The following is a 55,385-nucleotide window of genomic DNA, read 5'->3' on the forward strand; positions in this document are numbered from 1 at the left end:
AACTCAGAAGTGAAACGATGCATCGCCGATGGTAGTGTGGGGTTTCCCCATGTGAGAGTAGGTCATCGTCAAGCACCCATACCCAGAACCCCCAGGCCTAACCGCCCGGGGGTTTTGCTTTGTGCGGATAAAAAATATGGCTGTTTCCCTACTACTTGAATGCCTTGCTGATGGTCAGTTTCATTCCGGAGAAGAGTTGGGAGCGCTTCTAGGTGTTAGCCGTAGTGCCGTCTGGAAGCAGCTGCAAGGAATAGAACAACGTACAGGTCTATCTTTTTTTAAAATACCTGGAAAAGGGTACCGTCTCGCTGAACCTCTCAATCTGCTGGCAAATAGCCGGATAGACTTTGATGAGTGGCCAATAGAAATCTTGGATACGATTGACTCTACGAATGCTGAGGCGCTGCGGCGTGTCATGGGGCAGCGTGGCCACGCGCCTTTCGTGCTGTTGGCTGAGCACCAGACCTCTGGCAGAGGGCGTCGGGGAAGGGCCTGGGTTAGTCCATATGCAAAAAATCTCTACCTGACAGCAGCTGTTACCATTCATGGTGGTATCAAGCAGCTTGAAGGATTGAGTCTGGTAGTAGGGCTTGCGGTTGTTTCAGCACTAAAAAAGCTGAGCTTAGTTGATGCTGGTTTGAAGTGGCCTAACGACATTCTCCTGTTTGGGCGCAAGCTATCTGGCATTCTCATCGAGTTGTCAGGTGATCCTGCTGATAGCTGTACAGCAATTATCGGCATTGGCTTGAATGTGAATATGAGAAATGCAGACAATATCGATCAACCATGGATTTCCTTATATGAGGCGCTCGGTAGGCCCGTTGATAGAAACCAGTTAGCTTCTAACGTGTTGCATGAGTTAAGTGATTGTTTGAAACTGCATCAGTCACATGGCTTTGCTGCATTGAAGGATTCGTGGGAAGCCAATCATTTATGGCAGGGACGAGAGGTGATTCTTTCTGCCGGTGCCAATCAAATCGAAGGTAAGGTGCTGGGTGTTGGATTGGACGGATCACTTAGATTAAATGTTGATGGCTACGAAAAGTCTTTTAATGGCGGTGAGCTCAGTTTGAGATTGCGTAATGATTCTTGAGCTTGACTGCGGCAACAGTCTGATCAAATGGCGTGTCCTATCTAAAATTGATGGCGTTGTTGCCAGCGGTATCGCTCATTCTGATGATGAGCTGCTCGCAACGCTTGAATCTTATGAGAGCCTCTCCCTCAGCCATGGTCGGCTTGTCAGCGTTCGTAGCGATCTGGAAACTACAGGCTTAATTGAACGGCTAGACAGCACGTTTGGTTTTTCATGTCAGCAGGCAAAACCCGTAGCATCGTTTCTTGGTGTAAAGAATGGATATTCAGACTACGAGCGACTGGGGATGGATCGTTGGCTTGCCCTTATAGGCGGCTTTAAGCTGGCAGGTAACAAAGCATGTGTCGTGATTGATCTGGGAACCGCCGTTACTTCAGACTTTATCGATCAGACTGGACAGCATGCGGGTGGCTTCATCTGTCCGGGGATTCCACTCATGCGTCGAGAATTGCAGACGCATACTCGTCGAATTCGCTATAACCCAGAACTTGAGGCCACTAATGGGCATCCTCTGCCTGGAAGAAATACGATGCATGCTGTTGAGGGCGGATGCGTGTATATGCTCCGCGGATTTGTGAGGACGCAATATGATTTAGCCCTTGAGCTGCTAGGGGCTGATTTTGCTGTCTTTCTTACAGGGGGAGACGCTGAGCTGGTAAAAGACGTCATTCCCACTTCTCGTGTTGTGCCTGATCTGGTCTTTGACGGTTTGGCCTTGGCTTGCCCTGTGGACTCATAAATATGCGATGGCTTTTCGTTTTCCTGTTGGCATTGAATGTGTTCTATTACGTGTGGAACCAACAGCAAGCGCCTTTGCGCGCAAAGGAAATTACTCCGCTAAGCTTGTATAAGAGCGAGCGTGACAACATACGTTTGCTACATGAGCCTGAGGCACCCTCGATGGGCGTTGGGGCTAAGCAATAAGCTAGCAGGGGCTGAATGGCTTTCTTGGTATTGAAGCGCTTGGGACGGCTTGGTTTAGGTGATTGTTCATGCTGACCTTAGGTAACATTTTTGGATTTCTTCTGGTGGCCTCAGCCTGCGCCTGGCTATGGCATTCCCATGGTTTGCGTGAGCGTGCGCTCGCTTTGGCCAAAGAGCATTGTCGCAAGCGTGATGTAGAGCTGTTGGATGAGAATGTAGCGTTCCGCCGGTTTTCTTTTATGCGGGATGCGAAAGGCTTCAAGCGGTTTGCTCGCGTTTATGATTTTGAGTTTACCGCTACTGGCGAGCAGCGTCTGGCAGGTAAGGTAGTGCTGTTTGGTTACCGCTTAGGGCTTATTGAATTTGCCCCTTATGCGGTACCTGAAGCGCCAATGCTCAATGACCCGCGTGTGGTTGATATGGCCTCATGGCGACGTGCCCGTGAAGAAAAAGAGGATCGCCGCCGAGCCGACTGATCCATTGTAATTGCATCATATTACCAATGATCCTTCTCCTACCGTAATAGCCGCTGTTGAGCCTCTTGGGTCGCTTAGGCCTTGTAGCCAACGTAACATCGCCAGGCTGGAAACGGTTCTGCACTCAGCACTTCAGCAAACGCCTCATCATTTTTATCGGCTTCTTTTAGCATCACTGCTGTAGAACCCTTTAGCACCTCATAATCAGCTAGCCAGTGTATAAGCTGGCAAGACTCATGAGCTAGCAGTGTAGTGACATGCATCCGAAGTGTTTGAATCTGTTTTTTGTCTTATGCGACCATTTATAGCTGCCGAACATCAGGACAGTTTTATCCTGCGTTCAATTGGGCTGGACGATTCGGCTTTGTGCTGGAGCAAACAACCACATCTATTTCTGACTTGGAGATCGCACCGTTGAGCAGCAATGTCGTCTCGATCAAACCTGACAGCCTAGAAGATCAAGAGCAGCTAGAGGCCCAGCTGAGTTTCTTGCAAAAGGCCTCTTTGAGATTGATGCATCGCAACGGTACAAAGGCGACCCTATTAGTTCTAGAGCGCTGGAAGACCAGCGGCGATGAGATTCAGATCGTGTTTACTCCCGGGGTCGTTGAAGCCTTAGGATCGTTGGAGGGTCGTGAGTTACTCAAAGCAGCTATGAACGCTGCAACAGCCTGAGCGGCGCCAGGGACCTTTGCGCTGGATTTTTCGTCAGACTCGAATAATGGACTAGCCATTGTGCTCATTGGCTCTTTTAACGTGTCTGGAGATTTTTCATGCAGATCGATCTTTCTGGTAAAACGGCAATCGTAACCGGCTCTACTCGTGGTATTGGTTTCGCTATTGCGAAAGGATTGGCTCAGGCAGGAGCGACTGTAGTTATAAACGGTCGATCGGCTCCATCAGTAGATAAGGCGGTTAGTCTCCTGCAGCAGTACGTACCGGATGCGGCATTACGTGGAGTGGTTGCGGATGTCGGGAGCGTTGACGGATGTGCTGTATTGAAAGCTGCTGAGCCTGAGGTTGATATTCTAGTCAACAACACGGGTATATACGGGCCTCGAGACTTTTTTGAAACGGGCGATGATATTTGGACGGAGTTTTTCGAGGTCAACGTGATGTCTGGCGTTCGGCTCTCTCGGGAATATTTGCCTAGCATGGTCTCGAGGCAATGGGGGCGCGTAATCTTTATTTCTTCTGAATCAGCGCTCAATATTCCGGCCGACATGATTCATTACGGCTTTACCAAAACGGCCAACCTGTCCGTGGCGCGTGGATTGGCCAAACGGATGGCTGGTACAGGCGTGACAGTTAATTCCATTCTGCCAGGTCCAACGCTTTCTGAAGGCGTAGCGGAGATGCTCAAGGAGGCGAGCGAGCGTACTGGTCAGACTCTAGAGGAGGTGGCCGCTGATTTTGTAAGGGAAAACCGGCCTAGCTCCATTCTCCAGCGTGCAGCAACTACAGAGGAAGTCGCTAATCTGGTTGTCTACACAGCTTCTCCTCTGGCTTCAGCGACAACGGGTGCTGCGTTGCGTGTTGATGGTGGTGTTGTCGACACTATCGCCTGATATGTCATTGTTAAACTGGCTAGGGGTGTCGCTTCTTGGCAGTATTGTCTTAGCGACGGTCAGTGAGGCTGCGCCTTTGTCTCTTGGATTGGACAAGGCGCAGCTCGAACGGAGAATTCCTGCCTATTTAGCGGTGCTGCCTAGCTGCAAAGCCCTGATGCTGGGAGCGCCACACCCAATGAAGGATGAGGCCGGGTGGGTATATTCCGCTCGGGGCGCGTCCAGCTTTGACATGTCAGTAGAGACTACAGGCGAGCAGCTTACGCGTATCACTGTAAAAGCAGCAGCGCCTGTTTCTGATGCAGTGCTGCGCGATATGCGGTGCATAACTTATGCGCTGATGCGTGCGGTGGAACCTAAGTATTCAGTTTCGCATTTGGCTTTATCGACTTCAAAACAGCTTTGGAGACTTGCGCAAAGTGAGCCTTATAGTCAGCTGTATTTTTTTACAGCATTTGAAGTACGGCTGGCCCCTGTTCAGCTGGTTGTACAGCGATAATCTAGTCCAGAATAAGTCAATAAATTATTTTTCTAAAAAATTATGTTTAGAAAAATAATCTTATGTTCTAAGCTGATATTCCGCCGTATGACAACGAAGCGAGCCGCCTTTAAATTCCTTTCTTTTGCAGATATTCCTGAAGAATGAAAGCATTTTCGATTACGTTGGCGTCTGGTTTCGTTAAGTGCTTGCTGTAACGATTCATCTAAAGGATTCGAAATGCTTAATACTGATTCTTCAAGCTCTTCCCTTGTAGCGCCTGCTAGTGTGGAAACTCTGCAGCAGATGATTACGGCAGAGTACGAGTCTCTGCCTCGTCAGCTCAAGCGTGTAGCGGCCTACATGAGCCAGCAAAGTGATCGTGTCATGGTTGATCGTATTAGCGATATTGCCCGCCAATGCGAAGTACACCCTTCGGCAATCGTACGGTTCTCTCAGCGTTTCGGCTTCAAAGGCTTCAGTGAAATGCAATCCCTGTTTCGTGAGGCTTATACGCATAAGGCAACACCTGTCCAGAATTATCAGCAGCGTATCCGGCGAATGATTGCTAACAAGTCTCAACCGGCTGCCGGAAGCGATTTGGCACGTGAATGCATAAGTGCCACACGTTCAGGACTGGATAGATTGGGAGAAGAGCTGGACGATCAGGCGTTCGAGAAAGCGGTCGACCTGCTGGTCAATGCGGAGAACATTTATGTAGTGGGGGTTCGTCGTTCATTTGCGGTAGCGCACTACCTTGTTTATAACCTGCAACACACCAACAAGCGTATTCATCTTGTGTCTGGCCTTGGCGGTAGCTATCGAGAACAGATGCGTAGCGTCCGAGCCAACGACCTCATCGTAGCCATTAGCTTTACGCCTTATGGCAAGGAAAGCCAGCAGTGCGTACGTATCGCTCAGCATAATCAAGCCAAGACGCTCATCATTACAGACAGCCAGTTGTCACCCCTGGCCAAGCGAGCCAGCGCATTGTTGCTGGTCAACGAGGGCAGTGCATTCGCTTTTCGTTCCCTGAGCGCAACGCTATGCCTTTGCCAGGCACTGTTCATTGCTCTGGCCTACCGCCTGGAAATGAAAGTGGATGAAATGCATGAGCAGGTGGGGTTCGATGACTGAATTTGCTCTTCAACTGCTGGGCACTACTGGCTGAGGATATTGCCTAAGCAGTACGTATTGAATCAATGAGGTGCATCATGGCTGACGAACATGCGAAGCGCAGCACGGCGGAAACGCCCGAGGAAGCCAGCAAGGTAGGTGAGGTGAACAAGTCCCAGAATGAGAAGGGGGGAGAGCAGCGCCGTACCAAATTCAACGAGCCAGAGGATCCACAGGCGCAGCGCTCACGGTAATCCACATGTCAGATCGTCATGATTTGCAACGCTTCGTGAGCGCTCAAGAGACTGTTTGGCAACAAGTGATTGCAGAGCTCCGCTCAGGTCATAAACGTACCCACTGGATGTGGTTCGTATTTCCGCAGTTGCAAGGACTTGGGCATAGCGCCATGGCGAGGCGGTATGCCATATCCGGGCTGGATGAAGCTACTGCCTACCTTGAGCATGAGCTTCTAGGGAGTCGGCTGAAAACGTGTTGTGAGATTGTGAATAGCCTGGAAGGGGCGTCGGTAGCGCAGGTTTTTGGTCATCCTGACGATTTGAAATTTCATTCATCAATGACGTTATTCGCACACGTTGCAGGGGAGCAGAGCCCTTATCAGGCGGCGTTGATCAAGTATTTCAATGGCCAGGAGGACGCTCAAACGTTGCGGTTGCTGAAGCAATAATACTCGCTGCGTGTCTAGGCGCGGGTGTCTTTGTTTTCTTGCAGAGAGTCGCCTAGTTGCTTATGGACTTCAGGTTGCTCAACTCCATCGACCCACCATTTCAAATGAGCACTGACCATTGTCTGAGGGGCGAAGCCCAGTTTGTTACGTACAGGGCAGGCTCCATCTTCGCTTGCCTTGACCTCACCAGCTTGGCGGGATCGGTTATTGCCGGCTTTGCCACTGGCCTGAACAATCATCTCAAACCGTACGGCTTGCCCGCTGCCTTTGAAACAGAGCTCTATGGAGGCTTGCTGTGGTGAAATTGCGATCAGGTTCAGATTGGCCTCTACAGGTGGAGTCGAGGCGGCAAGTAACATGGCAGTCATAGGCAGGGCGAAGAGTCCAGGCATGTCAGTCTACGTTACGATCATTTGAACAGGCTGGAGATCAGAGTAGCGCATCTTTGACCTCCTTGTGCAGACGCCCTCTAAATGAGGGCGTCCAGGATACTGCTCAGATGCAAGCGCTTACTGCTGGGTAATGACAGCGCTGTTGCCAGTACCCGTCTGCGAGATGGTTGCAGAGTTGCCAATGGCAAACTCACCACGCTGCGTAATAGCGGCCTGGTTAGCTACACCGGACTGATAGACCACTGCATTGGCGGCTAGCTGCGATTCCAGCTGTTGAACGGTAGCGATGTTGTCGCTGCCATCCTGAGTAACGCTGGTGTAGTTGCTATCACCTTTCTGGCTTACATCAGCCGAGTTGTTGGTGCCTGAGGTGGCGCCAGTCAGGTTGTTGCCACGACCAATCTGGGACACGTTCAGCGTGTTGGCTGTGCCGTTCTGATCAAAATACAACTCGTTGAACTTGCCATCCTGGAAGCTGGTAATGGCGTTGTTATCGCCGCGCTGGGAGATGGTGGCGAAGTCTGGGCCACTGTACCCATCCTGGACCATGGCCACGGTATTGGCAGTGCCGTCCTGAGTAATGGTCGCTGTTTGGCCGTCGCCTGTCTGGGTCAGGGTAATGGCGTTGTTATCACCTGTCTGGGCCAGTGTTGCAGAAGCCGTCATACCGCTTTGCGTTACTTCAACCTGGTTGCCATTGCCGGTCGCGGTAGCGCTCAGCTGATGGGCATAGCCATCCTGGTTTATGATGTGGGAGTTGTCGTTGCCATTCTGGTTGATGGTAGCCACGCTGCTGCTGGACATGCCATAAGCAGCGCCGCCACCCTGGGTGACTTCAGCCACGTTGTTGTTACCCAGCTGGATAACCTGAGCCTGGTTGTCGTTGCCGGTCAACTGATAAACCGTAGACGAATTGGTGTCGCCGGTCTGGGTAACGGTTACTTGGCTGCTCTCCTGAGCTTCTTGATAAATGCTCGAATAGTTGTCGCTGCCTTCCTGCGCAGTGTTGGCAACGTTATTTGATCCGTCCTGGTACTGATAGGAAGTGCTATTCAGGGCAGCGCTCTGGGTCAGGGTTGCAGCATTACCATTACCGATCTGCTCCTGAATGCTCTTGCTGTTTTGAGTGCCGTTGATTTGTTCGGTCGTAATGGAGTTGTTGTCTCCATCCTGAGTAGTTTCAGCGGAGTTCATCTCAGCAAAGGCGTGTGAGCTGAGAGCGATCAGGATGGCGGCAGCAAGAGGCTTGAAGCTGTGCATGATTATTCCCTTTGTAGTAATCACAATAACGAGAAATGAAAATGTCGACGTTCTAATGCGTGATGTTTAAACATCCGTTGTTATCAGTACTGACGTGCCACTGCGGTTTGGTTATTACCGTATTGCGTAATACTGGCCTGTTGACCGGTACCGTTCTGCTCAATGGAAGCGCTGTTGTAAGCGCCGTACTGGTTGATCAGCGCGACGTTTGCCGAGCCGATCTGGGTAATGGAAGCCGTGTTGCCATAACCAGCCTGGGTAATAACTGCGGAGAGGTCAGCCCCTTGCTGAAGGATAAAGGCCTGCTGATCGTTACCAAGTTGTGAGATGAGCGCCTGTGAGTTAAGGCCTTGTTGGCTTAAGGTGGCCTGGTTGTTGTTACCGTTCTGCTGGATTTGAGCAACCAATCCGCCAGCCGATGCTGCAGCTGCCAGTGCGCGCGGGTCAGGCGTGCCGGCAAGGTCTGAAGTCGTCGTGGCGATATCGAAATTATCAAGCAGATCAGCCGCCTGGAGCGGCGGTACAACAAGGCTCATGCCGGAGAAGGCGAGCGCGAGTCCTGAGCACAATCTTTGCAGCGAATTCATGGCTAATCCCTGTATAGCGCTGTGCGGATTGTTGGCCGTACAGGCGAAACTGGGTATCAACCAAAAGATTGAAAAGATGGGGCATTTAAGCCATAGAGGGATTAATCCATGGCTGCCGAAGGAGGCGGATCTAGAGCTGGCTAGGCCCGATGAACGGTATACCTAGGCAACCTCTACCATCAAGAGGCGTTAACTGATCTGGCTTTTGCTGCGCATTGATGGCTCCTTGGGCTCAGTATTGGCGAATGACAGCATTCTGATTGTTTCCGTATTGGATAATGCTGGCTTGCTGACCAGTACCATTCTGTTCGATGGCGGCATTGTTAGCGTTGCCGTACTGACTGATAACAGCAGCATTTGCTGACCCGGTCTGGGAGATCAGTGCGCTATTGGCTTCTCCTACCTGCTTGATGACGGCAGCCAGGTCTGAGCCTTGCTGCAGAATATAAGCCTGCTGGTCATTACCCTGTTGAGTAATGGTTGCCAGGGAGTTAAGCCCTCGCTGACTCAAGGTGGCCTGGTTGCTGTTGCCATTCTGCTGGACCTGAGCGACGAGACCATTGACCGAGGCGGCAGCCAATGCACGTACGTCGGGTGTGCCAGCCAAATCTGTCGATGAGGAGGCGATATCGAAGTTATCGAGCAGGTCAGCAGCCTGCAAATACAGTGGCGCTGCAAGGCAGCTTACTACCAGGGCCGTTTGAGAAAGCAGTCTTTGCAACATGGTCATGGCTAACTCCTGTTTAGCACTTACAAGTTTTGCTGACGGGTTCCCGCTTCGCTATCAATCTAAAGATTGAAACTTTAATCAAAGCGAAATAAAAAAGACTTAATTCTCTGGTATGGCCAACAGCAGGCGCTTTACAGAGCGGCGCAACTCCTGTCCATTCATGGTGATCGCTGACTGGTGCCATTGCCTTCCTGACGATAGTCCAACTCGTTAAAATTGCCACTCTGAGTCAGCATGGCCTGATTGTTTATTCTCTGCTCCTCTACCGTGGCAGTGTTGATCGACACAGCACGATTGGCTGCTCCAGGGAAAGCGTGTTGCCATTGCCCGTAGTCGATGCGGTTACGATAGGCTTTCTCATTCTCGGGGAGGAAAGCGTTGTTGCCTGCCTGGTTGAGGCTTGCATTATTAATGACGGCTAGAGCAGGCAGGCCAAGCCTGGACAAAGCAGCCGCAACGCTAGGTTTCATCATAAACATGACGTGCTCCTTGTAGTTGTCGGGAGGGTAAAAGCCATACAGCTCTAACAGGCAGATAGCCGAACGCTACGGAGCATTGCCTGTAAGCGAGCTGTAGAAGTGAGCTAGGGCGGGATGCGGTTTTTTCCAACCTTTGTCAAACAAGTCTCTGCCGGCTGGGAATCGGGAGAGAGCACAGGAATAGATTGGACCTTGCACATGACATCGTCCTTTGACTTCATGAACAAGCGGCATTGAGCCACTAGCGCTGTTGAACAGTGATGCTCTGGTTGTTTCCGAACTGGATAATACTGCCCTGTAAACCGGTGCCGTTCTGGTCGATCAGCGCTTCGTTATAGGCGCCATACTGATGGATAGCGGCTTGATTGGCTGAGCCTCGCTGAATGATAGAAGCGTTATGGCCCTGGCCGCTTTGCAGAATGACAGCGGTCAGCTCCGTACCATTTTGCAGCATGGCTGCCTGATGATTTCCACCGAGTTGTTGGATAAGTGCCTGACTGCCTAATCCGGTTTGGGTGAGAAAGGCCTGGCTGTCGCTGCCCTGCTGGATAACGGTGGCCGCTATGCGGTCGGCAGTCGATTGACCAAGGGAACCCTGGGCCTGCCGGGCGGCTACATCCGAGACCGTAGAAAGATCGAAGTTATTGAGCAGGTCCGCCGCGTTGGGCGTCTCGATGGAAAAGCCGAGACATGAAACCAGCAACGCAAACCTCAAACTGATCCGCTGCAGTACGTTCATGGCTATTTCCTCAATAGCGCTTCGTACTACGTTATCGCGCAGGGCGGGCCACTTGGGTATCGCTCTAAAGGGTGAAATTGCCTGCCTTTTAAATAGGAGATGAACTAGGCTGATCTCATATTAATGGCAGCGGTTCGAGTGTTTATCCTGGGTTTTGCAATGACAGGGAGGAACAGGGTCGATACCGCCCGGATGAAACGGGTGGCAGCGCAACAAACGGCGAATGGTCAGCCAGCTGCCACGCAAGGCACCGTGGGTCTGTAGGGCCTCAATGGCGTAATGCGAGCAGGAGGGATAGAAACGGCAGCGTGGGCCAATCATGGGGCTGATGAAGAGCTGGTAACCTCGTAGCAGAACGATCAACACTTTCTTCATGAGCTGAGGGGCTTATCTGGCAGCAGGGCGTAGGACGGTCATTTTACCGGGTATGGCAGTTGGGTCGAGTGACTTGCCGACGGGTTGAGGTTAACAATGGCAGTCTGCTCCTGACGCTGGCGCGATATGAACATCGATACCCGTATCAAATTTCGACATCTCCTGTGCTTTATTGAGGTGGCTCAGCACCGCAGTTTCGCCAAGGCGGCCCATGCGGTGTCGGTTTCTCAGCCTGCCATTTCCAAGACCCTTAAGGAGCTTGAGGGCATTCTTGAGGCGCGCCTGTTCGAGCGGGACAAGAATGGCGTAGTGCTGACGCAAGCCGGTCAGGCCTTTATGCGTTATGCAGGCCCCTGCGTCCAGGCATTGCGAGACGGGGTCAATACGGTGCGCAGCGGCGGGGTGCAGGGTGGCCAGGTACGGGTCGGTGTACTTTCGACAGTGGAAAGTCTGGTTATACCGGAGGTCATCAGGCGACTCCACGAACGCTACAGCGGGCTCACCATCAGTGTTACGACAGGCATGAGTACCTATCTACTCAATAAACTGAGAGTAGGTGAGCTGGATATTGTGGTGGGGCGCATGACAGACAACCCTGAAATCCGCGGCCTGAACTTCGAGCATCTGTATAGCGAGTCGATGACGTTGGTGGTTCGAAACGGTCATCCGTTGCAAGCAGCGACTGGAATTGACCGGCAACGACTGGCGGACTATCCCTGGGTTCTTCCGTTGACGGGCACCACAATTCGGCAGTACGCCGAAAGCTTTCTGGTGCAGTGTGGGATCAGCCTGATGTCGCAGCGGTTGGAGACGCTTTCGCCAGCGCTGAGCCGGCGCTATGTACTGTTAAGTGATGCCGTCTGGATTGCGCCTCTGGATGCCGTGGAGACCGACATCAAGGCTGGTGTGCTGGCTGAGCTGTCTCTAGGCGTTCAGGAGCCGGGTGGCTCGATTGGCTTATGCCGCAACAATACGGCAACACTTCCGCTGGCGGCGCAATGGTTCTGTGAGATTTTACGGGAAGTCGCCAGCGAGCTGGTTGCCGAGCGATCAGCCTCATAACCATTTGGTTATGAGTGATTGCCGTCATTTCAATTGGCTGGCCTGCGGCATTGCGCCACACTCCGGGCAACCCCTTTGATGGGTAAGGCTCTTTGTGGAGTAAAGCCATGAATAATAATTCCAATGACACTCGCTTTGTCGCCCGTGACCGTAACTGGCATCCCCATGCCTATACGCCTGGTTATAAGTCGTCTGTACCCCGCTCACCCCGACAGGCCTTGGTTAGTATTCAGCAAACGGTTTCTGAACGTACCGGCCCGGATTTTTCTCATCTTCAGTTGGGCAAGCACGATAACGATCTGCTGCTGAACTTCAATAATGGGGGCTTGCCACAGGGCGAGCGAATCATCCTGTTTGGACGAGTAGTCGATCAGTTTGGTAAGCCTGTACCGAAGACGTATGTAGAGATCTGGCAGGCTAACGCTGGTGGACGGTATCGCCATAAGAACGACGTCTACCTGGCGCCGCTCGATCCCAACTTTGGCGGTGTAGGACGTACCCTGACCGACAATGATGGCAACTATGTATTCCGTACCATCAAGCCGGGGCCTTATCCGTGGCGTAATGGGGTGAATGATTGGCGGCCCGCCCATATCCATGTTTCGGTCATGGGACCTTCGATTTCCACTCGATTGATTACGCAGCTGTATTTCGAAGGTGATCCGCTGATACCGATCTGTCCGATCGTGAAGTCGATTGCGAACCCGGAGGCCGTGCAGACACTTATTGCACGTCTGGACATGACCATGGCCAACCCGATGGACTGCCTGGCTTACCGTTTTGACATCGTGACGCGTGGCGCACGTCAAACCCATTTCGAGAACCTGTGAGGAGGCGATCATGACGACGACATTTCTGCCCGAGACGCCTTCACAAACCGCAGGCCCTTACGTTCACATCGGTCTTGCGCTGGCCGCAGCTGGTAATCCGACGCGTGACATGGAAATCTGGAATGATCTTGCCAAGCCGGATGCGCCAGGCCAGCACATCGTGCTGACGGGGCAGGTGTTTGACGGCAACGGCAATCTGGTGCGCGACTCCTTTCTAGAGGTCTGGCAAGCCAATTACGACGGTGTCTACGATCCGGTTTATCATCCGGAAAAGGCATTCAACAGCTTTGGCCGTACGGCTACTACCTTTGATGCCGGTGAGTGGTCGGTGCAAACGATAAAGCCGGGTAAGGTGATGGACAGCCAGGGCAGGCCCATGGCGCCGCATATCAATCTGGCGCTGTTTGCCCGTGGCATCAATATCCATCTGCAGACCCGTATCTACTTTGAGGACGAAGCGGAAGCCAATGCGATTTGTCCAGTGCTCAACCTTGTCGAGCCACCTCGCAGGCCGACTCTGATCGCCAAGCGCTTTGAAGAAAACGGCAAAGTGATTTACCGTTTCGACATGCATCTGCAAGGTCCACAGGAAACTGTCTTTTTCGATTTCTGATGGCTACATCTGAACCGCTCAACGCGGGCGAGTTAATTCGGCAACATTTCGCTGCCGAACTGGCCGCCCGTCACTATCAGGCCGATGCCGCCCAAGAGGCGGCATTGGTGCATCTGGCTGACTGGCTTGATCGCTTTCTGGCCGATCGTAAATCCTGGTTTAAAAAGCCGTCTGCGGGCGTCTATATCTGGGGCGACGTAGGGCGAGGCAAGAGCTTTGTCATGGACGCCTTCTATACGGCCGTCCCCATTACGGAAAAGCGTCGCGTGCATTTTCATTCCTTTCTGCAGGAGTTGCAGCGGCGGATGCGTGACTATACCGGCCAAGCCGATCCTCTGGCACAGGTAGCCCGGGAAATCGCTCAGGAAGTACGTCTGCTGTGCTTTGATGAATTTCATGTGCATGACATTGGCGATGCCATGCTGTTGGGTCGTATGCTCAAGGTGCTGGTAGATGAGGGTGTCGGGCTGGTGATGACATCCAATTATAAGCCGGAGGGCCTGTGTCCAAACCCGTTGTATCGAGAGCGCTTCAAGCCGATCATTGCATTGATCGAAAAGCGCTTCGATGTGCTTGCCATCAACGGTAAGGTCGATTATCGGCAGCGCAGCGACGAGCAGACCCTATGGGGGTATTACCTCTGGCCAGAGTCAGCGGGCGGTGTGAAGCGTTTGCAAACACTGCTGGACCTGTCTGCTGCCGCTACGACGGACGCTACCCTGGACGTCAATCATCATCCCCTTTCGGTGCGCGCGTATGAAGGGGAGCGGATCTGGCTGGATTTTGCCGACCTCTGTGAGCAGCCTCATTCGACCTTGGATTACCTCTGGATTGTCGAGCATTTTTCACACGTTGGCGTCAGCGGGCTTGATTGCCTGGCGCGTCAGTCTGATGCCGTTCGACAGCGATTTCTAAACCTGGTGGATATCGCTTACGACCGGGGCGTGACTTTGATCCTGTCCAGCGAAGTCCCTATGGATGAGCTGGCCGGGGATGCCACCGTGGACTTTGCCCGGACGCTGAGCCGGTTGAGGCAGCTGGGAGTAGAGCGGCTGCAATAAATTTTAGCTGACTGCTCGAGTAATACATTTCTACCGTAAGTGTTACCAAGGCAATTGTGCTGATTTCGTCCTTCCGCCGAGCGAAAAACACCAAGCCGATTTTGCGTTGACACGCCACGCTGTAAGCCTCTTTTGCCGAGGTGGCGCCATGAGACGTATCCAGGTTATCGACTCCCATACGGGCGGTGAGCCGACTCGCTTGGTCATCGAGGGATTTCCCGATATGGGAAAAGGCTCCATGGCGGAGCGATTGAAACTGTTGCGGCATGAATACGATGACTGGCGGGCTACTTGCGTGCTTGAACCCCGTGGGAGCGATGTGTTGGTGGGTGCGCTCCTGTGCGAGCCGGTCGATCCTGAGTCCTGCGCCGGCGTTATTTTTTTCAACAACTCCGGCTATTTGGGAATGTGTGGGCACGGCACGATTGGGCTGGTGCGATCGCTTTATCATCTCGGTCGGATCGACGTAGGGCGGCACCGGATCGAGACCCCTGTAGGGACAGTAGAGGCAACGCTGCATGAGGACCTTTCCGTCAGCGTGCGTAATGTACCTGCGTACCGCTATTGCAAGGATGTTCCGTTGGAGGTGCCCGGCCTGGGTACGGTGAGGGGTGACATTGCCTGGGGTGGCAACTGGTTTTATCTGATTGCCGATCATGGCCTGCAGGTGAACAGCGACAACCTCGACGCGCTGACCGAGTACAGCTGGGCAGTACGGCAGGCGCTTGAGGCGCAAGGCGTACGCGGCGAAAACGGCGGTATGATCGATCACATCGAGCTGTTTGGAGGCGATGAATGCGCGGACAGCCGCAATTTTGTGCTCTGCCCAGGCAAAGCCTATGACCGCTCGCCCTGCGGGACAGGAACCAGCGCCAAACTTGCCTGCCTTGCTGCGGATGGGCATCTGCAGCCGGGTGAGCTCTGGCGGCAGGCCAGCGTGATCGGCAGCCTTTTCGAGGCCAGTTATGCGTGGGAAGGGGAGCGGATCATTCCCACTATTCGAGGCACAGCCCATATCAGCGCCGAGGCCACGTTATTGATTGATGAGGCTGATCCCTTCGCCTGGGGAATTCGGCTATGAGCCTTCTGGCACGCACCGCTGCAGCAGATATCGTTATCGTGGGAGCCGGTATCGTAGGGGCTATGTGTGCCTATGAATTGGCTGCCCGAGGCTTGTGCGTACGGGTCATCGACAATCGAAGCGGTGGTGCTACCGGCGCGGGGATGGGCCACTTGGTTGCCATGGAAGACAGTCCTGCCGAGCTTGCGCTCAGTCATTATTCCATAGAGCTCTGGAATGCGTTGCGTGAGCGCTTGCCTGAAGCATGCGCCTATCGTAACTGCGGGACACTGTGGCTGGCGGCGAACGATGATGAGTGCGCGTTAGCAGAGGCAAAGCAAGCCAGGCTGGCTGAGCATGGCGTTCAGTCGGGTTGGGTCAGTGCCTCTTCGCTACGGCAATTAGAGCCGATGCTGCGCTCTGATCTGGTAGGTGCGCTGAAGGTGGGTGACGACGGGATCCTCTACGCTCCGGCAACCGCGCGCTGGCTGCTCGGCCAGCACGGCAATCGAATCACCGTTCAGGAGGAGGAGGTCATCCGGGTCGAGTGTAATCGGTTATGTCTGAGCGATGGTCTCTGGATGACGGCACCCGCTATTCTGCTTGCCAATGGCCTGGGTGCCTGCCGGTTACTCCCGGAGGTGCCGTTAAGGCCGAAGAAAGGCCATTTACTGATTACAGATCGATACCCCGCCTGTGTCACCCATCAACTGGTGGAGCTTGGGTATGCTGCCAGCGCTCACGCCAGTGATGGAACCTCCGTCGCGTTCAATGTGCAGCCAAGGCCTACAGGACAGTTGCTGATCGGCTCATCCCGACAATTCGATACCCTAGATAAGCGCGTCGAGTTCGATGTGCTAGGTCGTATGCTCACGCGTGCACAGTATTACTTACCCGGCTTGGGCGAGTTGAATGCCATTCGCAGCTGGACAGGTTTTCGTGTTGCAACACCGGATGGTTTGCCTTTGCTCGGACAGTATCCTGGTCAACCGGGCCTATGGCTGGCGCTGGGCCATGAAGGGCTGGGCGTTACCACCGCACCGGCCAGTGCACGGATGATCGCTGCTCAGTTATTGGGTGAAGCGATTCCTCTCGATTCCACTCCGTTCCGGCCTGAGCGCTTTGTAAATGCGGCTTCCACCACCCAGGAGGCAACGGCATGATCACGGTGTATCTCGACCGGCAACCTATAGTCGTTACGGGCGGACTGACGGTTGCCGCCTTGCTGGCATTGAGCGAATCACCGGTGGCACGGCTGTCCTGTACAGGTCAGCCACGTGCACCGTTTTGTGGAATGGGTATTTGCCAGGAATGTCGGGTAACGATTGACGGTCGCCGGCAGCTGGCCTGCCAGACGCTGTGCCGTGAGGGCATGCAGGTAGAGCGTACGGTATGACGGGGCTGAACAGGCTGTCTTGTGATATCGCTATCGTAGGCGCTGGGCCGGCAGGTCTGGCAGCGGCCAGGGCTGCATCCACCAGCCAGCGCTCCATTGTGGTCATCGATGATAACCCCCGGCTAGGCGGGCAGATATGGCGCGACGGGCCAGGGGTGGTACTACCTGCATCGGCGCAGAGTTATCGAAAGGTTTTATCTCAGCCTAATGTTCGGTACTTGGCAGGAACGCGCATCGTAGCTGCGTTGGCACCAGGGGCCTTGTTACTGGAGGATGCACAGTCAGGTTGCCGGCTGGACTATGGGCAATTGATCCTGTGCTGTGGCGCACGGGAATTGCTGTTGCCGTTTCCGGGCTGGACATTACCCGGCGTGACGGGCGCCGGAGCGTTGCAGGCCTTGATCAAAGGGGGCGCACCTGTGGCAGGTGAGCGGCTGGTGGTAGCGGGAAGCGGTCCGTTATTGCTGGCTTCTGCCGGAACGGCCAGAGCGGCCGGCGCTGTGCTTACAGGCGTCTATGAACAGGCGGCCCGTCAGCAAGTTATATCGTTCGGTGCCGGGTTGCTGCGCTGGCCTGACAAGCTCACCCAGGCATTCAGGTTGCTCTCGACTCACTACCGCTGGACGAGTTATGTCGTTGAGGCCCTAGGAGATAATCGTCTGGAGGCTGTGCGTATTCGCCAGGGTGGCCGTGATAAGGTCGTACCCTGTACGCGTCTGGCCTGTGGGTTTGGTCTGGTGCCCAACACCGAACTGGCGAGTCATCTGGGGTGTCAGCTTGAGGGTGATGCTGTAGCGGTCGATCGCTATCAGCAGACGAGTCAGACAGGTCTCTATGCGGCCGGTGAATGTATAGGCGTTGGTGGTAGTGAGTTGGCGTTGATCGAGGGCGAAATCGCCGGATTGGCTGCTATTGGCAAGGTTGAACAGGCAGAGACTCTGTTCCCACGTCGCGAGCATTGGCAGCGGTTTGCCCGACATGTGCAAGCGCATTTCAGATTGCGACCTGAGGTCAGACAACTGGCCCGTGCGGATACGCTGATTTGCCGCTGCGAGGATGTCGCCCTGTCTGCTCTGGTGGGAGAGCAAGGATGGGATGCGGCAAAGCTTCAGAGCCGGTGCGGTATGGGAGCCTGCCAGGGACGTGTCTGTGGCACGGCGGCTCGCGAATTGTTTGGTTGGGCCTTGCCGGAGCCCCGTATTCCGTTGGTCCCTGCACGGGTCGAGACGCTTATAGCATGCTCAGAGACAGATATATCCTGAGCGCATTCGCGCCACCACTCATAAGAGGTGCTCATGCTTCAGATGATGTCTCCTATAGCCGAACGCGACAGGCAGGCTCCAGGTTTTGCTCCTGAGCAGATGACAGCCTGGTGTGAGGGGCTTGCCGCAGAGCGCCCTGAAGACTTAGAAACCTTGCTTAACAGCGTTGCGCTGATTGCTCCGCTTCTCAATGCGATTCCCAATGTGGTCTTCTTTATTAAGGATCTGGACGCACGTTACCTCCTGGCCAACCTGACGTTGGCGAGACGGTGTGGGTTCAAGACGGTTGCGCCTCTCTTGGGCAAGACGTCCGCTGAGGTCTTTCCGGCGAATCTAGGACCGCTCTATACCGAGCAGGACCACGAGGTGCTTCGCGGAGCGATCATCGAGGACAAGCTTGAGCTGCATTTTTACAACGGTCGTGAGCCAGGGTGGTGTCTGACCTACAAGCTGCCCTTGAAAGGGCATTCAGGGCAGGTGTTGGGTATGGCTGGCATTTCCTATGACTTGCAAGCCGCGCAGGATAACCACCCGGCGTATCAACGGCTTGCGGCGGTCGATAAACACATTCGTGCCCATTACACCCGTCCGATCGCACTGGCAGAGCTGACCGCCATCGCAGAGCTTTCCGTGGCTCAGTTGGAGCGCTATTGCAAGCGGATCTTTCATCTCACGCCCCGCCAGATGATCCATAAGGTGCGTCTGGAAAAAGCCTCTCAATTGCTGGGGACGACGATGCCGATCACCGATATTGCCTTGCAGTGCGGCTACACCGATCACAGCGCCTTCAGCCGCCAGTTCAAGGCACTGACGGGGCTCACGCCCCGGCAGTTTCGGCAGGCTGCCAGCGACGCAGTTTAAAGTCCAACGTCAGGCAGTGCGGGACGTTGGGTCAGAGCGTTGTCCACAATCGCTTTCACTTCATCACGGGCAGCCCCTTCGAGGCTCAGGCGAGGAGGGCGGGTGACGGCTGAACCGCGGCCTAGTATCTCTTCGCAGAGCTTGATGCACTGGACCAGGTCAGGGCGGGCGTCCAGATGTAGCAGGGGCATGAACCATTGATAGAGCGACAGGGCTTCGTCGAAACGCTTTTGCATGGCGAGGCGGAACAGGGTTTCGCCTTCCCTGGGAAACGCATTGGACATGCCGGATACCCAACCGACAGCACCTACAGCAATGCTTTCGAGCACTACATCATCCAGGCCGGCAAAGAGTACGAAGCGATCACCCACAGCGTTGCGCAGGTCAATAAAGCGGCGAGTATCACCTGAGGAATCTTTGAAGCAGACGATATTCTCGCAGTCCTTGAGCGAGGCCAGGATGTCCGGCGTAACGTCGTTCTTGTACACCGGCGGATTGTTGTAGACCATGACCGGAAGATCGGTCGAAGTCGCAACGCTGCGAAAGTGCATGGCGGTTTCGTGGGGCTTGGCAGAGTAGACCAGCGCGGGCATAACCATCACACCGTCCACGCCAGCAAAGCGCGCCTCGTTAACCATCTTCTGCGCGAAGGCGGTAGTAAACTCGGCTACGCCGGCAATCACGGGTACGCGTCCGGCCGCCGCCGCTTTGGCGGTCTCGATGACCGATAGCTTTTCCGTCGTGGTAAGCGAAGTGTTTTCTCCAACGGTGCCGCACACTACAAGCCCGGACACACCATCCGCCACGAGATTGCTGATCACGCGGTGAGTGGCGTCCAGATCCAGAGAAAAGTCAGGCTTGAACTGAGTGCTGACAGCCGGAAAGACGCCACGCCAGTTGATCGCTTGATGCCCCATGGTCGTTATCCCTTTGGCAATAGACAGATGCCTACAGGGTGAACCGCTACCGCTCTTATGGCTTGAGATTTTTCCCCAGGTGCGAGGACGAAATCGGCACAGTGACGATCTGTAAGTGGCCTATAAACGAACAAGACTGCGTTTGTCGTATTGCGATTATCGATCAGATGCTTCGATAATCGGCCAAATCAGACAGCGGCCGAGCAGAGATCATGGATAACTCGAATTCGCGTGACCCTCACAGCTTTGGCGCACCGCCTATCATTGCATCGCCGGCCAAGCGGATCGAGGCCTTCACGGGCGATCCAAACTTCATGACGTCCCTTGCGCGTGGCTTGGCTGTGATCCATGCCTTTCAGGAGCGCAAGCGGCATCTGACCATCGCGCAGATCAGCCACCGAACCGAGATCCCCCGCGCGGCGGTTCGGCGTTGCCTGCATACGTTGATGAAGCTGGGCTACGTGACCACCGATGGACGGACCTATTCACTATTACCCAAGGTGCTGACGTTGGGCCATGCCTATCTGTCATCCACGCCCATGGCGCTCACCGCCCAACCCATTCTGGATCGCCTGAGCGAGCAGCTGCATGAGGCCTGCTCCGTCGCCACGCTTGAGGGCGATGAGGTGTTGTACATCGCCCGGTCCGCCACACCGCTGCGGCTGATTTCGGTCGATCTGAGCGTTGGCAGCCGGCTTCCGGCCTACTGCACCTCCATGGGCCGTATTCTGCTGGCGGCTCTGGATGATGCTGCCCTTCAGGATTACTTCGAGCGTGCTGACCTGCAGATCAAGACCAGTCGCACACTGCATACGCCAGAAAAGCTGTTGCCCTGTCTCGAGCAGATCCGGCAGCAGGGCTGGTGCGTCGTTGACCAGGAACTGGAGGTCGGGCTTCGTTCATTGGCCGTACCGGTACTGGATGCCTCAGGTCAGGTCATGGCTGCCATGAACGTGGGCACCCATGCTAGCCGTATCACCCGGCAGGAGCTGGAGCGTCGTTTCCTGCCCCTTTTACTCAAGGCCAGCCAGGAACTCAGCTCCAAGCTCTTTCACTGAAACTGTTCGCTAATCGAACCTTTAGCCGTTAATCGAATTGTGCAGTACGTGGCTGCTCCGTAGGGTAGAGGCACGTTGCCAGCCGGCACGCCTGATAAAAACAACAGAGTCCGCCTATGTTCTGCATGATTTCTCCCGTGAACGGGATGGTGCATGCGCATCGCTCCGATGCGCTTTCTTTCTATTCGTGGATGATGGAGGCCTTGTCATGACGGGGGCCTCGACGAACACGACACTTGATGTTCAGACATTTATCAATGCCCAGCCGCTGAGCCGCTATCAATGGCGAATCGTGGTGTTGTGCTTTTTGATCGTTTTCCTGGATGGCCTGGACACTGCTGCCATGGGGTTTATCGCACCGGCGTTGACCCAGGACTGGGGAATCGATCGAGCAAGCCTTGGACCAGTCATGAGCGCTGCCCTGGTTGGGATGGTGTTTGGTGCGTTGGGCTCGGGACCGTTGGCGGACCGGTTCGGCCGTAAGGTCGTGCTGGTTGCCGCCGTTTCCATCTTTGGACTTTTCAGCGTGATCTCGGCCTACAGCGGTACGGTGGATCAACTGGTGATCCTGCGTTTTCTGACCGGCCTTGGCCTAGGTGCCGCCATGCCGAACGCCACGACACTGCTGTCTGAATACACCCCGGAGCGGCTCAAGTCGTTACTGGTAACCAGCATGTTCTGTGGTTTCAATTTGGGCATGGCGTGTGGCGGGTTCATCTCCGCCAAGCTGATTCCGGCGTTCGGTTGGCATAGCCTGCTGTTGCTCGGGGGCTTGCTACCGATGGCTCTGGCAGTAGTGCTGCTGCTGTGGTTGCCGGAATCGGCGCGCTATCTGGTGGTGCATAACCGGGGCGTGGCACGGATTCGCAAGGCCTTGCTGCCCATCGGCCCAAGTATCGTGCAGCAGGCTAGGGAGTTCAGCGTACCAGAGCAGCGCACAGTCAAGGCGCGCAATGTCTTTGCCGTTATTTTCTCCAAGGCGTGTGGGCTGGGCACAGTGCTGCTCTGGCTGACCTACTTCATGGGGCTTGTCATCGTATACCTGCTGACAAGCTGGCTGCCTACCCTGATGCGTGATAGCGGGGCGAGCATGGAGCAGGCTGCATTCATCGGAGCCCTGTTCCAGTTTGGTGGCGTGCTCAGTGCGGTAGCCGTGGGCTGGGCGATGGACCGGATCAATCCGCACTGGGTCATTGGCACGTTTTACCTGCTCGCCGGTGTCTTTGCGTACTGTGTCGGGCAGAGCCTGGGTCACGTGACGTTGCTGGCTACGCTGGTACTGGTTGCAGGGATGTGCATCAACGGTGCGCAGTCCGCCATGCCTTCATTGGCGGCACGCTTCTACCCGACCCAGGGTCGTGCCACAGGGGTGTCTTGGATGCTGGGTATCGGACGCTTCGGTGCCATTCTGGGGGCCTGGATGGGGGCCACTTTGCTGGGACTAGGATGGAATTTCGAGCAGGTACTGACTGCGCTGGTGGTGCCTGCTGCGCTGGCTACGGCGGCTGTAGTGATCAAGGGTATTGTCAGTCATTCAGATGCGTCATAAGGCCTTTTCGAATCACGCAACCGCATACGGGAACAGATAAACATGTTCGATAATCGACCGTAGATTCGATTATCGGATTGTCTGCTTGCAGCCTTGCGGCTTACTGTTCCGTTCACCATCACTCGCCTGGTCTTCCGTCCGGGCGAGTACGACCCAGGTAGCTGGCACCCTCGATTTCAGGTGCTGCCATGACCGTCACACCGCCTCCTTACCCATGGGCCATCGGCCCGCCCAGGAGCGGTATCAGGAGACTCATGATGCGTGATGTATTCATCTGCGATGCCGTTCGTACACCTATTGGACGCTTTGGCGGTGCGCTGTCCAGCGTCCGTGCCGATGATCTGGCGGCTATTCCGCTCAAGGCGCTGATGGAGCGCAACCCTGGAGTGCAGTGGGCGGAAGTCGATGAGGTATTCATGGGCTGCGCCAACCAGGCGGGCGAGGATAACCGTAACGTGGCGCGTATGGCGCTTCTATTAGCAGGCCTTCCGGAAACCGTACCGGGCGTTACCTTGAACCGCCTTTGCGCGTCAGGGATGGACGCTGTAGGGACGGCTTACCGCGCCATTGCCACAGGTGAGATGGAGCTGGCCATTGCCGGCGGTGTGGAATCGATGTCCCGCGCTCCGTTCGTGATGGGCAAGGCGGACACTGCGTTTTCCCGCGGACAGAAGATCGAAGACACCACCATCGGCTGGCGCTTCGTGAACCCATTGATGAAACAGAAGTACGGTACCGATTCCATGCCGGAAACGGCAGACAATGTCGCGCAGGATCACAATGTTTCCCGGGCCGATCAGGATGCCTTTGCGTTGCGCAGCCAACAGCGCACGGCGGCTTCCCAGGAGAGCGGCTTCTTTGCCGAAGAAATCGTGCCGGTGCGAATCGTCCACAAGAAAGGCGAGACGATCGTCGACAAGGACGAGCATCCACGCCCTGATACCACGCTGGAGATGCTGGCCAAGCTCAAGCCCGTCAATGGGCCCGACAAGACCGTCACGGCGGGTAATGCCTCGGGTGTGAATGACGGCGCTGCGGCCATGATCATCGCCTCGGCCGAGGCCGTGCAGAAGTATGGCCTCAAGCCTCGCGCCCGCATTCTCGGTATGGCAAGTGGTGGCGTTGCGCCACGTGTCATGGGAATCGGCCCAGTGCCGGCGGTGCAAAAGCTGCTGACCCGTCTGGGGAAAACCATTGAAGACTTCGATGTGGTGGAGCTGAACGAGGCCTTTGCCAGCCAGGCCCTGGCGGTAGTGCGAGGCTTGGGATTACCGGACGACAGTGAAAAAGTAAATCCGCAGGGCGGCGCCATTGCACTGGGTCATCCGCTGGGGATGAGTGGTGCACGCCTGGTCATGACTACCGTGCATTGGCTGGAAAAGACCAACAAGCAGCTGGGGCTCGCGACCATGTGTGTTGGGGTTGGACAAGGTCTGGCGCTGGCAGTCGAGCGCGTTTGAGGTCAATGTCTTGGGCGCCTCGTACAACGGGGCGCTGATGAGGAATAAGGGTGATCTGCGCCAACGCGAAGGATTTGCGGCTTTGCAAAGGAGAGAATTGTAAAAGGACATGTCTCACCAAGGCCTGCGAATCCGTCACGCGTAGGCGGCACACCCTGCGACAGGGCAAAGGCTGCCCTCTGTAGGGTCATTCACCGGCACGTCAGGATCGATTGCGTGCCGGATTATTCCTATTTCAATGACAAGAGCGGATCGAATGACTACCAGTTCCTATACGTTGGAAGAGCGTCGTAAAAGAATCTTTGCCATTGTCGGCGCCTCGTCCGGTAACCTCGTCGAGTGGTTCGACTTTTATGTTTACTCCTTTTGCTCCATCTATTTTGCTCACGCGTTTTTCCCCTCAGACGACCCCACCGTTCAACTGCTTAACACTGCCGGTGTATTTGCCGCAGGCTTTCTGATGCGACCCATCGGTGGCTGGATCTTCGGTGGGGTGGCCGACCGTTATGGGCGGCGTACGTCAATGATGATCTCCGTGCTCATGATGTGCGCCGGCTCACTGGTGATTGCCTGCCTGCCCACCTACGACAGCATTGGCTTCTGGGCGCCGCTTCTTCTGCTCATGGCGCGACTTTTCCAAGGCTTGTCGGTCGGCGGTGAATACGGCACTACTGCAACCTATATGAGTGAGGTGGCGCTGAAGGGTAAGCGCGGATTTTATGCCTCGTTCCAGTACGTGACGCTGATTGGCGGGCAGTTGCTGGCGGTGCTGGTGGTGGTCATCCTTCAGCAGGTCCTGTCCGAAGAGGAGCTGCGTGCCTGGGGCTGGCGTATTCCTTTTGTGGTGGGTGCGGTTGCTGCCGTGATTTCGCTGTTGCTGCGTCGCTCGCTTGAGGAAACCACGACGGCAGAAAGCCGTGCTGCCAAAGAGGCGGGTTCGCTGTCGGCTCTGTTCAAACATCACAAGGCGGCGTTTTTCACTGTGCTGGGATATACCGCCGGTGGCTCGCTGATTTTCTATACCTTTACAACTTACATGCAGAAGTATCTGGTCAACACCGTAGGCATGCATGCCAAGACGGCCAGCGGCATCATGACCGGTGCGCTGTTCCTGTACATGCTAATGCAGCCGCTGTTTGGTGCCTTGTCTGACCGTATTGGCCGCCGCGCTTCCATGTTGTGGTTCGGTGCGCTCGGTGCACTGTGTACCTATCCCATCCTGCTAACTCTGAAAACCACGACCAGCCCGGTCATTGCCTTTGGCTTGATCATTCTCGCGCTGGCCATTGTGAGTTTCTACACCTCGATCAGTGGCCTGGTAAAAGCCGAGATGTTTCCGCCACAGGTGCGTGCGCTAGGGGTAGGACTCTCCTATGCCGTAGCCAATGCCTTGTTTGGCGGTTCGGCCGAATTCGTTGCGCTGAACTTCAAAGCCATGGGGCATGAGAATCTCTTCTACATCTATGTGTCCTGCATGCTGGTAGTGGCCTTCCTGGTAAGCCTGCGCCTGCCGCGCAGAGCCAGCTATCTGCATGACGATCACTAACAAGGATAAATGCATATGAGTCAGCGTCCGACCCATCAGCTCTTCGATGCCTACTTTACCCAGGCTGCGATGCGTGATGTCTTCAGTGATAGCGGGCGCCTGCAGGGCATGCTGGATTTCGAAGCCGCCCTGGCGCGAGCCGAAGCCGCGGTCGGTCTGATTCCCAAGGATGCCGTCGCACCGATCGAGGCAGCTTGCCGCGCCGAGGCCTATGACCTTGCCGAGTTGCAGCAGGCCATCGTGAGCAGCGGCAACTCGGCCATTCCGCTGGTCAAGGCACTGGGACGTGAAATCAAGCGTACAAGCCCCGAGGCCGAGCGCTATGTGCACATGGGCGCCACCAGTCAGGACGTCATGGATACTGGGCTTGTGCTGCAGGTCCGCGCAGCCCTCGCGCTGCTGGAAGACGGTCTGGCTGCCTTGGCTGATGCCCTGGCCAAACAGGCTCAGCGCTATGTAGACACGCCCTTGGCCGGACGGACATGGCTGCAGCATGCAACGCCCGTCACGCTGGGTATGAAGATTGCCGGCTGGCTAGGCGCCATTAACCGTCATCGCCAACGGCTGGCTGAGCTCAAGCCGCGTGTTCTGGTGCTGCAGTTTGGTGGTGCGTCGGGCACACTGGCGGCGCTCGGTGACAAGGCCATGCCGGTCGCCGAGGCGTTGGCTAAAGAACTTGACCTGACACTGCCTGATCAACCCTGGCATACCCAGCGGGACCGCTTGGTAGAGGCCGCCAGTGTGTGCGGCATGATTGCCGGAAGCCTGGGCAAGCTGGGGCGTGACCTTTCCCTGTTGATGCAGACAGAAGCGGCGGAGGTTTTCGAGCCGGCCGGGCAGGGGCGGGGTGGTTCCTCGACCATGCCCCACAAGCGCAATCCGGTCAGCGCCGCGGTCTTGATCAGTGCCGCGACCCGCATCCCCAACCTTGTCGCCACCATGTTCGCGGCCATGCCCCAGGAACACGAGCGCAGTCTGGGTCTCTGGCATGCCGAATGGGACACCCTGCCTGATATCTTCTGCCTCACTTCGGGTGCGCTGGAACAGTCGTTGCTGGTAGCCGAAGGGCTGGAAGTTGATGCCGAACGCATGCGCACGAACCTGGAGCTGACCCACGGACTGGTACTGGCCGAGGCTGTCAGCATTACCCTTAGCCAGCGTGTCGGCCGTGAGCAGGCGCATCAGCTGGTCGAGCAGTGCTGCCGTCGTGCGGTCGAGCAGAAATGCCACCTGCGTGAGGCGCTCGGGCAGAACGAGACCGTGACCGCCGAGCTGTCTGCCGATGAGCTGGATCATCTGCTCGATCCTGCGCACTACTTGGGACAGGCCCGCACCTGGGTAGAACGCGCCTGTGCCGAACACCATTCACTGACGTCTGCTCGCTAGGAGGATTCCTGTGCCAACTGTGCAACTCGCCGAGGGCGAACTGAATTACCGTTTCGATGGCCGCGAAGACGCGCCGGTTCTGGTGCTGTCCAACTCGCTGGGCACTGACCTGCATATGTGGGATGATCAGATTCCCGCCTTTACTGAGCATTTTCGCGTACTGCGTTATGACACACGGGGCCATGGCGGCTCCACCGTCACGCCCGGTCCGTACACCATTGAGCAATTGGGCCATGACGTCCTGGCGCTACTGGATGCGCTCAAGGTTCAGAAAGCCTTTTTCTGCGGACTGTCCATGGGTGGACTGACCGGGCAGTGGCTGGCAGTGAACGCCAGTGACCGTATCCAACGCGTAGTCATTTGCAATACCGCTGCCAAGATCGGAACGGCAGACGGTTGGAACGACCGTATCGATACGGTTTTGAAGGGCGGCCAGGCGGCTATGGTCAATCTGCGTGATGCCTCCATTAGCCGCTGGTTTACACCTGAGTTCTCTCAGGCAGAGCCAGCCAAGGTCAAGCGCATTACCGACATGCTCGCAGCTACCTCGCCAGAAGGGTATGCCGCCAATTGTGCTGCCGTGCGTGACGGTGATTTTCGTGAGCATCTCAAGGCCGTCACCGTTCCGGTGCTTATCGTGGCGGGTACGCACGATGCCGTCACCACACCGGCCGACGGTCACTACATGCAGGCTCAAATTCCGAATGCCGAGTATGCGGAATTCGATGCTGCGCATCTTTCCAATGTACAGGCCGGCGAAGCATTCAGTCGCCGTGTCCTGGCTTTCCTGACGGCTTAGGAGATCTCGAGATGGACGAACGCGAACGTTATGAAAAGGGCATGGAGGTCCGTCGCGCGGTATTGGGCGATGCCCATGTGAATCGCAGCCTGGAAAAGCTCACGCCATTCAACGAGGAGTTTCAGGAGATGATCACCCGGCATGCCTGGGGTGATATCTGGACCCGTCCGGGCCTGCCGCGGCATACCCGTAGCCTGATTACCATTTCCATGCTGATTGGGATGAACCGAAGCGAAGAACTCAAGCTGCATCTGCGCGCCGCTGCCAACAACGGTGTAACGCGCGATGAGATCAAGGAAGTGATCATGCAGAGCGCCATTTATTGCGGTATCCCGGCGGCCAACGCGACCTTCCATTTGGCCGAGTCAGTATGGGATGAGCTGGGCGTGGAGTCACGCCAAACTCAATATGAAGGGCAGTAGGCAAGGCGTTATAAAAAAGCCCGTCGAAAGACGGGCTTTTTGTATTGACCTGGCGCTTACAGAATCGAGATCGGGTAGCTGAAGATCAGGCGGTTCTCGTCGACATCGTTGTTGCTGCCATAGTCGCGGCGGACCATAGAGTTTCTCCAACGCATGTTCAGGTCCTTGAGCGGGCCGCTCTGGAAGGTATAGGCCACATCGAAGTTACGTTCCCATTCCGAGCCGTCATCATTGGCAGCGTTGACGTAGATGTTGTCACCATGGCCGTAACGCGCCATGAAGGCCAGACCCGGAATACCCATAGCAGCAAAGTTGTAGTCGTAACGCAGCTGCCACGAGCGTTCCTTGGCATTGTCAAAGCTCTGGGTAAACATGTCGTTTACGATACTGCCGCCGCTGGAACCGTTAACGCTCAGCCAGCCGTTATCACCGCTGACGCGCTGATAACCTACGGTAAACTTGTGGCCACCAATACCGGCGGACAACTGTCCAGTGAAGAGTTTGTTGTCCAGGTTGCCCGCGCGCGCTTGGCCTTCCTCTTCACCGGTGAAGTAACCCAGGTTCGCGCCCAGGCTCCAGTCCCCGAACTTCTGGGTATGGGTCAGGTTGAAGAAGTTCTGCTTGTAGACATCTTCGAACTGCGCGTGCCATACGCCAACCATGGTGCGCTTCTCGTTGAAGGTGTATTCACCCCCTACATAATTGAAGCGATCCGAAGAGGCTGCACGAATCTGACGGGCACCGCCGGTCGTGATGGACAGATCCTCCATGTTGGAGGAGTTACGCAGGCTCACCTGGCGAATCTGCGCAGCATAGAACGTGAAGCCGTCCAGTTCCTTGGAGGTCAGTGTCGCACCGCGGAATGTCTGAGGAAGCAGGCGACCATCGTTGAAGCGAAGCACGGGTACGTTAGGCATCAATTCGCCTAACAACAGATCAGTCTTGGAAATGCGAGCCTTGAAGGTAGCGCCCAAACGACCGAAGTCATCCGCGGCACGCCCATCATCATGTACCGGCAGCAACTGAGTGCCAGCGCGGCCCCGACCGCTATCCAGCTTGATCCCATAGAGCCCGGTCAGGTCCAGACCAAAACCTATGACGCCCGGTGTGTAACCCGAGGTTGCCGTCATAATGAAACCTTGGCCCCATTCTTCGACCTTGCTCTGTTGAGCGCTGGTACCGTTGCGGAAATCCCGGTTGAAGTAATAGTTGCGGGTCATCACGTTGACTTTGGCGTCTTCCAGGAAACCTTCAGCATGAGCAGCCATCGGTAATGCCAAGGCCAGCGCAAGCGGTGTGAGTCCAATAAACGCAGGAACAGAGAGATAGCGAAGGGTCATTATTGTTGTACTCCCATGAGTAATGGTGCCGCACCTGAGCGCAATCTCTTACGGATTGATTTATCAGAGGCGGAGAGGCCCTGATCCTCAGGGCATTTCATGTCCGGCCTGAATAGGCAGCCGAACCTAAGCGGACGCGCAAACGCCTCCGCGAAATCTGGAAGAGGGGGGAATATCGGGCAGGAAAATTAAGGCCGTACAGGGTGCAATCTTCAACATTCAGGTTATTCCATTATTGAATTTATTGTGGAATTCACCCTTGTGCCTTATGGCCAGGGTTGTACGATGACGTGCCGCGATAATGCTATCGATTCGCTACCTAAAGCAATAGCCATTTGTTCGTTTATCGCACTTGAAAGACCGTATGAGACAAATGGCTTAACTGTATGCCTGATAACACTTTTAAGTAGCACATAAGCGGCCGAGCCCTGAAACAGCGTGGCTCAGAGAAGAAGATCTGTCTTGTTCGAGACCCTAGAAAAGGCGTCTATTAGACCAAAGAATAATCTTTGAAGCCTACGCCGCGGTGGTGGAGCGGTACCGTCAGAGGAGCGATACCGCGGGAATGATCAAGCCTGTCCTGTCGCTTTGGGGGTATCTGAGCGCGAGCCCCATTCTGTCCAGGAGCCGTCGTACAGGGCCCCTTCCGGTAGGCCTGCCACTGCCAGTCCCAGGAGAAGAACGGCTGCTGTCACGCCGCTGCCGCAACTGGTAACCACTGATCGTGAGCCATCCGCACCCGCATGTGCAAAGCGCGCACGGAGCGTCTCGACATCCTTGAACGTGCCGTCAGCGTTGAGAAGATCGGTATAGGGCAGGCTGGCACTACCTGGAATATGCCCGGAGGCCAAGCCTGCACGCGGCTCGGGCACCGACCCCCCGAAGCGATTGGCCGCGCGTGCATCCAGTACCTGCTCGAGGCGGCTGTCGAGGTTGGCCTGGATATCGCCCAGGCCCCGTAGCATTCTGGCGTGGAACGTGGCTTCGAACGTTTGGGCCGGTACGACAGGTGCCGGACCTTGTTCTACAGGTCGATGTTCGCTCTGCCACTTGGGAAGGCCTCCATCGAGCACTGCGACCTGATCATGGCCGAAGAGGCGAAACATCCACCAGGCACGCGCTGCTGAAAACAACCCTTTCTGGTCATAAACCACAACGCGGGACTGGTTGTTGACCCCCAGCTCACCTACCAGCCGGGCGAAACGACCTTGGGAGGGCACCATGTGCGGCAGCGTTGTGTCCTGATCTGAAATCTCTTCGATATCAAAGAAGCGAGCACCGGGTAAGTGAGCAGCCTCATACTCGGTACGTGCATGTTTCGACTCATTGGGCAGGTAGACACTGGCATCGAATATCACCAGGTCTTTGTTGCCCAATGCGTTGGCAAGCCACTCGGTACTGACCAGAGGGCCAAACGTCATAAGAGTTCTCCTGTATGAATGTTTCACTCGTGGTTGCTTGACGCCAGGCGGTGCGGCGTTGGCAGGTCTGTCCCCATCCTATCCGATCGGGCAGGCGATGCGGTAAGGTACGAGCAGGCGTTGGGGCGCGCTCGATCAGCCGCAACGTTTTATTGTCGAACCCAGGACCGGCCCGCGCCGGTTCTTTTTCCAGGAACGTGGTAATGAGCGATTCAAATGCGGTGCGGGGTAAAGCCCCGGGGATCAACTGGCAACTGGAACGAATCGTAGATGAGCTGCATGACGCTCGTAACGAATGGCGTAGCCAGCATGGCCGAACGCGAGAACTGAGCAGCCGTGAACTGCCGTCGCGAGCGGTAATGAGCGAGATCCTCGAGTCGCTCTGTAGCGCCTTGTTTCCGCTCCGTCTAGGACCCAGTGACCTGCGTGCGGAAAGCGAAGACTTTTTCGTAGGGCATGTGCTGGACCGTGCACTCAATGCTCTATTGGGGCAGGTACGTCTGGAGCTATGTTATACCGCTCGGCAGCGGGGAACCTCTGAGTGCTCGGTCGAAGATCCGGCGCAGCGCATTGTGCAGGACTTTGCCTTGGCATTGCCTGATCTGCGGCGTCTTTTGGATACCGATGTGCTGGCAGCCTACCGGGGCGATCCGGCGGCGCGTAGCGTGGATGAGGTACTGCTGTGCTATCCCGGTATTCTGGCCGTGATCTACCATCGTCTGGCGCATCAGCTCTATCGCGCTGACCTGCCCCTGCTTGCGCGCATGATTGCAGAGCTGGCTCATTCGGCGACGGGTATTGATATCCATCCAGGTGCGCAGATCGGCCCCAGCTTCTTTATTGACCATGGTACCGGCGTGGTTATCGGTGAGACAGCCATCATTGGCGAGCGGGTCCGGATCTATCAGGCAGTGACTTTAGGTGCCAAGCGATTCCCGGCCGATGAGTCCGGTAATCTGCAAAAAGGGCATCCACGTCATCCGATCGTCGAGGACGATGTGGTCATCTATGCCGGCGCGACCATTCTGGGACGCATCACTATCGGAAAAGGCTCCACCATTGGCGGTAATGTCTGGCTGACGCGTAGTGTTCCGGCGTTCAGCAACGTGACCCAGGCCAACTTGCAAGGATGCTCCAACAGCGATCAGTAAAGGTGTCGCTCGGCAGGCTAACGCTTCAATACGCAACATGTCCTGACTGCCACAGGCATGAGGGGCACGATTGCTATCCAGGAATGATTGCGCCGGATGTCGAAGGCAGCAGCCAGGCTTTCAACGCTGCTGCGTTCGGTGATCCTGATCCGCCCCCTGATGGCCAACCCGTTAGCGCATCCGTGATGGACTGGCGTTGGGAAACATCAGGCACAAAAAAAGGGTTGAAGCTATAGGTATATAGTCTTCAACCCCAAGACCGAGTAGAAGAAATCCGATCGACTGATCAGATCATGGTGAGATCGGGTCGCTGGCAGGAAAAGTTTCCTCTACGGCCTGGTCTAGCTGGTCGTCATCGACGTCACGATTATCGAGGTCTTCGTTTTCAGCGTTCTGGTTTTCGGGGTGCTTGATGTCGCTCATGTTCGTCTCCCGTTCGGGCCTTGTGCAGGCGTTATAAGTTAGGCCGCAGGAGATACTGAAGGTTCTGACCACCCATCTATGAGGCCTTTGGTCTCACTTACGAAGTGTTAAAGAGCGAGCATTTTCAATCTTTCGATTGATACCCGTCGCTGCGCTAAACGGCGAATATAGCCTCCCGATTCACAATGCCTGATCGCTAGGGTGCCCTTGCAGGTTCTTGCGCAATGGTAAGGCGGTAAAGGTCTTCCAGACCTTGCTATACCTCTGGTGGAATAAACATTCATGGAGAGAGCTATGTTTATCTTCAAACCGCTCGCCGCTGCCGTTCTCGCGGTGTTAGCCACGCAAGCCTTTGCTGAAAATAATACGGCCCGACAGGACCAGCACGGTGTGCTCAATACGGCTACGATCGAGCAGTCCGGCTCCGGTAATGCCGCCAAGCAGTCGCATAGCGGTTACGCCAATGAGGCTCGTCTGGCTCAGGCCAATAGCCAAGCCGGTACTGCACAGCAGGCACAGGCGGGCAATTACAACGTTGCGACTGTCGAGCAGGCTGACTCGACCAATGCCTACTCCAACCAATACCAGTATGGCTGGAACAATCAGGCGTCGGTCTCCCAGCAAGCTTCCGAATCGGCTTCAGTCAACCAGAGCCAGACAGGCACTGCCAACGAAGCTGAAACCGAGCAACTAAACACGACCCAGGCAACCTCCCGGATTACGCAAAACGGCAATACTCACTGGGCCCATACGCTGCAGGAAGGGGCCGTGGCCAGTGAAGTATCCGTTAATCAACAGGGCGACAATCACACCGCTCTGCTGTGGCAGCGGGACGGCTCCAATAACGTTGCGACGGTCATTCAGACAGGGAACGATACCTCCGCCAATATCTACCAGCTGGACAGCCAGGGTTCCGTGGCCACGCTTGAGGTCAGTGGTGTGAATACCTCGGCCTATGTCACCCAGCGCGGTACGCAGCAGCAAGCCGCTGTTCGTATCGACGGTCAGAATGGCGGCGCCCTGGTCACTCAGGAAGGCAGCAATAACGACGCAGACACTACCCAGAGTGGTGTCTCGAACAGTATTGATGCTTTCCAGGCAGGTGACTGGCAGGCCGCTCAGCTCAGCCAGGTGGGTGACTACAACATTGCGACCGCCAACCAGACCGGGACCGGTAACGAGTTCTATGCCGACCAGACCGGCAACAGTAACGTCCTGTACGGCACGCAAGAGGGTAGCGACAACATCCTGAGCGCTTCGACCGAAGGCTCGCTCAATGAAATCACCATCGGGCAGCAGGGCGATCGTAACGTGGCGTATCTCAGCCAGCTGAGCGGGTCGGATAACCACATCACGCTACAGCAGACCGGTGCTGATCTACGGGTCAATCTGAGCCAATCCGGCACAGGCAACCGCGTCAATCTGATTCAGCAGTAAAACTGATCCTCTTTCGCGCACCGCCTTTGCACAGGCGGTGCGCGCCTGAAGCCGCTTGGCAAACGGCTGCCTTCCGTGTCTTTTTCGCAACCGGCACTGGATTCCTGGCGTACTGTCCACATCTTTATCGAAGGGTGTTTGTGTCGTGCACTGACCTGTATCAGCGCCATACCGGGCTGATAGGGCTATGGTTATAGACAGGCACGATCACCGGGCAGCGGCAGGCCTGTCATAGCTGTCTGCTTTTGACTGTTGTCGATTGACGAGACGGTGAGGTTCGATGGAATTCAAAGATTATTATGCGCTACTGGGCGTCGACCCGGGCGCAGACGAAAAAGCGATCAAGACCGCATACCGCAAGCTGGCGCGCAAATATCATCCAGATGTCAGCAAAGAGCCGGATGCGGAAAACAAATTCAAGGAAGTCTCCGAGGCCTATGAGGTTCTCAGAGATCCGGAAAAACGAGCCGAATACGATCAACTACGCCAGTACGGCCGGGCCGGGCAGCAGTTCGAGCCGCCGCCAGGCTGGGAGTTCAACGGCAATTTTGGCGGAGGAGGAGACGGGCAGTACGAGCGGCATTTTTCCGATTTCTTCGAATCTGTTTTTGGTGCCCGACCCGGTAGTGGGCGCGGCCAGGAGCGTAATGCCGGACGAAGAGGGCAGGATGTGGAAATGGAACTGCCGTTGTTTCTCGAAGACACGCTGTCGGACGAGCCGCGGACCATCAACTATCGGGTGCCTAGCTATAGTGCGAACGGGCTGCGTCACGAGAGCGTACCCAAGAGCCTGAACGTACGCATTCCGGCAGGCGTGACCGATGGCGAGCGAATCCGGTTGAAAGGGCGGGGCGCCCCAGGGCTCAATGGCGGACCCGACGGCGATCTTTATCTGGTTGTCCGGCTGGTTCCTCATCCACTCTTCGATGTCGACGGGCATGACCTGCTTCTGACCGTTCCGCTTGCGCCCTGGGAAGCTGCACTAGGCGCTAAGGTAACTGTCCCCACCTTAAGCGGAAAACTGCAATTGACCGTTCCGGCCAACAGCCAGGCGGGACAGCGTTTACGTCTCAAGGGTAAGGGGTTGCGAACCCGGAAGGGCGGCGCAGGGGACCTGTACGCCGTGATCAAAATTGTCATGCCCAAGACTCATGATGAGGCTACTCGGAAACTATGGGAGCAATTGGCGAGCAAGGCCAGCTTCAACCCCAGAAGTGAGTGGAGGGACTGAGATGACCACCGTAATCGTGGAATTTGACATCGAAGAAATCAGCCAGCTGGTCGATACGCCAGTGACTCACATCGTCGAGCTTGTCGAGCATGGCATCGTCGAGCCACGCGGGCTGCGGCCAGAGGTATGGGTATTCGACCTGTCAGCGTTGCATACGGTACGCCGTGCCGTACGGCTGCAACGAGAGCTTGAGCTGGACTGGGCGGGCATCGCACTGGCGCTCGACCTGCTGACCCAGGTAGAAACCCTGCGTATGGAAAACCGCATGCTCAGGCAGCGGCTTGCCCGCTTTGTGCTTGATGAATAAGAGGAGGGCTCCAGGCACACATGTTGTGCCGGAGCCTGCCCTTTAGAACCAGCGATCGTTGCGCTTTCTGCGACCCGCAAATGACGGCAGGATCAGACCTGCCAACAGGCCGGCTCCGGCAATGCTGCCTCCGTAAACAAGATAACGCATCATGACATCCTTGTTCTCATCACCCAGGCGCGCCTTGACGCTGCGAAGTTCGGACTGTGCATCGGTCAGCTCGGCATCCAGCTGGCGCCGGGTCTGCTCAAGTTCATCTATGCGTGCTTTGCGGGCGTCCATGGTTTCCTGCATGCCCTGAACGCGGGATTTCCAGCTGTCATCGATCGTCTTGAGCTTGCTGCTCAGCTCGTTTACCTGCTGTTCCAGTTGCGGTACACGCTCTACCGGGCCTGGTTGTTCCTGCAGTTCGCTGGAGCGAATCCATACCAGGTCACCGCTTTCGCCTCGGATCTGGCTGTAATCACCTTGGGTGTTAACCAGTTCGACTTTCTGGCCGGACTTGAGTGATCCAACGATACGATAGCCATCGGTCGGGCCGCTGCGAACATACGTGGACAGCGTATCGCTGACCCAACGGTCAGCCGCCTTGTTTTCCTGGGCCTGTACCTGACCCAGACCTGCTGTAAGGGCTGCTCCGAGCAGACAGGCGCTCCAGGTAGAGCCTTTGGAAAAAATGCGTGTGCCCTTGGCTAACGGGGTACGAGAAAAAAGGGCTGCGAGAAAAGTGGGCATAGGCATTAAATGGTCATGTAATAAAAGTATGAGAGCCTGGACAAAAGGCCATCTTTTGGAAAGGGCCGTACCGTAACAAGCCTGGCCTACGATCAGCAATCACCTCATGCAGAGTTTGTGCATGGAGCACGCCGCGCAGGGGCCGTCAAACAGGGTATATGCCAAATTCTGGCTAGAACCTGAACGATCCACACCTTTTCAGGCCAGTAAGCCGGAATATTATTTCCTGATGCGTCTATCCGGTGCTGCATATTACGGGCTTGCCAGCAAAGTGGCTGGCCACTGATTCAACTGATAAGAGGTGTGCGACCTCCTGCAAACGCAGAGGTTTCTGCCTTTGCAGGAGAGGGGTCTAAAAGTGTGAAACGGCTTGAAAGTCTGGTTAAAGCACGTCCTGGCCATGTTCAACGAAGAGCATGGTCGTAGGCCGCAAGGTCTGCAGCAGGATATTCGCTTTGAGAGGCGGATTAGCCATGTGTACGATGTCTAGCGCTTAGAAAACAAGTAGAGCGCTGCATAGTGCACCAGCATGATGGTCTTGGCGTCCAGAATGCGTCCGGCGCGAATCATGTCCAGCAACTCATCGAAGCCAAACTCCATTACTTCGATGTCCTCACCCTCATCAACCAGCCCGCCCCCTTCGCTTCTATGTGTATCGCTATCGTATTCTGCCGCGAAGAAGTAGAGTTTTTCCGTGACCGAGCCCGGGCTCATGTAGGCTTCGAACAGCTTGGTGACATGATGGAGGTGGTATCCCGTTTCCTCTTCGATTTCAGCGCGGATGCGCTCTTCAGGCGCGGCGTTGTCGAGCAGGCCGGCCGGCGTTTCGATCAACATGCCGTCTGGAATGCCATTGAGATAGGTCGGCAGGCGGAACTGTCGGATCAGCACAATGGTACGGCGCTCCAGGTTGTACAACAGTACCGTCGCGCCGTTGCCGCGGTCGTAGGTCTCACGGGTGTGCTGCTGTCGTGATCCATCACGCCGCTGGTAATCTAAGGTGTACTTGGTCAGCACGCCCCAATCATTGGCAAGAATCTGTGAGTCGAGGATACGGATGGGCGAGGAGTCGGTCATGAAGAGTTCTCAAAAGAGGGTATTCAGGCGGGCTGATGCCGGGCTCAGGTACTGGGTATTGATGAGCATGCCAGTGCATCTTGGCAGCGGTGTGTCAGAAGGGAAACCGGCGCGGTAGCCGGTTTCCTGAGCCGTTATGGTTTGGCTATATGCCAGACACCACCTTTGCCATCGCCAGTCTTGTCACCAGCCTTTTTGTCCTGGACGAAGGTATACAGCGGCTTGCCCTTGTAAGTCCACTGCATGGCGCCATCTTCACGCTCGATCACGGTCCAGGCCTCCGAAGGCTTGCTACCGGCCTCTACCTTGAGCGGCGGCCAGTTTTCCGCACATTTGCCATTGCAACTGGAGACACCTTCGGTGTCCTTGTCGTAGGTATATAACGTTCTGCCCTGGTCATCGACTAGGACACCTTCTTTTTCCATCGCCGGGGAGGCTGCCAGCGCAGCGCTGGAGGCCAGAAGGGCAGTTACAGCAAGCAGGGCTTTGACAGTCATGGTGGTCTCCATGGGTAAACAACTTGTTATAAGCAGTTTCCTTGTCACCTACACACGGACCGGCGGTGCCGGATAGTGTTCCTTACAGGTTCGGCTCCAAGGCTTTTTCGACATGCCTTGTATAATGCTTCTCATCTATAACGTGGCAACCAGTTTGCCAATGGCGTCCAGTGCCAGCGCAAGCAGGGCGGCAATCCCGACAGAGCCTATAACCAGAGCCTTACCCCACCATACGCCCCATTTCACTAGGCCGGCCACAATGCCAACAGCGCACAGCAGCAGCCCGAGCTGAAGATAGTAAGTCGTCCAGGCCAAGGTCTGAATGAACAGCAGCCATAACTCGTTGAGTTCCTGGTACATCAAGCGCTCCGGTATCCGATCAGCCCACACTATCGCACGTCTGGCTGAAAAGCCGTGTGCCCCTGTGGTTACTCTGTGACGATGCTGTCGACAGCATCGCTCAGAACCGATGGAAATACCCGCTTACACCCTTGAAGGGTGTCTACTTAACGAAACGCTCACGAATGCAGTTTGGTTAAGCAAATCTTAAGGATGAGCCTGCTAGTCTCCTGGCACATTTTGGGTTCGGCATTACATTCGGGAGAAATCGAATGGGATGGGGTGACGAGCTGATGGCTGCGGGTCAGGCCCGCGTGCATTATGAAAAGACCCGGCAGAAAGTGGTGTTCGTGGATTGTGAGGGGCAGCCGCGCTGGTCGGAGATCTGGGAGAACAATCCCTATATTCTCAAACAGCCGGAGCCAGGGTGCGTCACGATATGCAACGCACCCAAGAGCCGTCCGTATATCTACCGCAAGAACAAGAAAGTCTGCGAGTGGCAGGTCTTTGAGCTGGTGCCTGGCGAGATATTTTTCTCTGCCCAGGAGTTGGTGTTCGGTCGACAACATGCCCAGGGCGCGATTGTCATTGAGCCCCATACCAAGGTAACCGATTCCAACAAGGCCTGGCTCTGGGAGCGTTGGGAACAGCTGGCTCGGTGCGGCTTCGACTTCGTGCAGTTGGGGCCGGAGGGAACCCGGCTGCTTCCAGGGGTACGGCATGTCGTGACGGCCAGCTTTCGCGAAGCGGCGGCCGTACTGGCTCACGCCCGGGGTTTTGTTGGGGCTGAAGGCGGAATGCACCATGCTGCTGCAGCGGTTTCAACGCCAGCCGTTGTGCTGTTTTCAGAGTTTATTTCGCCACGGGTCACGGGTTACCTGGGCCATATCAATCTGTATCAAGGCAAGACTCCGTTGGGTAATGGCGCACGGCTGCCCTGCAAGAAGTGCCGGGCGTCCATGCAGGCGATCACTGTCGATCAGGTGGTGTCGGCATTGAATGAATTGATGTCAGGCGGCTCAGCCATAAGGCCCGGTGTTGCCATGGCGCACCGAGTGGCTGCCGAGGCGTAAGTCGAATGGGGGCCTCCAGAGAGGCCTCCTGACTACACGGTGACGCTGGCTGCCGTCTGGCCTGCCTTTTCCGCAGGGACTTCGATCAGGAAGCGGAACAGCGAGCCATGCTGCTCGACGCTACGGCACAGATAGCCATAGCGTTGGGTATCCTCTGGAATGCCATGTACCGACTGCGCACAGTCGGTAATGACTTCGAGCAATTGACCAACCTGCATCGTTTCCAGGGTTTCCAGTGTAGCGATGGCGTTATAAGGGCAGTGTTCGCCCCTCAGGTCGAGAGACAGATCCGGTTGTGTGCTCATGGACTCTCCTGGAGGTGCCGAAACGGCGAGCGTTGAGTTGAACCAATAGCAGGGCGATGCCCAGGCCGATAAAGGTTAGTAGCAAACCATAGCCAGGGCCGACGGCTTTCAGTAAGTCGATCTTGGGATAGGGAAGCGCCAGTGCATTACCCAGCTCGTCCCAATACACTGCCACCAGCGTACCGCCAATCACATTGCCCAGGCCCACTACCCAGAAGTGCACCTGTCCTTCCACGGCGCGGTACATCCAGCCGGTCTCGCAGCCACCGGCCAATACGATGCCGATACCAAAGAGCAGGCCGCCAATGATGGCGTTCGGGCCCATCCAGAAAATCTTGGGCGCAACGCCCAACTGAATCGCACCAAAAGTGCCAATGGACGCAACCGCCATGCCCAGCAGAATCCCTTGGGCAGCCCGAGTGCGGCCGGTCGTCCAGATGTCACGGGCGGCGCTGGTAAAGCAGATCTGGGCCCGCTCGATCAGGGTGCCGAACAAGAGCCCGAATATGCAGGCGATACCCAATACAAAGGAGGCCTCGAATCGCCAGGCGGCCAGCAGTGCCGCGGCACACAGTACGGCGATGCCCAGGCGGGATTGTGTTCTGGCCCGGCGTGCAAGCGCATCTGGGGGAGGCATGGGCGAGCGGGTTTTGCCAATCTTGAGTGGCGCTCTCAGAAAGGGCAGCAGGCTGAGCTTTACCCCTATCCAGGCTCCTGCGACAGTCGCCAGCATGAAAGCCCAGGCATGCAGGGAAAACATAGGAATGCCGGTAAAAAAGGCGGCCAGATTGCATCCCATGGCCAGGCGAGCACCGAGGCCTGCAACGATCCCACCAATCAATCCCTGCAGCAGGCGCCTACGACTGGTAGGCCAGCGCCAGCCCACATTGCCTGCGAACAACGCCATGCTCAAGGCACCGAGAAACATGCCGGCGATCATGACGCCATCGATCCGGTCCAGCGGGGTACCCTGCAAACCGATGAGCTTGAAATAGCTCCATTTCTCAGGGTGGAGGCCGAACCAGGACAGTACATGTCCTCCCCAACGGGTAAATTCTCCGGTGACGGCCCAGAACGTATGGGTGAGCGTGAAGTAATACGCCGAAAGGACACCCAAGGCGACCAGTGTCGGAAGGGGAGCCCAGAAGCGGACAAGGTACGTTTGACGAAAATGAGCGAGACCGGCGAACACGTGGCAAAGCCTCTGAAAGGGAAACGCGTAGTATAGAGCAACCCTTCATTTTGTAGTGGCTTTAGGCGTCATGCCGTCGAATTTTGAAAGACCCGGACATGAACGGTATTTCCCGCGCGGGCCCTTAACAGGGCACAATAGAGGTTGCGCAAGAGCCGCAGTCACCTCTGTTTTACGATAATGATTGATGGAATGGATTGCCTCCTTGAGGCTGCCTTACAACGCATAGGACATCATGCCCGTATTTACGCCTCGTCAGATTCTTCTGGGTAGCTGGTTCGTTATTCTGGCCAGCCTCATGTTGGTTTTTCCGCTTGGATTGGTCCCCAGTCTGTTTGCCGGTCTGCTGGTCTTTGAACTGGCCAATATGCTGGAGCCTCGCCTGCAGGGGCTTATTTCCGGTGATCGTGCCCGTATCGTAGCGGTAGCCCTGCTGGTGACCCTGGTTGTCTGTGTACTGGCCGTGTTCTTTGCGGGCGCGATCAGTTTTGTACTGCATGAAGTCCGTAATCCGGGCAGTCTGATCGATAAATTCATGGCGCTCACCGAGCGTGCCCGTGGGCAACTCCCGATGGCGCTCGATAAATACCTGCCCGCCAGCGCCGAGGATTTTCGGCACTCGGTCAATGAGTGGCTCGGCGCTCACTTAGGTGAGCTGCAGACCATTGGCAAGGATGCCATACACACGTTTGTCACCCTCGTAATTGGCCTGATCCTGGGCGCTGCCGTTGCTTTGCAGCGCAAGCGCAGCAGAGCCCAGGAACGTCCGCTGTCCACCGCGCTGCTGGACCGTGTGGCGCTGCTGTCAGAGGCATTTCGCAACGTGGTATTTGCCCAGGTAAAGATCTCCTTTATCAATACCATTCTGACAGCCGTCTTTCTTGCGGGTGTGTTGCCGCTCTGTGGCATCCACTTGCCCCTGATCAAGACAATGATCGTAGCGACCTTCATTCTGGGGCTGCTGCCCGTGATCGGGAATTTGCTCTCTAATACCTTGATTCTAATCGTAGGGCTGTCGGTTTCGCTGTGGGTGGCAGTATCCGTAGGGTGCTATCTGGTCGCTATTCACAAGCTTGAGTATTTCCTCAATGCGCGCATTGTCGGAGGGCAAATTAAGGCCCGCTCCTGGGAATTACTCTTAGCCATGCTGGTTTTTGAATCGGCTTTCGGCCTACCAGGACTTGTGGCTGCGCCTATTTATTACGCCTATCTCAAAAGTGAGCTGACACGAGCAGATCTGGTGTAAATGAGTCATAGGATGTCATTGGTCGGCTACGGCAAATGACGTTGCGCTGGCCTCTTGTTATAGGTGCAGATGTACCCATATCAACAGGATGTCTCACAGCTAATGGGAGAGTCCTATGGCCAGTGGTTGGGCAAACGACGGGGCGGTTCAAGAGCAGATCGACAGCACCATTGAAGATGCTATCCAGCGCGCTCGAAGCCAGATGGCGCGTGGTGAAAGCCTGACGCATTGCGAAGAGTGCGATGCCGTCATTCCTGAGGCTCGCCGTCAGGCGGTAAAGGGGGTGCGCTTGTGCATCAACTGCCAGGCAGCCTGCGACAAGGAGCAGGCCCGGTTCAGCGGCTATAACCGACGCGGCAGTAAGGACAGCCAGCTACGTTGAGCGTGCTGCCTGTCCTCTGTGAGGCCTGCTCATTCCGTGCTTTTGAATAGATACAAGGCTGCATGATAGAGCAGGACGATCGTTTTTATGTCCTTGATGCGGCCTTGCTCAATCAGGCTTAGCGCTTCATCGAAGCGCATCTCCAGTACTTCGATATCTTCGCCTTCATCTTCTACACCACCACCCCGAGATTGACGGCGTTCAGGATCATATTCCGCCGTGAAGAATGACAGCTTTTCAGTGACCGAACCGGGCGTCGAGTAAGCCTCGAACAGCGGAGCAGGCTGTCTGATCTCATAGCCGGTTTCTTCAAGAACTTCAGCCTTGATCCGCTCCTCAGGCGAGTCCTGATCCAGCTTTCCGGCGGGTGTCTCTAATAGCATGCCATCGGTTACGCCATTGACGAAGGCAGGAAAGCGAAATTGCCGGGTGAGCACAACGGTCCGCTGCGCCCGGTTATAGAGGAGCACGGTAGTGCTGTCGCCTGCATCGTAGGTCTCTCGGGTCAGCTGTTGCCATTGGCCGTTACGGCGGCGGTAGTCGAAGGTGTTTGTCTTGAGTACGGAGAAGCCTTCGGAGAGCACTTCGCTCTTCACTATCCGGATGAAGTCAGCTTGATCAGTCATTTACATTTACCTCGCTAAAACCATTCGGACTCTCATTCATGGCAAACGTCAGTTGAAGGCGACCAGCTGTCCCAAGGCATTCTGCTGGATTGCTTTCAGGTGTGCCGAATGCCTCAGGTTTGTACCTGTTCCATTCAACCTGTTTTTGTAAAGGCCTCGGCATGCGGTACGATCATGAGCTTTCCGCCCACCGGCGGAGTGCTATTTCCCCTCGTTCATAGCCAAGGAACCACAGATGCAGAATTTCAAAGGTCGGACGCTGCGTGCCAAATCAGCTCTTGCAGCATTGGTTCTGGCCTGCGCTCCCTTTGCCCACGCCGATAGCAGTGTTGGCGGTTTCAATGCCAGCCAGCAGGATGCGATTGGCAAGATTGCCGCGGATTATCTGATCAAGCACCCTGAGGTGCTGGTTCAGGTCAGCCAGGCGTTGCAGCAGAAGCAACAGGAAGAGCAGATCAGTCAGCTGACCGTGGGTGCCGTAGCTTCCGCCGATGCCTTGCTCAACGATGCCAAGACGCCTGCCGTAGGGCCGAAGGATGCCAAGGTAGCGATCGTCGAGTTTTTCGATTACCAGTGCATCTATTGCTATCACATGTCCGAAACGGTCGAAGGGCTGATCAAGGCGAACCCCAACGTTCGCTTCATCTTCAAGGAATTTCCAGTCTTTGGTGCTCGCTGGCCTGCGTCCATCCTGGCGGCGGAAGCCGGTCAGTATGTGTATACCAAGAAGGGTGGTGAGGCTTACCTGAAATACCATAACGGTCTGTTTGCAACCGGCAAGAACGAGGGCAAGCTGACCGAGCAGGACGTGGAGAAGGCTCTGAAAGCCGTTGATCTGAAGCTGGCCGATGTCAAGGCTGACGCGAAGACGCTAGAGTCCCAGATCCAGGCCAACATGGACCTAGGCAGCAAGATGCAGATCCAGGGTACGCCTACGTTCGTAGTCATGCCGACCAAGGGCGCAACTGCAGACAACGTGACCGTTATTCCCGGCGCGACCGATACGGAAAACCTGCAGAAGGCCATCGACGCCGCCAGCAAGTAATTCCGTTTATCCAAGGCAGCGTTATCGTTCAGAAGCGGTAACGCTGCCTTGGGCCTTCCGCAAGACCTTGATCAAAACAGGAAATACCGCTGTGCCATGGGCAATACTTCTGCCGGCTCGCACCACAACAGCTGTCCATCCGCTTTGACTTGATAATTCTGCGGATCGACTTCGATGGTGGGTAAATAGCCGTTATGGATCAGGTCGGTTTTCTTCACCGTACGGCAGCCCTTTACGACGCCAATCTGCTTCTTGAGGCCTAACTGGGCAGGCACACCTGCGTCAAAGGCCGCCTGACTGATAAAGGTCAGACTCGTGGCATGACGCGAACCGGCGTAGCTTGCGAACATAGGTCGATAGTGAACCGGTTGTGGCGTAGGGATGGACGCGTTGGCGTCGCCCATGAGGCTCGCCGCAATGGCACCGCCTTTTAGGATCAATGAGGGTTTCACGCCAAAGAAGGCCGGGCGCCACAAGACCAGGTCCGCCCATTTACCCACTTCGATGGAGCCCACTTCATGGCTGACACCATGGGTGATGGCTGGGTTGATGGTGTACTTGGCAATATAGCGTTTGGCGCGGAAATTATCGTTGCCGGGGCCGTCTTCAGGCAAGGCGCCACGCTGCTTCTTCATCTTGTCGGCGGTTTGCCAGGTACGGGTTATGACCTCGCCTACCCGACCCATGGCCTGGCTGTCAGAACTGATCATTGAAAACGCGCCCAGGTCATGGAGGATATCCTCGGCGGCAATGGTCTCACGACGGATACGGCTCTCGGCGAAGGCTACGTCTTCAGCGATGCTTGGGTCGAGGTGATGGCAGACCATGAGCATGTCCAGGTGCTCATCAATGGTGTTCTTGGTAAACGGCCGGGTTGGATTGGTAGAGCTGGGCAGTACATTGGGGAAACCGCAGGCCTTGATGATATCCGGCGCGTGTCCACCACCTGCACCTTCGGTATGATAAGTGTGAATGGTGCGGTCTTTGAATGCGCCCAGGGTCGTCTCGACGAAGCCAGACTCATTCAGCGTATCGGTATGGATTGCAACCTGGATATCGTACTGGTCAGCCACTGCAAGGCAGTTGTCGATAGCTGCCGGTGTCGTGCCCCAGTCCTCATGCAACTTAAGGCCAATAGCACCAGCCTTGACCTGCTCTATTAGCGGTTCGGGGACGCTCACATTGCCTTTGCCGGTAAAACCGATATTCATGGGGAAGGCATCTGCCGCCTGCAGCATGCGCGCCATATGCCAAGGGCCGGGCGTTACGGTAGTCGCATTGGTTCCAGTGGCAGGGCCTGTGCCTCCGCCGATCATGGTAGTCACGCCACTCATGAGGGCCTCTTCGATCTGCTGCGGACAGATGAAGTGAATGTGACTATCGATGCCGCCTGCTGTGAGGATCATGCCTTCCCCAGCGATGACCTCTGTTGCGCCACCAATAGCAATCGTTACTCCCGGCTGGATGTCCGGGTTGCCTGCCTTGCCGATGGCTGCAATACGGCCATTCTTGAGGCCGACGTCCGCCTTCACAATTCCCCAGTGGTCAAGAATCAGCGCATTGGTGATCACTGTGTCAGCCACGTCGGCTGCGCAGCGCTGACTCTGGCCCATGCCGTCGCGGATGACCTTGCCGCCTCCGAATTTGACCTCTTCACCGTAAACGGTGTGATCATGCTCGACCTCAATCCACAGGTCCGTATCCGCCAGACGCACCTTGTCGCCCGTAGTGGGACCGAACATGTCGGCATAGGCTTGGCGTGAAATCTTCATATCACTCATCCTGATCGTGTAGGGAAGGGGGCGCAGCGCCGGTCCCGTTCTGTGTTTCGGGTGTGGGTTGGTAGGGGTATTACTGCCTTCAGGCGGCGCGCCTTGACCATCCTGGCAATGGGATGAAAGGTGCGAAGCAATACCCATCATCAAGACTGATGTTTATTGCATCGGAGCTGCGTGTTATAAATGGCCCATCACACGGCCAGCAAAGCCATACACGATACGGTCGCCTGCCAGCTCCACTAGCTCTATATCGCGTGACTGGCCCGGCTCGAAGCGTACCGCCGTACCTGCCGGAATGTTCAGGCGCATGCCACGGGCCTGCTCACGGTCAAAGGCGAGGGCATCGTTGGTTTCGAAGAAGTGATAGTGAGAGCCGACCTGGACAGGGCGATCCCCCGTGTTGGCTACCGTCAGGCTCAAGGTTCGACGACCGGCATTGAGTTCTATATCGCCGTCTTTGATCTGGTATTCGCCAGGGATCATGAGAGGCTCCTGAGCTGCTTGTAGTAAAGGGCGGTCGGGTGATAGGTACCGTCGGGGTTCGCGGCATAATCCGGGATTTCCCCGACACGCTGATATCCTAGGTATTGATAGAGCTGTTCGGCGCCTGAACCCGCCAGCGTATCGAGGTAGAGCAGGGTGCGCCCCATGTCCAATGCAGCGCTTTCCAGCGTGATCATCAGCCGATGTGCGATGCCGTGCCGCCGAGCGCCACGTAGTACCATCAACTTTTGTACTTCGGCGCGCTTGAGGCCATTGCGTTTGGTCGCTGGCGCCAGTTGCACGCTACCGGCCACCGTCCGGTCACCTAACAGCGCAACCCAGAGATGAAGGCTGCCATCCGCTATGTCCTGTTGAACGTTATCCAGATATGCGTCAACTTCGGCATCGCTCAGATCAGCCAGAAACCCGATCGAGGCGCCGCCTGCAACACAGTCACGCAAAAGGTCGCCTAAGCCCCGCCTGTAATGTTGAAATGCCTCTGCACCGACGCGTTCAAGGGTGACGTCAACCATGATGGGACTCCAGTTTGAGTTGCATGAATGTAAGGTCCAGCCACCGATCGAACTTGCGGCCCACTTCCGGCATCTGGCCGGTCGTTACGAAACCCAGTCGCTCATGCAGGCGGATCGACGCGGTATTACCGCTCTCTATAGCCGCTACCATCATGTGTAGATTGGCGTTGCGGGCATATTCGATCAGGGCCTTCATCAGCATGGGGCCGATGCCCTGGCCCCGTTGATCGCTGCGAACGTATACCGAATGCTCGACGGTATGACGGAAACCCTCAATGGTTCGCCAGGTGCCATAACTGGCATAGCCGACTACCTCACCGGCAGCATCACGGGCAACCAGTACGGGAAACCCCTGAGCTGTACGGTCTGCCAGCCAGGTACGGCGGTTGGCTAGATCAACCAGGGTCTCGTTCCAGATCGCCGTGGTGTTTTCCACGGCGTCGTTGTAGATGGCCAGAATGCCAGGCAGATCGGATTCGTGGGCAGGAGCGATAGAGCACGTCATAACAGCCTCAGGCAATCGGTTGGTGTACGGTTACAAGCTTGGTCCCATCGGGAAAGGTAGCCTCTACCTGGATGTCTGGAATCATTTCCGGAACCCCTTCCATGACCTGTTCGCGGGTAAGCAACGTGGTGCCGTAGTGCATCAGCTCGGCTACCGTCTGGCCGTCCCGGACGCCTTCGAGCAGGGCGGCCGATATGAAAGCCATGGCCTCGGGATAATTGAGCTTGAGGCCCCTGGCCAGACGCCGCTCAGCCACAAGACCGGCAGTGAAAATCAATAGCTTGTCTTTTTCGCGAGGTGTCAAATCCATCAGGTGCTCCAGATACGGGGAGGGACGGCGCGGCGGCCCAGCAGGGCAGGGCGTAACAGCGTCCAGAGGTCAATCAGCCAGGCACGTGCCGCCAACGCTTCATAGGCAAGGCAACGAGCTATCAGCAGGCCAGGGAGTTGTGAAAGATCGCCACGGCCCTCGCACGGCAGGGCGCGGCAGGCCTGTAGCAGGGACTCGTTAATATCGCCGGTCACGATCAGCGTGGCGAAGACAGGATATCCGGCGAGCCCAATAGGCGACTCCAGTAAACGGTCGCCTCCGGCAATGCGCTGACGCTCATGCCATAGCGGATGGCCGTCGCGGTAGATATCCAGATGAGACTGGAAGTGTCCTGTAGCAAAGCGCTCTTGGCTGGCGGGGCGACCCAGGGCAACCATGTCCCAGTAAAAAAGGCGGGCGTCACCTTCAAGATTGATACGGGTAGCCAGCTCGGCCTGCGCACCCGAGAAGACAATGGTTTCTTGAGGTAGCCACTCCAGCGTGGCGCCGGGCTCGACGGCGAGTGTGAGACACTGATGAGCCGGGCCTGTCGCGCGATACCACTTGGCGGCACCCGGACTGGTCAGTTGCGCCCAGGCCTGCTCACCGACACGAGCATTGATTGCCAGGCGATCTCCGCCGGCAATACCACCAGGTGGGTGAACAATGATGTGCTGGCACACCTCCGGTCCCTCCGCGTGCAAATGCTTCTGCACCCGCAGCGGACCGGCATGCCGCCGCATGACCGGACGAGTCCAGTCACCCTGGCGTGCATAGGCCAATTCCAGCTCGGCCTGCCAGGCAGGGGTAAACAGGGCGGATGTAATTGGTGCGTTCATCGGTTCTTATCTGTTTTGGTTTACCGTCAGCATCATTACGCTGAACTAACGGGATCATGGCATGCCGCCTGGGTGCTCTGGCAAGCGGTTTTCAAATGGCGACCAGACCGCGTACGCCGTCGGCCTCCATCTGTGTACCCTGGCCGCGCTGGATGATTTCCCCACGAGACATCACAAGATAGTGATCGGCCAATTCGGCGGCAAAATCATAGAATTGCTCCACCAGCAGGATGGCCATGTCGCCCTTGGCCGCCAAACGCTTGATGACTGTACCGATTTCCTTGATGACCGAGGGCTGAATGCCTTCAGTGGGCTCATCAAGAATCAGCAGGCGCGGTTGGCTGGCCAGGGCGCGGCCAATGGCGAGCTGTTGCTGCTGACCGCCAGACAGATCCCCCCCTCGGCGATGCTTCATCTGCTTGAGAACAGGGAACAGCTCATAGATAAAGTCAGGGACTTCCTTGGCTTGTCCGACCGGAAAGCGAGACAGGCCCATCAGCAGGTTTTCCTCTACGGTTAGCCGAGGAAAGATCTCACGGCCCTGCGGTACATAGGCAATACCGGCATGCACCCGCTGGTGCGGCTTGAGCGTGGTAATTGCATTGTCTTCCCAGAGCACACTTCCCTGTTTCGAGGGTATAAGACCCATCAGGCACTTGAGCAGCGTCGTCTTGCCAACGCCGTTTCGGCCCAGCAGACACGTGACTTCGCCAATTCTTGCCTCAAAGGACAGGCCGCGCAGGATGTGGCTACCACCGTAATACTGATGAAGTTCGTTAACCTGAAGCATCGTTGTTCCTTATGGACGCATGAGCGAGAGGGGCGATTACCTACTCATCAATTGCCAGCTGCACAGCATTGCTGGGCTTGATCCACGCTACGGGGCGCTTTCATCGACCTAGATAGACCTCAATGACCTGCTCATTGGCCTGTACTTCGACAAGCGAGCCCTCTGCCAGAACATGCCCTTGGTGCAGCACGGTGACATGGTCAGCGATGGTGTCGACAAAGCCCATGTCATGCTCCACCACCATGAGCGAATGCTTGCGAGCCAGCGACTTGAACAGTTCCGCCGTAAACTCGGTTTCGGCATCTGTCATGCCGGCTACCGGTTCGTCCAGCAGGAGTAACTGGGGCTCCTGCGTCAGTAGCATGCCGATTTCCAGGAATTGTTTCTGTCCATGGGAGAGCAACCCGGCCGGTCGATGACGCGATTCGCTCAGGCGGATCGTGGTCAGGATGTCCTCGAGTCGCTCCTTCTGCTCACCACTAAGCGTTGCTCGCAAGCTGGCCCAGACAGACTTGTCGGCCTTTTGGGCCAACTCCAGGTTTTCATACACGGTAAGCGCTTCGAATACCGTAGGCTTCTGAAACTTCCGACCGATGCCTGCCTGAGCGATTTGCACCTCGCTCATCTGTGTCAGGTCCAGGGTTTCGCCAAAGTAGGCCTTGCCAGTATCGGGGCGGGTCTTGCCGGTGATGACGTCCATCAGGGTCGTCTTGCCGGCACCATTGGGCCCGATAATGCAGCGCAGCTCACCGACGCCGATGTAAAGCGTCAGGTCATTTAGCGCCTTGAATCCATCGAAGCTGACACTGATGTCCTCCAGCGTAAGAATAGTGCCGTGACGTGTGTCGAGACCGCCTGTGACGCGGTGGCCAAGACCGCTCGATTCGCTGCCTAGGGAGGCATCGAGCAGCTCAGGTACAGGAGCGGCTTTCATAGGCCTTTATCCTTACGGATCAGTCCGATCACGCCCTTGGGAAGATAGAGGGTTACTACGATGAACAGCAGGCCCAGAAAGAACTGCCAGTACTCGGGAAAGGCAACGGTGAACCAGCTCTTGGCGCCATTGACGATGCCCGCACCAATGATCGGGCCAATCAGCGTACCGCGGCCGCCCAGTGCCACCCAGATGGCAGCCTCGATGGAGTTGGTCGGAGCCATTTCGCTCGGGTTGATGATGCCCACCTGAGGTACGTACAGCGCACCCGCCAGACCACAAAGCACCGCCGACAGCGTCCAGACGAACAGTTTGAAGCCGCGTGGATCGTAGCCGCAGAACATGACGCGGTTCTCCGCATCGCGGATGGCGGTAAGAATGCGGCCGAATTTACTGCGCGCGAGTTGCCAGCCCAGGAGCAGACTGCCTACAAGCAGGGCGACTGTCAGCAGGAAAAGCATGGCACGCATGCCCGGTGAGGCGATCGGGAAGCCGAGCAGGGTAGTGAAGCCGGTGAACCCATTGTTACCGCCAAAACCGGTCTCGTTGCGAAAAAACAGCAGCATGCCGGCAAAGGTCAACGCCTGGGTCATGATCGAAAAGTAAACACCTTTGATGCGTGAGCGAAAGGCAAAAAAACCAAACACAAAGGCAAGCACACCAGGTGCAAGCACGACCAGGCACAGCGCCCACAAGAAGTGCTGCGTACCCGCCCAGAACCAGGGGATTTCCGTCCAGGACAGAAACGACATGAAGGCCGGGACGCCTTCTCCGGCAGACTGGCGTACCAGGTACATGCCCATCGCGTAGCCGCCCAGGGCGAAGAACAGGCCGTGGCCGAGCGACAGCAGTCCGGCGTATCCCCAGACCAGGTCCAGGGCAAGCGCCACGATGGCATAGCAGAGAATCTTGCCTACCAGTGTCAGGGTATAAGCCGACACCTGTAATGGGTTGTCGGCCGGTAGCAAGGAGAGAAACGGCAAGGCGAGCAGGCCAACCAGGGCTAATCCGCCAAGGGCCAGGGTCCAACGCGGGCCAGCTTTTTGCACAAGCGTAATGGTCAGGGGCTGGTTCAATCGATAACCCTCCCTTTGAGAGCGAAGAGTCCTTGCGGGCGCTTCTGGATAAACAGGATGATCAGCGCAAGGATTAAAATCTTGCCCAGTACTGCGCCGATCTGTGGTTCGAGAATCTTGTTGGCAATGCCCAGGCCGAACGCAGCCATGACGCTTCCAGCCAGCTGGCCAACCCCGCCAAGCACCACGACCAGAAAGGAGTCGATGATGTAGCCCTGACCCAGGTCAGGTCCGACGTTGCCAACCTGCGACAGCGCCACGCCACCCAGGCCGGCAATACCCGAGCCCAGGCCAAACGCCAGCATGTCGATGCGCCCGGTCGGCACGCCGCAGCAGGCTGCCATGTTGCGGTTCTGCGTCACGGCGCGGATATTCAAGCCTAGCCGGGTCATATTGAGCAGACTCCAGGTGAGAACCAGAACCGCAATTACAAAACCAATGATGATCAGCCGGTTATATGGCAGCAGCAGATTCGGCAAGACCTGGATGCCGCCCGAGAGCCATGCCGGATTTGCCACTTCCACGTTTTGGGCCCCGAACACGACGCGCACCAGCTGGATCAGCATCAGGCTGATGCCCCAGGTAGCCAGCAGGGTTTCAAGCGGGCGGCCGTACAGATGGCGGATCACGGTACGTTCCAGCGCCATGCCAATGACCGCCGTGATAAGAAATGCCACAGGCAGAGCCAGCAGTGGATAAAACGCGAGCCAATCGGGCGCCAGACGCTGGAACAGCAGTTGAACCACGTACGTGGAGTAGGCGCCTAGCATCAGCATCTCGCCATGGGCCATATTGATCACACCCAGCAGGCCGTACGTGATGGCAAGGCCCAAGGCTGCCAATAGCAGAATCGAGCCCAGGGAAAGGCCGGTAAAGGCCTGTCCAAGCAGATCACCGATCAGCAGGCGACGTTCCACCTGTTTCAGACTGGTTGCTGCGGCCTTGCGTACATGGGCGTCGGTCTCGTTGGCGGAATTGGTCAGCGCCTGCAGGCGCGTGCGTGCCTGGGGCTCACCGGTGTCGCCCAGCAGGCGCACCGCAGCCAAACGCACGGCAGGATCAGGATCGTTCAACTGTAGGTTGGCCAGGGCAAGACTCAACGCCTGTTTGACGTTTTCATCTGCCTCGATATGCAGGCGCTGTTCGAGCAGCGTACGCTGTTCTGGCTTGGCTTCCTGCCGTAATGCCTGTGCGGCGTGCAGACGTGCCGAAGCATCGTTGGACAGGAGCTGGTGGCTCGCCAGGGCATTACTGATCAAGACCCGGAGCCGGTTGTTCAAGCGGAAGCTTTTCGGCGTGCCGACAGGCGCTACTGTAGAGTCACCTTCTGCGGCATGCAGTGTATTGCCGTCCTTGTAGAACACGTGCTTTTCATCGTCGATGACTACGGTGTTGTCCTGCAGGGCTTGTAGAAAAGGTAAGCGGTCAGGGCTGGGCTCAGCCGACCAGGCTTGTAGTAGCTTAATCTGTTCGGCGCTGCTGGCGGCGGCGAAGTCACTGGCCGGGCCGGCGCAGGCCAAGCCGGTAGCGCTCAGCAGCAAGGCAGTCAATAAAAAGGAAACCAGGCGCATGTTTTCTCTCGTGTGTGCAGGGGCTGCACCCTCGGGCGCTTCGTGGCGAAGCAGACACTGGCAAGCGAAAGGCTCCCCAATGCCCGCGACGCGTTATCAACTCATGCGTTAAAACGTACCCTTGACTGGATGATCCGGCTTCTTATCATTGCCGGTGATATAAGGGCTCCAGGGCTGTGCGCGGATGGGACCTTCAGTCTGCCAGACCACACTGAACTGACCGTCATCCTGGATCTCGCCGATCATGACCGGCTTATGGAGGTGATGATTGGTCTTGTCCATGGTCAGGGTATAACCCGAAGGCGCCTGGAAGCGTTGATCCGCCAGCGCATCACGCACCTTGTCCACATCGGTCGATTTGGCCTTCTCGACGGCCTGCGCCCACATGTGGATACCGACGTAGGTCGCTTCCATCGGGTCATTGGTGACAGCTGTAGCGGCGTTGGGAAGGTTATGGGCCTTGGCATAGGCCTTCCAGTCGGATACGAATTTCTCGTTGACCGGACTTTCGACGGACTGAAAGTAGTTCCAGGCTGCCAGATGACCGACCAGTGGCGCCGTATCAATACCACGCAGCTCTTCTTCACCCACCGAGAAAGCCACTACCGGTACGTCTGTTGCCTTCAACCCCTGGTTGGCCAGTTCCTTGTAAAAGGGCACGTTGGAATCGCCGTTGATGGTCGAGACCACAGCGGTCTTGCCGCCGGCAGAGAATTTTTTGATATTGGCAACGATGGTCTGATAGTCACTATGACCAAAGGGGGTATAGACCTCTTCGATATTTTTGTCGTCTACGCCCTTGCTATGCAGGAAGGCGCGGAGGATCTTGTTCGTGGTACGAGGATAGACGTAATCGGTGCCCAGCAGGAAAAAGCGCTTGGCGGCACCACCATCCTCGCTCATCAGGTATTCCACTGCCGGAATGGCCTGCTGATTGGGCGCTGCGCCGGTATAGAACACGTTGGGCGACATTTCCTCGCCCTCATACTGAACGGGGTAGAACAACATGCCGTTCAGCTCTTCAAAAACCGGTAATACGGATTTGCGAGAGACGGAGGTCCAGCAGCCAAATACCACGGCTACCTTGTCCTGAGTCAGTAGTTGGCGTGCTTTTTCTGCAAACAATGGCCAGTTGGAAGCAGGGTCAACCACCACCGGCTCAAGCTTTTTACCGTTTACGCCGCCCTTGGCATTGATTTCATCGATGGTCATCAGCGCCATGTCTTTGAGCGATGTTTCGGAGATCGCCATGGTGCCGGACAGGGAGTGCAGAATACCGACCTTAATGGTGTCGGCGGCGTGCGCAGCGCTGAAAGGGAAAAGTCCGCTGAACAGCAGGGCGCTAGCGGCCAAAGTTGTCTTGAGTAGGGGACGGCGCTTCATGCATGGCTCCTGGATGATCGTGCTCGATTGTGGGTAAGCCTTTTCGGCTTTAATCGATGCATTTCACTATCCATGCCAAACTGCCACAGCCTTTGATTTGACTAAGCTCTCATACTCAAACGCTGGCGGCGTAGTAGACGTGGTGCCTTCTTTTGGTGCTCTGGATAAATACGAAAAACCAGGCGGCCCTTTTTTGGGGCGCCTGGCTTGGGCCGTTATTTGAATAAATTATAAGCAGCCTATTGGACGAGTCAGGCAGCTACATGGTGAAGAAGTCACGTAGCTGCCACCTTACTTCTTTGTTTCGCCTCGCTCACGTTCGCCAGCCCAGAACTGCACAAGGTCACGCAATTGAGACAACTCCACAGGCTTGGCCATATGACCATCCATTCCGGCTTCCTGGGCGCGCTCCTTGTGTTCGGAAAGGATATGCGCCGTCAGCGCCACAATGGGTGTTCGTGGGCGGTTCTCGCGCGCCTCCCACGCACGCATGCGTTCGGTTGCCGTAAAGCCGTCCATTTCCGGCATCTCGCAGTCCATCAATACGAGGTCATACTGGGTCTGTTGCATGGCTGCCAGGGCTTCGAGGCCATTTGTGGCTGTATCCGGCTCGATGTTGATCTTTTTCAACATGCCGCGAATAACCTTGGTTGAGATGATGTTGTCCTCGGCAACCAGAACCTTGAGGTCGTTTGGCAGAGGCGCCGACTGGGTCTCTCGAGGCGTCTCGCCCAGCGGCTGGCTGCGTCGGGAGAGTTCATCGGCCAGTGTGGCCTTCAGCGTGTAGCCTGCTACAGGCTTGGTCAGGACACGCTTGATACCCGCGTTGCGTGCAATGATCTTGCTGGGCGCGTTAGTGATACCGGTCAGCATGATCAGTAGCAGATCATGGCTCAGGTTGGGATCTTCGTTGATCCGTGCGGCCAGTTGCATGCCGGTCATGCCTGGCATCTCCTGATCCAGCAGCACGACATCGAAATATTCTTGCAGGTTCGCCTTGGTACGCAGGAGTGCCAGGGCTTCCCGCCCGGAAGCCGCCAGGGTGACGTTCATGCCCCAGGCACTGCATTGCAGCTGGAGAACCTTGCGGCAGGTTTCGTTATCGTCGACCACCAGCAGGCGGACGCCATGCAGGGGCCGGTCGAGATCAGCGCCGGGATTATCCAGAAGGC

63 protein-coding genes (1 of these 63 running past the window's edge) are annotated in these 55,385 nt (G+C 56.2%); 33 read left to right on the forward strand and 30 right to left on the reverse strand.

Annotation, left to right across the window (positions count from 1 at the left end):
- Nucleotides 1-136 precede the first annotated feature (136 nt).
- From birA to GM154_RS20900, 9 genes are all read left to right on the forward strand, one after another.
- A complete protein-coding gene (gene birA, locus GM154_RS20860) occupies nt 137-1,093 on the forward strand; it encodes a bifunctional biotin--[acetyl-CoA-carboxylase] ligase/biotin operon repressor BirA (RefSeq protein ID WP_219653235.1) in 957 nt (318 codons plus the stop codon).
- On the forward strand, nt 1,083-1,832 hold the full coding sequence (locus GM154_RS20865; RefSeq protein WP_219653236.1) for a type III pantothenate kinase: 750 nt from the start codon (nt 1,083-1,085) through the stop codon (nt 1,830-1,832). Before birA ends, GM154_RS20865 begins: the two co-directional genes overlap by 11 nt.
- A 253-nt stretch (nt 1,833-2,085) precedes the next feature.
- Nucleotides 2,086-2,493, forward strand: coding sequence for a DUF3301 domain-containing protein (locus GM154_RS20870; RefSeq protein WP_010795495.1), 408 nt, complete (start codon nt 2,086-2,088; stop codon nt 2,491-2,493).
- A 285-nt stretch (nt 2,494-2,778) separates the two neighbouring features.
- Nucleotides 2,779-3,168 carry a hypothetical protein gene (locus GM154_RS20875; RefSeq protein WP_219653237.1) on the forward strand — a complete coding sequence of 130 codons (390 nt, stop codon included), beginning with the start codon at nt 2,779-2,781 and terminating at the stop codon, nt 3,166-3,168.
- A 98-nt stretch (nt 3,169-3,266) separates the two neighbouring features.
- Nucleotides 3,267-4,061 carry an SDR family NAD(P)-dependent oxidoreductase gene (locus GM154_RS20880; protein WP_219653238.1) on the forward strand — a complete coding sequence of 265 codons (795 nt, stop codon included), beginning with the start codon at nt 3,267-3,269 and terminating at the stop codon, nt 4,059-4,061.
- Nucleotides 4,027-4,560, forward strand: a complete 534-nt coding sequence (locus GM154_RS20885; RefSeq protein ID WP_219653239.1) for a hypothetical protein — start codon at nt 4,027-4,029, stop codon at nt 4,558-4,560. The genes GM154_RS20880 and GM154_RS20885 overlap by 35 nt, the downstream gene beginning before the upstream one ends.
- 219 nt (nt 4,561-4,779) lie before the next feature.
- Nucleotides 4,780-5,676: a MurR/RpiR family transcriptional regulator gene (locus GM154_RS20890; protein ID WP_010795491.1), complete on the forward strand. Its 897-nt coding sequence runs from the start codon at nt 4,780-4,782 to the stop codon at nt 5,674-5,676.
- A gap of 77 nt (nt 5,677-5,753) precedes the next feature.
- A complete protein-coding gene (locus tag GM154_RS20895; RefSeq protein ID WP_010795490.1) occupies nt 5,754-5,909 on the forward strand; it encodes a hypothetical protein in 156 nt (51 codons plus the stop codon).
- Between the two features lie 5 nt (nt 5,910-5,914).
- On the forward strand, nt 5,915-6,340 hold the full coding sequence (locus GM154_RS20900; protein WP_010795489.1) for a DUF1810 domain-containing protein: 426 nt from the start codon (nt 5,915-5,917) through the stop codon (nt 6,338-6,340).
- A gap of 14 nt (nt 6,341-6,354) precedes the next feature.
- Here the strand turns inward: GM154_RS20900 and GM154_RS20905 are convergent, their stop codons facing one another.
- The 7 genes from GM154_RS20905 to yidD all read right to left on the reverse strand — a co-directional run bounded on the left by GM154_RS20905 (nt 6,355) and on the right by yidD (nt 10,902).
- Nucleotides 6,355-6,732: a hypothetical protein gene (locus GM154_RS20905; protein ID WP_010795488.1), complete on the reverse strand. Its 378-nt coding sequence runs from the start codon at nt 6,730-6,732 to the stop codon at nt 6,355-6,357.
- Nucleotides 6,733-6,849: 117 nt separating this feature from the next.
- On the reverse strand, nt 6,850-7,992 hold the full coding sequence (locus GM154_RS20910; protein ID WP_219653240.1) for a hypothetical protein: 1,143 nt from the start codon (nt 7,990-7,992) through the stop codon (nt 6,850-6,852).
- Nucleotides 7,993-8,075: 83 nt separating this feature from the next.
- A complete protein-coding gene (locus tag GM154_RS20915; RefSeq protein WP_374940333.1) occupies nt 8,076-8,579 on the reverse strand; it encodes a hypothetical protein in 504 nt (167 codons plus the stop codon).
- Nucleotides 8,580-8,811: 232 nt separating this feature from the next.
- Complete coding sequence (locus GM154_RS20920) at nt 8,812-9,309, reverse strand: hypothetical protein (RefSeq protein WP_074825107.1); 498 nt, start codon at nt 9,307-9,309, stop codon at nt 8,812-8,814.
- Nucleotides 9,310-9,467: 158 nt separating this feature from the next.
- Nucleotides 9,468-9,788, reverse strand: a complete 321-nt coding sequence (locus GM154_RS20925; RefSeq protein WP_219653241.1) for a hypothetical protein — start codon at nt 9,786-9,788, stop codon at nt 9,468-9,470.
- Nucleotides 9,789-10,029: 241 nt separating this feature from the next.
- Nucleotides 10,030-10,527 carry a hypothetical protein gene (locus GM154_RS20930; RefSeq protein WP_074825097.1) on the reverse strand — a complete coding sequence of 166 codons (498 nt, stop codon included), beginning with the start codon at nt 10,525-10,527 and terminating at the stop codon, nt 10,030-10,032.
- Nucleotides 10,528-10,647: 120 nt separating this feature from the next.
- Nucleotides 10,648-10,902 (reverse strand): membrane protein insertion efficiency factor YidD, encoded by a 255-nt coding sequence (gene yidD / locus GM154_RS20935; RefSeq protein WP_010795482.1) that lies wholly within the window; start codon nt 10,900-10,902, stop codon nt 10,648-10,650.
- 126 nt (nt 10,903-11,028) lie between these two features.
- Between yidD and pcaQ the strand changes: the two genes are divergently transcribed.
- The 9 genes from pcaQ to GM154_RS20980 all read left to right on the forward strand — a co-directional run bounded on the left by pcaQ (nt 11,029) and on the right by GM154_RS20980 (nt 19,047).
- Nucleotides 11,029-11,964: a pca operon transcription factor PcaQ gene (pcaQ, locus tag GM154_RS20940; RefSeq protein WP_219653242.1), complete on the forward strand. Its 936-nt coding sequence runs from the start codon at nt 11,029-11,031 to the stop codon at nt 11,962-11,964.
- Between the two features lie 107 nt (nt 11,965-12,071).
- On the forward strand, nt 12,072-12,794 hold the full coding sequence (gene pcaH, locus GM154_RS20945; protein ID WP_010795480.1) for a protocatechuate 3,4-dioxygenase subunit beta: 723 nt from the start codon (nt 12,072-12,074) through the stop codon (nt 12,792-12,794).
- 10 nt (nt 12,795-12,804) lie between these two features.
- The gene (pcaG, locus tag GM154_RS20950) at nt 12,805-13,407 is read left to right on the forward strand and encodes a protocatechuate 3,4-dioxygenase subunit alpha (RefSeq protein WP_219653243.1); all 603 of its coding nucleotides are present in this window, start codon (nt 12,805-12,807) and stop codon (nt 13,405-13,407) included.
- Nucleotides 13,407-14,468 (forward strand): cell division protein ZapE, encoded by a 1,062-nt coding sequence (zapE, locus tag GM154_RS20955; RefSeq protein ID WP_219653244.1) that lies wholly within the window; start codon nt 13,407-13,409, stop codon nt 14,466-14,468. Before pcaG ends, zapE begins: the two co-directional genes overlap by 1 nt.
- Nucleotides 14,469-14,616: 148 nt before the next feature.
- Nucleotides 14,617-15,549 carry a 4-hydroxyproline epimerase gene (locus GM154_RS20960; RefSeq protein WP_219653245.1) on the forward strand — a complete coding sequence of 311 codons (933 nt, stop codon included), beginning with the start codon at nt 14,617-14,619 and terminating at the stop codon, nt 15,547-15,549.
- Nucleotides 15,550-15,554: 5 nt separating this feature from the next.
- Nucleotides 15,555-16,691, forward strand: a complete 1,137-nt coding sequence (locus tag GM154_RS20965; protein WP_308460628.1) for an FAD-dependent oxidoreductase — start codon at nt 15,555-15,557, stop codon at nt 16,689-16,691.
- The gene (locus tag GM154_RS20970) at nt 16,688-16,924 is read left to right on the forward strand and encodes a 2Fe-2S iron-sulfur cluster-binding protein (RefSeq protein WP_019364288.1); all 237 of its coding nucleotides are present in this window, start codon (nt 16,688-16,690) and stop codon (nt 16,922-16,924) included. Before GM154_RS20965 ends, GM154_RS20970 begins: the two co-directional genes overlap by 4 nt.
- Entirely contained in the window at nt 16,921-18,186 is a 1,266-nt protein-coding gene (locus GM154_RS20975) for an FAD/NAD(P)-binding oxidoreductase (protein ID WP_219653247.1), read from the forward strand. The genes GM154_RS20970 and GM154_RS20975 overlap by 4 nt, the downstream gene beginning before the upstream one ends.
- Before the next feature lie 99 nt (nt 18,187-18,285).
- A complete protein-coding gene (locus GM154_RS20980) occupies nt 18,286-19,047 on the forward strand; it encodes an AraC family transcriptional regulator (RefSeq protein WP_219653294.1) in 762 nt (253 codons plus the stop codon).
- Here the strand turns inward: GM154_RS20980 and GM154_RS20985 are convergent.
- Nucleotides 19,044-19,964: a dihydrodipicolinate synthase family protein gene (locus tag GM154_RS20985; protein WP_019364291.1), complete on the reverse strand. Its 921-nt coding sequence runs from the start codon at nt 19,962-19,964 to the stop codon at nt 19,044-19,046. The genes GM154_RS20980 and GM154_RS20985 overlap by 4 nt on opposite strands.
- Nucleotides 19,965-20,176: 212 nt before the next feature.
- Between GM154_RS20985 and GM154_RS20990 the strand changes: the two genes are divergently transcribed.
- From GM154_RS20990 to pcaC, 7 genes are all read left to right on the forward strand, one after another.
- Nucleotides 20,177-21,022 carry an IclR family transcriptional regulator gene (locus GM154_RS20990; protein WP_010795470.1) on the forward strand — a complete coding sequence of 282 codons (846 nt, stop codon included), beginning with the start codon at nt 20,177-20,179 and terminating at the stop codon, nt 21,020-21,022.
- Between the two features lie 208 nt (nt 21,023-21,230).
- Nucleotides 21,231-22,571, forward strand: coding sequence for an MFS transporter (locus tag GM154_RS20995; protein ID WP_010795469.1), 1,341 nt, complete (start codon nt 21,231-21,233; stop codon nt 22,569-22,571).
- 254 nt (nt 22,572-22,825) lie between these two features.
- Complete coding sequence (gene pcaF, locus GM154_RS21000; protein WP_073449465.1) at nt 22,826-24,031, forward strand: 3-oxoadipyl-CoA thiolase; 1,206 nt, start codon at nt 22,826-22,828, stop codon at nt 24,029-24,031.
- Between the two features lie 256 nt (nt 24,032-24,287).
- Nucleotides 24,288-25,577, forward strand: a complete 1,290-nt coding sequence (locus GM154_RS21005; RefSeq protein WP_010795467.1) for an MFS family transporter — start codon at nt 24,288-24,290, stop codon at nt 25,575-25,577.
- Nucleotides 25,578-25,592: 15 nt separating this feature from the next.
- Complete coding sequence (locus tag GM154_RS21010) at nt 25,593-26,963, forward strand: 3-carboxy-cis,cis-muconate cycloisomerase (protein WP_219653248.1); 1,371 nt, start codon at nt 25,593-25,595, stop codon at nt 26,961-26,963.
- A 10-nt stretch (nt 26,964-26,973) separates the two neighbouring features.
- The gene (gene pcaD, locus GM154_RS21015) at nt 26,974-27,762 is read left to right on the forward strand and encodes a 3-oxoadipate enol-lactonase (RefSeq protein WP_150346781.1); all 789 of its coding nucleotides are present in this window, start codon (nt 26,974-26,976) and stop codon (nt 27,760-27,762) included.
- Between the two features lie 11 nt (nt 27,763-27,773).
- The gene (pcaC, locus tag GM154_RS21020) at nt 27,774-28,184 is read left to right on the forward strand and encodes a 4-carboxymuconolactone decarboxylase (RefSeq protein ID WP_010795464.1); all 411 of its coding nucleotides are present in this window, start codon (nt 27,774-27,776) and stop codon (nt 28,182-28,184) included.
- Between the two features lie 56 nt (nt 28,185-28,240).
- Here pcaC and GM154_RS21025 read toward each other — a convergent pair whose 3' ends face one another.
- Both GM154_RS21025 and sseA read right to left on the reverse strand, forming a co-directional pair.
- A complete protein-coding gene (locus tag GM154_RS21025) occupies nt 28,241-29,524 on the reverse strand; it encodes an OprD family porin (RefSeq protein ID WP_074825059.1) in 1,284 nt (427 codons plus the stop codon).
- Nucleotides 29,525-30,093: 569 nt separating this feature from the next.
- The gene (gene sseA / locus GM154_RS21030; protein ID WP_219653249.1) at nt 30,094-30,945 is read right to left on the reverse strand and encodes a 3-mercaptopyruvate sulfurtransferase; all 852 of its coding nucleotides are present in this window, start codon (nt 30,943-30,945) and stop codon (nt 30,094-30,096) included.
- 203 nt (nt 30,946-31,148) lie between these two features.
- On the opposite strand from sseA, the gene epsC reads away from it, so the two are divergent.
- Nucleotides 31,149-32,096, forward strand: a complete 948-nt coding sequence (gene epsC, locus GM154_RS21035) for a serine O-acetyltransferase EpsC (RefSeq protein ID WP_219653250.1) — start codon at nt 31,149-31,151, stop codon at nt 32,094-32,096.
- 291 nt (nt 32,097-32,387) lie between these two features.
- Here the strand turns inward: epsC and GM154_RS25720 are convergent, their stop codons facing one another.
- Complete coding sequence (locus GM154_RS25720) at nt 32,388-32,519, reverse strand: hypothetical protein (protein WP_010795460.1); 132 nt, start codon at nt 32,517-32,519, stop codon at nt 32,388-32,390.
- A 294-nt stretch (nt 32,520-32,813) separates the two neighbouring features.
- Between GM154_RS25720 and GM154_RS21040 the strand changes: the two genes are divergently transcribed.
- From GM154_RS21040 to GM154_RS21050, 3 genes are all read left to right on the forward strand, one after another.
- A complete protein-coding gene (locus GM154_RS21040; RefSeq protein ID WP_219653251.1) occupies nt 32,814-33,956 on the forward strand; it encodes a hypothetical protein in 1,143 nt (380 codons plus the stop codon).
- A gap of 280 nt (nt 33,957-34,236) precedes the next feature.
- Nucleotides 34,237-35,187, forward strand: a complete 951-nt coding sequence (gene cbpA / locus GM154_RS21045; protein WP_219653252.1) for a curved DNA-binding protein — start codon at nt 34,237-34,239, stop codon at nt 35,185-35,187.
- Nucleotide 35,188: 1 nt separating this feature from the next.
- Complete coding sequence (locus GM154_RS21050; protein ID WP_150346785.1) at nt 35,189-35,494, forward strand: chaperone modulator CbpM; 306 nt, start codon at nt 35,189-35,191, stop codon at nt 35,492-35,494.
- A gap of 42 nt (nt 35,495-35,536) precedes the next feature.
- Here the strand turns inward: GM154_RS21050 and GM154_RS21055 are convergent, their stop codons facing one another.
- The 4 genes from GM154_RS21055 to GM154_RS21070 all read right to left on the reverse strand — a co-directional run bounded on the left by GM154_RS21055 (nt 35,537) and on the right by GM154_RS21070 (nt 38,163).
- Entirely contained in the window at nt 35,537-36,229 is a 693-nt protein-coding gene (locus GM154_RS21055) for a TIGR04211 family SH3 domain-containing protein (RefSeq protein ID WP_374940334.1), read from the reverse strand.
- 486 nt (nt 36,230-36,715) lie between these two features.
- Complete coding sequence (locus GM154_RS21060) at nt 36,716-37,306, reverse strand: NUDIX domain-containing protein (RefSeq protein WP_219653253.1); 591 nt, start codon at nt 37,304-37,306, stop codon at nt 36,716-36,718.
- 134 nt (nt 37,307-37,440) lie between these two features.
- On the reverse strand, nt 37,441-37,803 hold the full coding sequence (locus tag GM154_RS21065; RefSeq protein WP_019364305.1) for a hypothetical protein: 363 nt from the start codon (nt 37,801-37,803) through the stop codon (nt 37,441-37,443).
- A 135-nt stretch (nt 37,804-37,938) separates the two neighbouring features.
- Entirely contained in the window at nt 37,939-38,163 is a 225-nt protein-coding gene (locus GM154_RS21070) for a hypothetical protein (protein ID WP_010795453.1), read from the reverse strand.
- 251 nt (nt 38,164-38,414) lie between these two features.
- Here GM154_RS21070 and GM154_RS21075 point away from each other — a divergent pair, with 251 nt between their 5' ends.
- Nucleotides 38,415-39,215, forward strand: coding sequence for a glycosyltransferase family 9 protein (locus tag GM154_RS21075; protein ID WP_219653254.1), 801 nt, complete (start codon nt 38,415-38,417; stop codon nt 39,213-39,215).
- Between the two features lie 32 nt (nt 39,216-39,247).
- Here the strand turns inward: GM154_RS21075 and yedF are convergent, their stop codons facing one another.
- Nucleotides 39,248-39,520, reverse strand: a complete 273-nt coding sequence (gene yedF / locus GM154_RS21080) for a sulfurtransferase-like selenium metabolism protein YedF (protein WP_010795451.1) — start codon at nt 39,518-39,520, stop codon at nt 39,248-39,250.
- Nucleotides 39,465-40,712, reverse strand: coding sequence for a selenium metabolism membrane protein YedE/FdhT (gene yedE / locus GM154_RS21085; protein WP_219653255.1), 1,248 nt, complete (start codon nt 40,710-40,712; stop codon nt 39,465-39,467). Before yedE ends, yedF begins: the two co-directional genes overlap by 56 nt.
- A gap of 235 nt (nt 40,713-40,947) precedes the next feature.
- Here yedE and GM154_RS21090 point away from each other — a divergent pair, with 235 nt between their 5' ends.
- Both GM154_RS21090 and GM154_RS21095 read left to right on the forward strand, forming a co-directional pair.
- Nucleotides 40,948-41,958 carry an AI-2E family transporter gene (locus tag GM154_RS21090; RefSeq protein WP_219653256.1) on the forward strand — a complete coding sequence of 337 codons (1,011 nt, stop codon included), beginning with the start codon at nt 40,948-40,950 and terminating at the stop codon, nt 41,956-41,958.
- A 115-nt stretch (nt 41,959-42,073) separates the two neighbouring features.
- Nucleotides 42,074-42,340, forward strand: coding sequence for a DksA/TraR family C4-type zinc finger protein (locus GM154_RS21095; RefSeq protein WP_219653257.1), 267 nt, complete (start codon nt 42,074-42,076; stop codon nt 42,338-42,340).
- Between the two features lie 29 nt (nt 42,341-42,369).
- On the opposite strand, the gene GM154_RS21100 is transcribed toward GM154_RS21095, so the two are convergent.
- Entirely contained in the window at nt 42,370-42,966 is a 597-nt protein-coding gene (locus GM154_RS21100) for an NUDIX domain-containing protein (RefSeq protein ID WP_219653258.1), read from the reverse strand.
- 235 nt (nt 42,967-43,201) lie between these two features.
- Between GM154_RS21100 and GM154_RS21105 the strand changes: the two genes are divergently transcribed.
- Entirely contained in the window at nt 43,202-44,011 is an 810-nt protein-coding gene (locus tag GM154_RS21105; protein WP_219653259.1) for a DsbA family protein, read from the forward strand.
- A gap of 71 nt (nt 44,012-44,082) precedes the next feature.
- Here GM154_RS21105 and ureC read toward each other — a convergent pair whose 3' ends face one another.
- From ureC to GM154_RS21165, 12 genes are all read right to left on the reverse strand, one after another.
- A complete protein-coding gene (gene ureC, locus GM154_RS21110; protein WP_219653260.1) occupies nt 44,083-45,783 on the reverse strand; it encodes an urease subunit alpha in 1,701 nt (566 codons plus the stop codon).
- 183 nt (nt 45,784-45,966) lie between these two features.
- Nucleotides 45,967-46,272 carry an urease subunit beta gene (locus GM154_RS21115; protein ID WP_010795442.1) on the reverse strand — a complete coding sequence of 102 codons (306 nt, stop codon included), beginning with the start codon at nt 46,270-46,272 and terminating at the stop codon, nt 45,967-45,969.
- Entirely contained in the window at nt 46,269-46,805 is a 537-nt protein-coding gene (locus GM154_RS21120) for a GNAT family N-acetyltransferase (protein ID WP_219653261.1), read from the reverse strand. The genes GM154_RS21115 and GM154_RS21120 overlap by 4 nt, the downstream gene beginning before the upstream one ends.
- A complete protein-coding gene (locus GM154_RS21125; RefSeq protein WP_010795440.1) occupies nt 46,798-47,310 on the reverse strand; it encodes a GNAT family N-acetyltransferase in 513 nt (170 codons plus the stop codon). The genes GM154_RS21120 and GM154_RS21125 overlap by 8 nt, the downstream gene beginning before the upstream one ends.
- A 7-nt stretch (nt 47,311-47,317) precedes the next feature.
- Nucleotides 47,318-47,620: an urease subunit gamma gene (locus GM154_RS21130; RefSeq protein WP_219653262.1), complete on the reverse strand. Its 303-nt coding sequence runs from the start codon at nt 47,618-47,620 to the stop codon at nt 47,318-47,320.
- A complete protein-coding gene (locus GM154_RS21135; RefSeq protein WP_219653263.1) occupies nt 47,620-48,459 on the reverse strand; it encodes an urease accessory protein UreD in 840 nt (279 codons plus the stop codon). Before GM154_RS21135 ends, GM154_RS21130 begins: the two co-directional genes overlap by 1 nt.
- 91 nt (nt 48,460-48,550) lie before the next feature.
- Nucleotides 48,551-49,249, reverse strand: coding sequence for an urea ABC transporter ATP-binding subunit UrtE (urtE, locus tag GM154_RS21140; RefSeq protein WP_219653264.1), 699 nt, complete (start codon nt 49,247-49,249; stop codon nt 48,551-48,553).
- 100 nt (nt 49,250-49,349) lie between these two features.
- Nucleotides 49,350-50,183: an urea ABC transporter ATP-binding protein UrtD gene (gene urtD, locus GM154_RS21145; protein ID WP_219653265.1), complete on the reverse strand. Its 834-nt coding sequence runs from the start codon at nt 50,181-50,183 to the stop codon at nt 49,350-49,352.
- The gene (gene urtC / locus GM154_RS21150) at nt 50,180-51,259 is read right to left on the reverse strand and encodes an urea ABC transporter permease subunit UrtC (protein WP_219653266.1); all 1,080 of its coding nucleotides are present in this window, start codon (nt 51,257-51,259) and stop codon (nt 50,180-50,182) included. The genes urtD and urtC overlap by 4 nt, the downstream gene beginning before the upstream one ends.
- Nucleotides 51,256-52,830 (reverse strand): urea ABC transporter permease subunit UrtB, encoded by a 1,575-nt coding sequence (urtB, locus tag GM154_RS21155; protein ID WP_219653267.1) that lies wholly within the window; start codon nt 52,828-52,830, stop codon nt 51,256-51,258. Before urtB ends, urtC begins: the two co-directional genes overlap by 4 nt.
- A 108-nt stretch (nt 52,831-52,938) precedes the next feature.
- The gene (gene urtA, locus GM154_RS21160) at nt 52,939-54,213 is read right to left on the reverse strand and encodes an urea ABC transporter substrate-binding protein (protein ID WP_219653268.1); all 1,275 of its coding nucleotides are present in this window, start codon (nt 54,211-54,213) and stop codon (nt 52,939-52,941) included.
- A gap of 291 nt (nt 54,214-54,504) precedes the next feature.
- Nucleotides 54,505-55,385, reverse strand: partial view of a hybrid sensor histidine kinase/response regulator gene (locus tag GM154_RS21165; protein WP_219653269.1) — the end only. 1,873 nt of this gene lie beyond the right edge of the window; the window shows 881 of its 2,754 coding nt (coding positions 1,874-2,754); the start codon falls outside the window, past its right edge; it ends in the stop codon at nt 54,505-54,507.

This window comes from Pseudomonas sp. MAG002Y, assembly GCF_019400845.1.
Taxonomy (GTDB): domain Bacteria; phylum Pseudomonadota; class Gammaproteobacteria; order Pseudomonadales; family Pseudomonadaceae; genus Chryseomonas; species Chryseomonas luteola.

Coding starts and splice junctions, on each gene's coding strand:
- birA (WP_219653235.1), top strand. CDS start 137: ATGGCTGTTTCCCTACTACTTGAATGCCTTGCTGATGGTCAGTTTCAT.
- GM154_RS20865 (WP_219653236.1), top strand. CDS start 1,083: ATGATTCTTGAGCTTGACTGCGGCAACAGTCTGATCAAATGGCGTGTC.
- GM154_RS20870 (WP_010795495.1), top strand. CDS start 2,086: ATGCTGACCTTAGGTAACATTTTTGGATTTCTTCTGGTGGCCTCAGCC.
- GM154_RS20880 (WP_219653238.1), top strand. CDS start 3,267: ATGCAGATCGATCTTTCTGGTAAAACGGCAATCGTAACCGGCTCTACT.
- GM154_RS20890 (WP_010795491.1), top strand. CDS start 4,780: ATGCTTAATACTGATTCTTCAAGCTCTTCCCTTGTAGCGCCTGCTAGT.
- GM154_RS20895 (WP_010795490.1), top strand. CDS start 5,754: ATGGCTGACGAACATGCGAAGCGCAGCACGGCGGAAACGCCCGAGGAA.
- GM154_RS20900 (WP_010795489.1), top strand. CDS start 5,915: ATGTCAGATCGTCATGATTTGCAACGCTTCGTGAGCGCTCAAGAGACT.
- GM154_RS20905 (WP_010795488.1), bottom strand. CDS start 6,732: ATGCCTGGACTCTTCGCCCTGCCTATGACTGCCATGTTACTTGCCGCC.
- GM154_RS20910 (WP_219653240.1), bottom strand. CDS start 7,992: ATGCACAGCTTCAAGCCTCTTGCTGCCGCCATCCTGATCGCTCTCAGC.
- GM154_RS20915 (WP_374940333.1), bottom strand. CDS start 8,579: ATGAATTCGCTGCAAAGATTGTGCTCAGGACTCGCGCTCGCCTTCTCC.
- GM154_RS20920 (WP_074825107.1), bottom strand. CDS start 9,309: ATGACCATGTTGCAAAGACTGCTTTCTCAAACGGCCCTGGTAGTAAGC.
- GM154_RS20925 (WP_219653241.1), bottom strand. CDS start 9,788: ATGTTTATGATGAAACCTAGCGTTGCGGCTGCTTTGTCCAGGCTTGGC.
- GM154_RS20930 (WP_074825097.1), bottom strand. CDS start 10,527: ATGAACGTACTGCAGCGGATCAGTTTGAGGTTTGCGTTGCTGGTTTCA.
- yidD (WP_010795482.1), bottom strand. CDS start 10,902: ATGAAGAAAGTGTTGATCGTTCTGCTACGAGGTTACCAGCTCTTCATC.
- pcaQ (WP_219653242.1), top strand. CDS start 11,029: ATGAACATCGATACCCGTATCAAATTTCGACATCTCCTGTGCTTTATT.
- pcaH (WP_010795480.1), top strand. CDS start 12,072: ATGAATAATAATTCCAATGACACTCGCTTTGTCGCCCGTGACCGTAAC.
- pcaG (WP_219653243.1), top strand. CDS start 12,805: ATGACGACGACATTTCTGCCCGAGACGCCTTCACAAACCGCAGGCCCT.
- zapE (WP_219653244.1), top strand. CDS start 13,407: ATGGCTACATCTGAACCGCTCAACGCGGGCGAGTTAATTCGGCAACAT.
- GM154_RS20960 (WP_219653245.1), top strand. CDS start 14,617: ATGAGACGTATCCAGGTTATCGACTCCCATACGGGCGGTGAGCCGACT.
- GM154_RS20970 (WP_019364288.1), top strand. CDS start 16,688: ATGATCACGGTGTATCTCGACCGGCAACCTATAGTCGTTACGGGCGGA.
- GM154_RS20975 (WP_219653247.1), top strand. CDS start 16,921: ATGACGGGGCTGAACAGGCTGTCTTGTGATATCGCTATCGTAGGCGCT.
- GM154_RS20980 (WP_219653294.1), top strand. CDS start 18,286: ATGACAGCCTGGTGTGAGGGGCTTGCCGCAGAGCGCCCTGAAGACTTA.
- GM154_RS20985 (WP_019364291.1), bottom strand. CDS start 19,964: ATGGGGCATCAAGCGATCAACTGGCGTGGCGTCTTTCCGGCTGTCAGC.
- GM154_RS20990 (WP_010795470.1), top strand. CDS start 20,177: ATGGATAACTCGAATTCGCGTGACCCTCACAGCTTTGGCGCACCGCCT.
- GM154_RS20995 (WP_010795469.1), top strand. CDS start 21,231: ATGACGGGGGCCTCGACGAACACGACACTTGATGTTCAGACATTTATC.
- pcaF (WP_073449465.1), top strand. CDS start 22,826: ATGATGCGTGATGTATTCATCTGCGATGCCGTTCGTACACCTATTGGA.
- GM154_RS21005 (WP_010795467.1), top strand. CDS start 24,288: ATGACTACCAGTTCCTATACGTTGGAAGAGCGTCGTAAAAGAATCTTT.
- GM154_RS21010 (WP_219653248.1), top strand. CDS start 25,593: ATGAGTCAGCGTCCGACCCATCAGCTCTTCGATGCCTACTTTACCCAG.
- pcaC (WP_010795464.1), top strand. CDS start 27,774: ATGGACGAACGCGAACGTTATGAAAAGGGCATGGAGGTCCGTCGCGCG.
- GM154_RS21025 (WP_074825059.1), bottom strand. CDS start 29,524: ATGACCCTTCGCTATCTCTCTGTTCCTGCGTTTATTGGACTCACACCG.
- sseA (WP_219653249.1), bottom strand. CDS start 30,945: ATGACGTTTGGCCCTCTGGTCAGTACCGAGTGGCTTGCCAACGCATTG.
- epsC (WP_219653250.1), top strand. CDS start 31,149: ATGAGCGATTCAAATGCGGTGCGGGGTAAAGCCCCGGGGATCAACTGG.
- GM154_RS25720 (WP_010795460.1), bottom strand. CDS start 32,519: ATGAGCGACATCAAGCACCCCGAAAACCAGAACGCTGAAAACGAAGAC.
- GM154_RS21040 (WP_219653251.1), top strand. CDS start 32,814: ATGTTTATCTTCAAACCGCTCGCCGCTGCCGTTCTCGCGGTGTTAGCC.
- cbpA (WP_219653252.1), top strand. CDS start 34,237: ATGGAATTCAAAGATTATTATGCGCTACTGGGCGTCGACCCGGGCGCA.
- GM154_RS21050 (WP_150346785.1), top strand. CDS start 35,189: ATGACCACCGTAATCGTGGAATTTGACATCGAAGAAATCAGCCAGCTG.
- GM154_RS21055 (WP_374940334.1), bottom strand. CDS start 36,229: ATGCCCACTTTTCTCGCAGCCCTTTTTTCTCGTACCCCGTTAGCCAAG.
- GM154_RS21060 (WP_219653253.1), bottom strand. CDS start 37,306: ATGACCGACTCCTCGCCCATCCGTATCCTCGACTCACAGATTCTTGCC.
- GM154_RS21065 (WP_019364305.1), bottom strand. CDS start 37,803: ATGACTGTCAAAGCCCTGCTTGCTGTAACTGCCCTTCTGGCCTCCAGC.
- GM154_RS21070 (WP_010795453.1), bottom strand. CDS start 38,163: ATGTACCAGGAACTCAACGAGTTATGGCTGCTGTTCATTCAGACCTTG.
- GM154_RS21075 (WP_219653254.1), top strand. CDS start 38,415: ATGGGATGGGGTGACGAGCTGATGGCTGCGGGTCAGGCCCGCGTGCAT.
- yedF (WP_010795451.1), bottom strand. CDS start 39,520: ATGAGCACACAACCGGATCTGTCTCTCGACCTGAGGGGCGAACACTGC.
- GM154_RS21090 (WP_219653256.1), top strand. CDS start 40,948: ATGCCCGTATTTACGCCTCGTCAGATTCTTCTGGGTAGCTGGTTCGTT.
- GM154_RS21095 (WP_219653257.1), top strand. CDS start 42,074: ATGGCCAGTGGTTGGGCAAACGACGGGGCGGTTCAAGAGCAGATCGAC.
- GM154_RS21100 (WP_219653258.1), bottom strand. CDS start 42,966: ATGACTGATCAAGCTGACTTCATCCGGATAGTGAAGAGCGAAGTGCTC.
- GM154_RS21105 (WP_219653259.1), top strand. CDS start 43,202: ATGCAGAATTTCAAAGGTCGGACGCTGCGTGCCAAATCAGCTCTTGCA.
- ureC (WP_219653260.1), bottom strand. CDS start 45,783: ATGAAGATTTCACGCCAAGCCTATGCCGACATGTTCGGTCCCACTACG.
- GM154_RS21115 (WP_010795442.1), bottom strand. CDS start 46,272: ATGATCCCTGGCGAATACCAGATCAAAGACGGCGATATAGAACTCAAT.
- GM154_RS21120 (WP_219653261.1), bottom strand. CDS start 46,805: ATGGTTGACGTCACCCTTGAACGCGTCGGTGCAGAGGCATTTCAACAT.
- GM154_RS21125 (WP_010795440.1), bottom strand. CDS start 47,310: ATGACGTGCTCTATCGCTCCTGCCCACGAATCCGATCTGCCTGGCATT.
- GM154_RS21130 (WP_219653262.1), bottom strand. CDS start 47,620: ATGGATTTGACACCTCGCGAAAAAGACAAGCTATTGATTTTCACTGCC.
- GM154_RS21135 (WP_219653263.1), bottom strand. CDS start 48,459: ATGAACGCACCAATTACATCCGCCCTGTTTACCCCTGCCTGGCAGGCC.
- urtE (WP_219653264.1), bottom strand. CDS start 49,249: ATGCTTCAGGTTAACGAACTTCATCAGTATTACGGTGGTAGCCACATC.
- urtD (WP_219653265.1), bottom strand. CDS start 50,183: ATGAAAGCCGCTCCTGTACCTGAGCTGCTCGATGCCTCCCTAGGCAGC.
- urtB (WP_219653267.1), bottom strand. CDS start 52,830: ATGCGCCTGGTTTCCTTTTTATTGACTGCCTTGCTGCTGAGCGCTACC.
- urtA (WP_219653268.1), bottom strand. CDS start 54,213: ATGAAGCGCCGTCCCCTACTCAAGACAACTTTGGCCGCTAGCGCCCTG.